Origin of the sequence: Pseudomonas sp. UM16 (assembly GCF_050312595.1) — a bacterium.
In the GTDB taxonomy this organism is placed as follows: domain Bacteria; phylum Pseudomonadota; class Gammaproteobacteria; order Pseudomonadales; family Pseudomonadaceae; genus Aquipseudomonas.
On record NZ_JBNPJT010000001.1, the window covers coordinates 170,028 to 225,557 of the forward strand.

Genomic DNA, 55,530 nt, shown 5'->3' on the forward strand with positions numbered 1-55,530 from the left:
CTCGGCGGTAAGCGCCAGCACCCGGCGCAGCAACGGGCTGTCGGGATCAAAACCGGCTTCACGCAACTGCTCCGGCGCTGGCAAGCGATCACTCCAGCGCCCGCAACAATCTGCCAGGGCATTGATCTGCGCCACCGGCAAGCCGAGCACCCGGGCAATGTCACGCACCGCGCCAGCGGCATGGTAGGTACTGGCAACCGCAGTCAGGGCTGCGCGGTGGCGACCGTAGCGGGTGAACACGTACTGCAGCACTTCTTCACGCCGCTCATGCTCGAAGTCAACGTCAATGTCCGGCGGCTCATCACGCTCGCGGGAGAGGAAACGCTCGAACAACAAGTGGCTGTGCATCGGGTCCAGCTCAGTGATGCCCAACACATAGCACACCACCGAGTTGGCCGCCGAACCGCGGCCCTGGCAGAGAATGCCCTGACCGCGGGCAAACTGGACGATGTCGTGAACGGTGAGGAAATAGCTTTCGTAGTTCAGCTCGGCAATCAGCTCGAGCTCGTGCTCCAGGGCTTGGCGTGCCTTGTCTTCGAGACCTCCCGGCCAACGCCAGCGTTGCCCCTGCTCACATAGGTGGCGCAACCAGCCGCTGGCGGTCTGCCCGCCAGGCACCAGCTCGCGAGGGTACTGGTAGCGCAGTTGGCTGAGGTCGAAACGACAACGGGCGGCGATGCGCAGGGTTTCTTCAAGCAAGGCCGGCGGGTACAGCTCGGCCAGTTGCGTCAACGGTCGCAAGTGCCGCTCGCCGTTGGCGAACAGGCGTTGGCCGGCCTCGGCCACGCTGCAGTGATGACGGATCGCGGTCATGCTGTCCTGCAAGGCACGCCGCCCGCGGGCATGCATGTGCACATCGCCCGTGGCCACGGCAGGAATGCCCAGAGAAGCGGCCAACGCCAGCAGCCGTGGCAGGCGCACACCATCGTCGGCGCCGCGGTGCAACGCCACCGCCAACCACAGGCGTTCGGCAAAACGTTCGCGCAACCAGTGACCGAGCGCCAGGTCCTGGTCGCCTTCGTCGGGCACCCACAGGGCCAGCAAACCCTCCAGCGGCACATCGAAGTCTTCACGTAGCAGTTGATAGCTGCCCTTCTGCGCCCGGCGCCGCCCTAGGGTGATGAGCCGGCACAGGTGCTGGTAACCGATCAGGTTCTCTGCCAGCAGCACCAGTTTGGGCCCTTCGTGCAGGCGCACTTCACTGCCGACAATCAATGGCAGCTCCACCGCCCTCGCCGCCTGCCAGGCCCGGACGATCCCGGCCAAGGTGCATTCGTCAGTGATTGCCAGTGCCTGGTAGCCCTGTTGGCGGGCGCGCTGGAACAGCTCCTGGGCGCTGGAGGCACCGCGCTGGAAGCTGAAGTTCGACAGGCAGTGCAGTTCGGCATAGGCCGCTGGCGTGTTCATGCAAACCACCCCTGCAGCCACAGCGGCCCGTCTTCGCCAAGGTTGCGATAGGCCCAGGCATACAGCCCGGTCGGGGTCTGTACCCGGTAATAGTCGCGCCGCACATCACCACCGTCCCACCAGCCAGACTCGATCCGTTCGGCCCCGGTAAGCAGTTGCACGCCCACGCCCGTCAAAGCCTGGGGCTCGGCCAGCAACCAGCCTGGGCGCAGCGTTGCAGGTGTGACGGGCGCCAACCTGGCAGCGTTGTCCAGGCGCCAGGCGCATTCCGGTCGATGATCGGCCTGGGCCGACACGCTATGCACTGCGCTATCACCCAGGCGTGCGCGCAGGCGTTCGCGCAGTTGCTCCCAAGGTTGGTTCTGCTGCGGCCGTGGATCGAACAGCTGGCCATGCTGCGGCACAAAGGCCGGCAGGTCTTCGGCCTGCAGGCGCAGGTTGCGCACCGGTGCCGTCAGTTGCAGCTGCTCAAGGCGCCCACGGGCCAGCTCGAAAAGCATCAGCGGGTCACGTTCGGCGGCCAGCAGCCCGACGTTAACGCAGGTGTCAGGCCCTTCAGCGTGCTCCAGGTGCAGGGTAAAACGCTGCACGCCACTGTCGCGCCCCGCCAGGAACGCCGTCAGGTCGTTGATCAGGCGGCGCAGCGGAAACAACAAGGCCTGGTGCGACTCAACATCGAAATTCAGCTCCAGGCGAACATCGAAACGATCCGGCGGCAAGTAGAAGGTCAAGGCCATGGGCCGCAGCCCCAGCAGGCGGTCCAGGTGCAGTTGCACCTCCGCGGCAAAACGCCGGGCCACAGCCTCACGCGGCAACGCCATGACCTGGCCGAGCCGCTGCAGGCCCATGCGGGCAAAGGCGCTGGCTGCCTGCGCAGGCAACCCAACCCGGTCGATGGGCAACTGCTCAAGCGCAGCGCGGGTTTGCTCGGGGCACTCGAGCGCCAGGCCATCGTGACAGTTGGCGAGCATGCGCGCCGCCACCGGGTTGCTGGCCAGGACAATCCGGTGACGAAACCCCAGGGCCGTCAGTTCGGCGCGCAAACGCGCTTCGAATGCAGGCCAGGGGCCAAACAGACCAAGGCTGGACTCGACCTCCAGCACCAGTACCCGCGGGTAATGCAGGCTGACCTGAGAACTGAATTGATAAGCCCAGGCGGCGAGTAGTTGCTGCAGCGCGTCGATAGCCGCCGGGTCATGGTCAACGCAGGTGAAATGCCCCGCCAGCGCCTGAGCGGTGGTCAACGGTTGCCCGGCGCGCAGGCCCAAGGCCGCCGCCGCCGGGTTGACGGCCTGCAACACGCGACGCTGAGGTGGGCCACTGAGCAGCACCAGCGGCGCGTCGGAGTCGGGACGCCCGCGCAGCACCGCGTCGAGTGCCAGCTGCGGCAGCAGGATACAGGCCCAAAGCATGATCCATCAGCCTCGCCCGGGGCAGGCAATGGGCAGCACCGGCGCCAGGCCGCCGCGGCACTTGAGCACCCGCCACTGGGCCGGACGAGCATCAATGGCAATGCGCAACGCCGCCGGTGAAGGGTTCAGCGCTGCCTGCAAAGGACGCAAGGCAAAGGCCAGGGTCTGGCCGCTTTCAGCGGCTACCTGCAAACGGCGCAAGGCGCGGTCATCTGCCTTGTGCGGCCAGCACAGCACCGCGCCACAGCTGCCCGAACGCAGGCATTGTTCGGCGGCCCAGAGCACCTCAGTTGGCGCTGTCTCGACCAAGGTCAGCCACTGCAGGTCGACCCCGGCCGCCTGCCAGGCCGGCGCATAGGGAATGAACGGCGGTGCGATCAACACCACCCGCTCTGCGCTGGCCGTCAGGCGCGCCAGGCTGGGCCAGAGCAATTGCAGCTCGCCGCAGCCCTCGGCGGCCAGCAACACCTCGGTAAGCGCGCCGGGCGGCCAGCCGCCACCTGGCAGCGCCGCATCCAGCAGTGCATGGCCGGTGGGCTGCAGGCTCTGAGGCTGGGCCTGCGGGCGGCCCTTCCAGACCCGTTGCTGGTCGAGCAGACCGTCGAGGCTGACTACCGCGCCCATCAGCCGCGCCTCACCAGGCCGCAGAATACGCCTTCAATGAAGAACTCGTGGCCAGGGCCGACCTCGATCGGCGCATAGGCCGGGTTGCGCGGCAGCAGACGGTACTGCTGGGCGCTGATCCGCTCGAAACGTTTGATGGTTACTTCGCCATCAAGCCGGGCGACGATGATCTGCCCATCGCGGGCCTGTGCCTGTTGCTTGATGCCGACCAGGTCGCCGTCGAGGATACCGTCGTCGATCATCGAGTCGCCGCGCACCTTGAGCAGGTAGTCAGGCGCGCGGCTGAACAACTGGGCGTCGAGCATGAGTTGTTCGTGGATGTCGACGTCGGGGCCGATGGGCCGCCCTGCGGCCACCTGGCCCAGCACCGGGATCTCCAGAACCTCGGGGCGACGCGAGACACCGGCCAGGCGAATGCCCCGCGCCTGGTTAGGCGTGACCTCGATGAAGCCGGCCTCAGTCAAGGCCTGGACATGCTTGCGCGCCACGCTGCGCGAGGCAAAGCCGAAGGCGGTAGCGATGTCGGCCAGGCTCGGCGGCTGGCCATGCTCGGCAATCCGCTCACGGATGAAAGTGAGGATGGCGCTGCGTTTGGGCGATAATCTGTTCATGGAGTACATTTGTACTCTTTTTGGCGCACACTGACCAGCCCCTATGATCGGTTATGATGAGCGGCCATTGCAGCGGATCCTTAGAATGCTTGAAGCCTTGTTGTTCGATCTCGACGGTACCCTGACCGATACCGACCAACTCCACCTGCTGGCCATGCAACAGTTATTGCTGGAGGAAGGCCGGGTGTTGACCGAGGCGCAGTTCAATGCCCATATCAGCGGTCGGGCCAATGCAGACCTGTGTCGTTACCTGTTCCCCAATCAGTCGCTGGCCGAGCATCAGGCGTTCGCTGAGCGCAAAGAGGCACGCTTTCGGGCACTGTCACCGACGTTGCAACCCATGAGCGGGTTGCTCCGGCTACTCGAGCATGGTGAGCAGGCAGGCCTGGGCATGGCTGTGGTGACGAATGCGCCACGGGCCAATGCCGTGCATATGCTCGCTGCCATGGGCCTGACTGGGCGTTTTGCCCATGTGCTGGTGGCGGAGGAATTGCCACGGGCCAAGCCCGACCCCCTGCCCTACCTCACAGGCCTTGAGTGCCTGCAGGCGCGGGCCAGTCATGCGCTAGCGTTCGAGGATTCGCTGCCGGGGGTGACCGCGGCCAGCCAGGCGGGGATCTTTACCGTCGGTGTGTCCACCAGCCAAGCGCCTGAAGCGCTGCTCGCAGCGGGCGCGCGGTTGGTGGTGGCAGACTTTGACGATCCGCAGTTGTGGGCGCTGATTGAACGGATGTCAGTTTAGAATCTGTCGGCGCTGGCGACACGCTACATGCCTGACTCAGCCAGAAATACAACGCGTCGCTGCTGTCTTCACATCACCCAGGCGCAACGGAAAATTGTTCAGGCGCTCGTAGAGTTTGATACTGCTGCCACTGCCACGCTCATTGATGTCGACCAGTGCAGCAGGGCCACCGCCGACCTTTTGCGGAACGACCAGGCGCAAACCGTCATGACGCTGTTCGACTTCCAGAGGCCCACGGCTTTCGGCCAGGTGCTCCTGCACACAGGTGGCGTACTCCTGGGGCTTTTTGCCAGAAATCACGTTCAACGTTTCCGGCGAATGCTCAAGCTCCGAGACGCTGACGCAACCACCTAATGTCACAGCCAACGCCGCTACAACCCACTTCATCAAGCTACACCTCCACCACGGAAAAAGACTCAGACCGCGCCCAGACCATTTTGCTCCCTTAATTGGCAGATTTATCTTGGGCCAGGCACGAAGGGCGACAGTGTAACCGTTGATCATGGTATCGTTTTCATTTGCCCAAAGATCCATTGCGGAGAGCAACATGAAATTCGTACACCAGCGCGAGCACCTCAACGAAGACGACATCGTCGTCATCGAGTGTTCCCAGCGCTGCAATATCCGCCTGATGAACGACGCCAACTTCCGCAGCTTCAAGAATGGCGGGCGTCATACCTACCACGGCGGCGCGTTTGTCGACTTCCCGGCGAAGATTACCGTACCCAGCACCGGCTTCTGGAACATCACCATCGACACCGTGGGCCCGCGTGCATTGTCGGCCGTGACCAAACCGACCTTCACCCACAAGATCAAGTTCATCCGCCGTTCGTCGTCGAAACTGAGATAAGCCATGAGCCAGACCACCAAGTACGTCATCAAATACAAGCTTGACGGCGAACAACGCTTCGATTTCGCCCAGATGTGCAGTGATGCACCGCAAGAAGTGCAAGCCGCCCTGGAGAAACTCCACGGCGAAGACGCGAAAAAAATCACCGACATCAAGGTGAGCAAAGCCCTGTAATAATACCGTGCACAAGGAACCCCAGGCATGAGCCATTGGCCAGACACCCGCCTTCTCGATCTGCTGGGCATCGAACTGCCAATTCTTCAAGCGCCCATGGCCGGTTCCACCGGTTCCGCCATGGCCATTGCCGTGAGCAATGCCGGTGGCCTGGGGTCATTACCTTGTGCGACGTTGAGCCTGGAGCAGATCCGCGCCGAACTGCAGGCCTTCAGCCAGGCCAGCAGCGCGCCACTGAATGTCAATTTCTTCTGTCACCAACCGCCGCAGCCCGATCCGGCCCGCGATGCCGCCTGGAAGCAGGCGCTCAAACCTTACTATGACGAACTGGGCGCCGATTACGCTGCGCCGACCCCAGTGTCCAACCGCGCGCCATTCGACGACGCCACCTGCCAGTTGATCGAAGCGTACAAACCCGCCGTGGTCAGCTTCCATTTCGGCTTGCCCGAGGCCAGCTTGCTGGCGCGGGTCAAGGCCACAGGGGCGAAAGTACTGTCCAGCGCCACCACCGTCGATGAAGCGATCTGGCTGGAGCAGCACGGTTGCGACGCGATCATCGCTATGGGCTATGAAGCGGGTGGTCATCGCGGGATGTTCTTGAGCCACGACCTCAACACCCAGGTTGGCACCCTCGCCCTGGTGCCGCAGGTGGTCGATGCGGTGAGCGTGCCAGTCATCGCCGCCGGTGGTATCGGTGACCATCGCGGTATCGTCGCCGCTCTGGCCCTCGGTGCCAGCGCCGTGCAATTGGGTACCGCTTACCTGTTGTGCCCAGAAGCCAAGGTGTCCGCAGCCCATCGCCAGGCGCTGAAAACCGCCAAAGACAGTGACACGGCGTTGACCAACCTGTTTACCGGGCGCCCTGCCCGCGGCATCAGCACCCGGATCATGCGTGAGCTGGGACCGATCAGCGCGCTGGCCCCGCATTTTCCGCTGGCCGGCGGCGCGCTGATGCCGCTGCGCGCGCTCAGTGAGCCCAGCGGCAACAGCGACTTCAGCAATCTCTGGGCAGGGCAAGCGGCGCGCCTGGCCCGGGCTTTGCCAGCAGGCGAACTGACCCGTGGCCTGGCAGAACAAGCCCTTACTCAATTGCGGCGTTAACGCAGTGCTTTCCGTTTGTCGAGAATTCGCTATATATTTGCGTACATAGCGATTCCCTTCACCCCATGGAGCTGTGTTTCATGAGTAAGTGCGCATCTCGTTTTGCCCTGGCCGCCCTGGCCACGTTCATGACCATCAATAGTGCCTGGGCCGATGAGGTCCAGGTTGCTATCGCGGCCAACTTTACCGCCCCAATCCAGGCCATCGCCAAAGACTTCGAGAAAGACACCGGTCACAAGCTGGTCGCCGCCTATGGCGCTACCGGGCAGTTCTATGCGCAGATCAAAAATGGCGCGCCATTCGAAGTGTTCCTGGCTGCCGATGACAGCACCCCAGCCAAGCTGGAAAGCGAAGGCGACAGCGTCAAGGGCTCGCGCTTTACCTATGCCACTGGCACCCTGGCGTTGTGGTCGGCTAAACCTGGCTATGTCGATGACAAAGGCGAGGTCCTGAAAAAGGGCCAATTCAAGCACCTGTCCATCGCCAACCCGAAAGCCGCGCCTTATGGCCTGGCCGCCACCCAGGTACTGGACAAACTGAAGTTGACCGATGCCACCAAGGGTAAGCTCGTTGAAGGCCAGAGCATCACCCAAGCCTTCCAGTTCGTCTCTACCGGCAATGCCGAGCTGGGTTTTGTAGCACTGTCGCAAATCTACAAGGACGGCAAAGTCAGCGAAGGCTCGGCCTGGATTGTCCCGGCCAACCTGCATGAGCCGATCAAGCAAGACGCCGTGATCCTCAACAAAGGCAAAGACAGCGCCGCAGCCAAAGCCCTGGTCGAGTACCTCAAAGGTCCGAAAGCCGCGGCAGTGATCAAATCTTACGGTTACCAAATCTGATGCCACTGGATGCCAGCGACCTGGGCGCCATCTGGCTGACCTTTAAACTGGCCAGCCTGACCACCCTCATCCTGTTGCTGGTCGGCACCCCCATCGCTTGGTGGCTGGCGCGCACACGCTCGTGGCTGCGCGGGCCTGTGGGTGCCGTGGTCGCCCTGCCCTTGGTGCTGCCACCGACGGTGATTGGTTTTTACCTGTTGCTCGCCCTGGGGCCCAATGGCTGGATCGGTCAAACCACCGAAGCTCTGGGGCTGGGCACCGTGGTATTCAGCTTCAGTGGCCTGGTGATCGGCTCGGTGATCTATTCCATGCCCTTTGTCGTGCAACCGCTGCAAAATGCCTTCAGCGCCATCGGCGAGCGACCATTGGAAGTGGCGGCCACCCTGCGGGCCAGCCCTTGGGATAGTTTTGTCCATGTCGTATTGCCGCTTGCCCGCCCGGGCTTCATTACCGCCAGTATCCTCGGGTTTGCCCATACGGTGGGTGAGTTCGGCGTGGTACTGATGATCGGTGGCAACATCCCGAACCAGACCCGCGTCGTGTCAGTACAGATCTTCGACCATGTCGAAGCCATGGAGTACCTGCAAGCACACTGGCTGGCCGGCGCCATGCTGGTATTCTCCTTCCTCGTGCTACTGGCGCTGTACTCCAGCCGCCGGGGCAAGACGGCCTGGAGCTGAGTCATGCCCAAGATGATTCATGCCCGGCTCAAAGTCGCTCGTGACACCTTCAATCTGGACGTTGACCTGCAATTGCCCGGCCGTGGTATCAGCGCCTTGTTCGGCCACTCGGGTTCGGGCAAGACGACGTGTCTACGCTGCCTGGCGGGCCTGGAACGGGCGTCCGAGGCCTACATCGAAGTCAACGGGCAGATCTGGCAAGACTCGCAACGCGGGCATTTCATCGCGGCGCACCTGCGCCCGATCGGCTACGTATTTCAGGAGCCCAGCCTGTTCCCGCACCTGACCGTGCACGGTAACCTGACCTTCGGCTGGCGCCGTGTCGCGGCCCAGGCGCGCAAGGTCAGCCTCGACCAGGCCTGCGCACTGCTGGGCATCGAACACCTGCTCGAGCGTAAGCCCGCCACCTTGTCGGGCGGCGAAGCGCAACGCGTGGGCATCGCCCGGGCCTTGCTCAGCAGCCCGCAACTACTGCTGATGGACGAACCTCTGGCAGCTCTCGACGGCCCGCGCAAACGCGAAATCCTGCCGTACCTGGAGCGCCTGCACGATGAACTGCAAATCCCGCTGATCTATGTCAGCCATGCTCAAGACGAAGTGGCCCGGCTGGCGGACCACCTGGTGCTGCTGGAGCAAGGCACAGTCCAGGCCAGTGGCCCGATTGCCGCCACCCTCGCCCGCCTTGACCTGCCCTTGGCCCAGGGCGACGACGCTGGAGTGATCATCGAGGGCCAGGTCAGCAGCTACGACAGCGACTACCAGTTACTGGGCCTGAAACTGCCTGGTAGCGCTCTGGAGTTGCGTCTGGCACATGCACCGCTGGCCCTGGGCAGCGCCTTGCGGCTCAAAATTCAGGCCCGCGATGTCAGTCTGAGCCTGGCCCATGAGAGCCATTCGAGCATCCTCAACCGCCTGCCGGTGCGGGTCAGCGGCCACCAGCCGGCAGACAACAGTGCCCATGTGCTGGTGAGCCTGGATGCCGCCGGCAGCGTGTTACTGGCACGCATCACCCGCTATTCGGCCGACCAGCTGGGCCTGCACACAGGCCAGCAGCTGGTGGCACAGATCAAGTCGGTGGCACTGTTGGGTTGATGGCGCGGTCCATAGATCAAGCCCCCGCGACTGGACCTGCGCCATGCCCGATACTGCCCTGCCCGCTGGCCTGCATTATGTCGACGACAAGCAACCCGGCCTGCGCCGTAAAAAATCGCGCGGCGGCTTTATCTATATCGATATCGATGGCCAGCGCATCAGCGACCCCGGGACTCTGGAACGCATCAAGGCCCTGACCGTTCCCCCCGCCTATAGCGACGTATGGATCTGCGCTGACCCACAAGGTCACCTGCAAGCGACCGGGCGTGACGCTCGCGGGCGCAAGCAATACCGCTACCATGCGCAGTGGCGTGATTTTCGTGACAGTCACAAATACGCACGCATGCTGGCCTTCGCCGAGGTGCTGCCCAAGCTACGCAAGCAACTGGACAGTCAACTGGCGCGTCCGGGCCTGGACCGCGAGAAAGTCATGGCCCTGGTGGTGAGCCTGCTCGACAGCACATTGATCCGCGTCGGTAACCGCCAGTATGCCCGCGACAACAACTCCTTCGGTCTGACCACCTTGCGCAACCGTCATGTCAAGGTCCAGGGCAGTGCAATCCGCTTTAGCTTTCGCGGCAAGAGTGGCATCGAGCACCAGGTGACCCTGCGCAACCGCCGTCTGGCCAACCTGATCAAGCGCTGCATGGACCTGCCAGGCCAAGACTTGTTTCAGTATCAAGACGAATCAGGACAACGCCATTGTGTCGGCTCAGCGGACGTCAATGCCTTCTTGCAACAGCTCACCGGTAGCGACTTCACCGCCAAGGACTACCGCACCTGGGCCGGTAGCACCCTGGCTCTGAGCCGCTTGCGCAAATTGCAATGGCAACCGGAACCAGAAGCACGTCGACAGATCGTCGACACGGTCAAGCACGTGGCTTCGCGCCTGGGCAACACACCAACAGTATGCCGTCGCTGCTACATTCACCCCGCATTGTTTGAGGGGTTTGCCCGCGGCGAGCTGGCCAAGCTACCGGCCGCACGTAAACGTAAGGGTCTGGAGGTTGAAGAAGTGCGCCTGAGACTGTTTCTGCAACGTCTTTGCAGCCCTTGAAAAAGGATCCAATTGACCTCAGTTCCCATAACATGCAGAGAAATTTCCCATATCCGCTCAAGCCCCCTATGCTTGCGGGTGTGAGCAGCATTCGCTGCTGCGCAAGGCTTAAACGCCCCTTCGGGCACCTGCGACTAAAGACTCACAACAGAATCTGTGTTCGGGGGAATTAATATCCACCGAAAGCGTCTTTAATGAAGGAAAAGAGGAACCCGTTCCGCGGGTTTCCGGCTTGTGCGGGCGCGGCCTGCAAAGCAACTTACGTTACCAAGGAGATATACATGCTGATACTCACCCGCAAGGTTGGCGAAAGCATCGTCATCAACGATGACATCAAAGTCACCATTCTGGGCGTCAAAGGTATGCAAGTGAGGATCGGTATCGATGCACCTAAAGATGTCCAGGTGCACCGCGAGGAGATTTTCAAGCGCATTCAAGCCGGCAGCCCGGCACCGGATAAAGGAGACACTCATCACGAGTAAAGCCTGCTGATTCAAGCCGCACGGATGCGCTTGACCCTGATTACGTCAGCCCAGGTGGCGGGCCGCAATGGCCTTACGACGACTCGGGCGCGCCGACCAATTCCTTGACCTTGGCGATCATCGTGGTGATATCGAAGGGTTTGTCGAACACCGCCACGAACAAGTCAGGATTGTCCCGCCCCTCGTGAGCTTGGGCACCGCTCATCAAAATCAACGGCAGCGATAACCGCAGTTGATCGCGTATGTTTTTTGCCAGTTCCTCCCCGTTCAACAGCGGCATCATATAGTCAGTGATCACCAGATCCACTTGCTTGTCCTTGAGGATATCCAACGCCTTTTGCCCATTGCTGGCCGTCTCCACCACGTAACCTTCATCCTCTAGGGCGTAGCCGAGGATATTGGCGATGAGGTACTCGTCGTCGACAACCAGAATTCTCCTCATGGCCGTCTGGCCTGCCGGTTCATGTGCCCGCCACCGGCGCCGGGGTGCCTGACAGCACGGCGGTGGCCTGGGTGAAGGCTTTTTGCAGATCGATGCCGTGATCACTGATGATCAGTTCCAGCAGCGCCGGGTCGTAGCGGCTGTCGCGCACTTTGAGAATTGACAGCAGACGCTTGAGCTCCGAATCCAACTCGACAAACCGCATCAACAGCAAGTTATCGACAATGCTCGACAGGCCTGGCGCTGGTGCATTGATTTCCGAACCAAAAATATCGCGCATTTCCCAGGTCGCCATGACACTGACGTCACGCGCACGCAATTCACTGGTCAAGGCCCGAAAGAACTCGTTGAGCCGTGCTGGGTTGGTGGCCAGGCGAGTGAACGCGCCCAGGCTGTCAATCAACACCCGCCGACTTCCGTGCTTCTGCACCTGGCGCAACAACCGCGCGCCGACATCATCCAGCACCCCTTCGGTGGTCGGCTGCCAGGCGATATGCAACGCGCCGCTGCGTTCCATGGCGGCAAAATCGTAGCCCAGAGCACTGGCCTTCAAACGCAAACGCTGAGGCGTTTCGTAGAAACCAAAATGCAACGCAGGCTCCCTCGCAGTGGCTGCTGCCAGAAAGCTCACCCCCAGGGAGGTCTTGCCGATCCCTGACGGTCCGATCACCAAGGTCATCGAGCCACCGGGCAAGCCGCCGCCAAGCAATTCATCGAGGACCTTGACGCCGCTACTGACCCGGCCAAGCTCACCGCCGCCCATGTCACTGGGCTGGCTGTACAGCGACTCCAGGCGCGGATACACCTGCAAGCCGTCCTCAGTGATTTCGCATTCATGCAAGCCGGACAAGGCGCCACTGCCACGGGTTTTGCGCAGCTGGATACTGCGCACCGAGCGGCTGCCAACCAATGCCTCACTCAGCTCGATGACGCCGTCGACCATGGTGTGCTCGGGGCTGCCGTCGTCCAGCCGTGAACTGGTCAAAAACAACACCGTGCAGCCAGCGAACGCCGCGTGCCCCTGCAGCTCGGCAATGAACTTTTTGATATCCAACGGCGTTTCAGCCCGTGACCTGGCGGTCAGCAAACCGTCGACGATCAACAGCGTTGCATGGTGTCGACTGATTTCGCCGCGCAACAGCTTGACCACCTGGTCCAGCCCTTCGCTCTCCAGGGTATCGAAGGCGCTCACAAACTGGATTTGCTTGCCCACCAGACTCGGGTCAAAAAAGCTCAAGGTCGACAAGTACTGGAACAAGCGTTCGTGCGATTCGCTCAATAAGGTGGCAACCAGTACCCGCCCGCCATCATCGACATGATTGAACGCCAGTTGATTGGCCAGGATGGTCTTCCCCGAACCAGGCCGCCCCTGAACGATATAAGAGGCGCCGACGATAAACCCTCCTTTGAGCAGTGCATCCAGCCCTTCGATTCCACTGGCGAGGCGTTTGAGCTGTTCCACGATACGCGCACCTATTCAGTCCAAGAGCGTGATCACCGGCGTGAATACCGGCAAGTACAAGGTCATGCACGTGCCTTCACCCGGCACACTGGCCACACACACCGCTCCGTTACTTTGCCTGGTAAAGCCATAGACCTGACTCAACCCCAATCCAGTTCCCTGACCAAAAGCCTTGGTGGTGAAAAAAGGTTCGAAGATCCGCGGCAACACGCTGGGTTCTATGCCTCGACCGTCATCGCTGACGTCCAGGCGCACAAATGCACCGTGTAAATCATCGACTTCACCGTCAAGCAGGCAGTTACTGCCCTGCAGGCGAATCACGCCCTCGTTCTCGACGGCATCGCGGGCGTTGAGAATCAAGTTGAGCAAGACCATCTGCAACTGCCCACCATCGACACCTAAATCTTGCAGCCCCTCTTCCAGCTGCACTTGCAGTTCGACGCCTTGGGGCAAGGCATGGGCCAGCAGCATGCGAATCGACTCAATCAACGTCGACAGTTGAACCCGCCCCTGCTTCAACGCCTTGTGCCGGGCAAAACTGAGCAACTGCTGGGTCATTTGCGTGCCGCGTTCGCCAGCATCGAGAATATGCTCAAGCAGGCGTTGACTACGCTGCGGGTCTTTGCTGTTCAGGGCCAACTTCGCCGAGCCGATAATGATGGTCAGCACGTTGTTGAAGTCGTGAGCCATGCCACCGGTCAACTGGCCCAGGGCTTCGAGTTTCTGCGCCTGAAATAATTGCGCACGCATGGCATCCAATTGCTGAGCAGCCTCGCGCCGATCAGTAATGTCACGGGTGATCTTGGCCAAGCCAATGATTTCACCCGCCGGTGTGCGAATCACATCCAGCGCCGCCAGGGCCCAGAAGCGCGTGCCATCTTTGCGCACACGCCAGCCTTCGTCCTGGGCAACACCGGTATTCAAGGCACGCTGGAGCAGGAACGTCGGCCGGCCTTCGGCGCGATCTTCGTCGGTGAAAAACACCGAGAAATGCTGACCAATGACCTCATCGGCGCGCCAACCCTTGATCCGCTGGGCGCCCGCATTCCAGGACACCACATAACCCTCTGGGTCGAGCATGTAGATGGCATAGTCCACCACCGCCTGCACCAGTTGTTCATAACGACTGGCCTGCATAGTGTGCAAATCCGAGCGATCAGAAGAACTCATAGCTGCTCCACGCAAAACGCAGACGTATTCAAGCATAGACAGCCAACTCCGCGGGCAATTCCAACGCATGGCATTTCTGTTTGAAGTACTGCGACTTCGCCTCAGAGAGGCCCGGTCCAGACCCTCGCCGACGGTTGACTCAAATATAACGATGAGTTATAAAGCTCGCTTGATTGCGGAGGAAATGCTTTTTCCTCCAGGGCTTCGATCCAATAGCACGCCCCGGTCGCCAGACCCTTTCAAACCTGTGCGAGTGTGGTGGAATTGGTATACACAGCAGACTTAAAATCTGCCGGCGTGAGCCTTGCGGGTTCGAGTCCCGCCACTCGCACCATCTTCTGAAAAGGCGCCTTTCGAGGCGCCTTTTTGTTGCCCACGATTTACCCTCTCCAGGGCAAAGACGAGAATCAACTGCTAAGGTGAAATGGCCCTATCACAAAGGAAGGCGGCCATGCGCTATACCCTGTTCGACAACCAGCGAGACGTGATCATCCTGCTGGCGCGTATTGTCTTGATGATTCTGTTCGTCATGTCTGGCTGGAGCAAAATGACTGGATTCGACGGCACTGTCGGCTACCTGGAATCCCTGGGTGCGCCCATGCCCATGGTTGCAGCCGGGGTCGCGGTGATCATGGAGTTCTTCGTCGCCATTCTGCTGATCCTGGGTTTCTACACCCGCCCGCTAGCGTTCCTGTTCGCCTTGTTCGTGATCGGCACTGCCGTGATCGGGCACCCCTTCTGGAATATGGTTGATCCGGCACGCGCGGCCAACAGTGTGCAGTTTTTCAAGAATTTGAGCATTTGCGGCGGGTTGCTGTTGCTGTCAGTGACAGGCGCCGGCAAGTTCTCGGTGGATGGACGATAAACCAGGCGACACCTGCTTACAGGTCATCCAACGGGTCGACGCCTTCGTCCCAGTCCATCTCATCCAGGGCGTCGGCGTCTTCGTCATCCTGGGGGTCGAACAAGGGGTCTGCTTCATCTTGAAGTGCCGGATCGATTTCATCGAACTCATGATCAAGCAGGTGATCGTGTTCAGGTTCGTGAATATCCAGGTCATCGCTCATCGTCAGTTCCTGCAGTAGCACTTTGGGAAAATTGGGACGCTTGTATAAGCCAGGGGCCTCGAACCGTCAACGCCAGGGAGCGACCATGAAATACTTGCTGATCTTCCTCGCCAGCTATGTCGTGACGTTTTATACCGTGGGGGCGATTATCGGCGCACGCCTGCAAGGCCTGAGCGAGGACCTGCGCCAATACCCCTATGCGCCCATTCAAGCCCAGTACCTGGAGGATGTACGCCTGCACGCGCGGCACTCCAGAATCGAATACTGCGCGATACTGGGCACTCTGCTGGCCATGCTAGCGTCCCTGCTGGTATGGGCGCTGTCCTGAACACAGCGCCTTGCGCTGATGACAAACGCCCTTAGTACTGCTGGCGAAGCAAAGCAGCATTCGCTTGGCGCACCATGTCCAGCCATTCACTGGCACTGACCGATCCAGACCGCTCCAAGCGCTCAGCGGCCATCAATGCCTGATCGTAATCAGCTTCCTGTAGCACCTCATCGCCGAGAAAACGGGTACGCCATTGCACAATCGCAACAGCCCCTTTCTTGTCATCCATCTCCATTCCCAACTCACTCTGATTACAGGCAGCAATTACGGGTTGCCGCCCAAGCGGCGGCGAGATTACACGAGAGCGAGGAATTTGAGAATTGTTTGCATTATCATTGCGACGACCGGGCGTGGCTTCCCGACTCACTCAGATCAGGTTTGCGCATGCCTGACCACACAAAACATCTGTGCTGGAGCAGTAATCATCTACCTCTGGTCGCCTGCTTCAACGCTTTGTTGCAGGCCGTTGATTGGATGACTAATAGTTAGTTGTCTGCCTGGGGAGGCACAAAAAATGCAACCAAGATTCGTTATCGTTCCGGCGGTGCCAATAGAGCAGGAATCCTTCCGCACTGGCACCCGCTACTACGCCACAACCGTGTCAGGTGGCTTCGACATCTATGACAACCAGGAAAAAGGAAGACTCAAACCTAGCTACCTGGAAAAAGAAGAAGCCATCAAACACTGTGCCCGAATGAATGCAGAGCACGACGAAAGTCCGGTGCAAGGCCCGGCCTATCTGATGCAGACCTAACCATTGCGCCCATTGCCACCCAGCAACGGATGCTTGATTGGTGGCAACGGGTTCAGCTTGCGCCGCCTGATCGGCTGACCACCAGGAGTTCTACGCTGTAGGAATATTCGCGAGACGATCAGCAAATGCTGTGTATAATCTCGCAGCAAAATGCAATTGATTCTCAGTTACCGTTAAACCCAATAACCCCGACGCGACGTCCTTTTTTCGCAGTGCAGGCGCAGCCTGCCTTGCACGAAGCGGTGTGCCGCAAAGAACAACAATGTTCTTTTGTCTTTGTAGGAAAATTGCTGTGATCTTGTCATATAATTCCCGGCCGCTGCCCAGACAGAAGCGGACAAAGACCGTCGAAAAGACCGACTTTGAATACAACCTCCATCCTCGGCGAACCTCATACATTGGGTACGGTTCAATCAAGGAAGACGCAATGAACATGCTCAAACTCGTATTGGCAGGCATCTTGATTCCATCCAGCGCATTGGCTGCCGATGTAAGCCAAGTCAACACCAGCTGGCCGCAAGAGCCAACATCCTTCATGGGTGTTGATCTGCACGGCGACTTTCTTAACGATGTCGACGAATGCCCGGCTGACGTGAGCCGACCGGAAACGCTCTGCCGCGTGGCCACCGAGACCCCTGATCACTACCTGATTCTGGGCGCTGAATCCCGTCGTGTCCTGCTCGGTTACCAACTGGTTGCGCAGCTCTCCAATGGCCGAATCGATAAGCTGGTGTTCACTGGGCCTGCGAACAGCAGCGCATTGGTTGCCGAAATGCTACGCACTGATTTCGGGCCACCCTCACACAGCAAAACCAATCTGGTGAAAACCAGATCAGGCGCCACCTTCGATAACGAAGTGCTTGGATGGACCGGCGAAAAATTGTCCATCGAATCTCAGCGTAACAATGAGGACCTGGGCGTCTACAGTGTGATGCTGACCAATACGCCGATGTCGATCAGCAATGTGCAGGATGCCGAGCAAGTACCTGCTTCGGACGTATCGAAAATCTGAATCCGGCCCGTTCAACGCGCAAGCGTGAACGGGAATTCGACTAAAAGTGCAGGTCGGTATCTCCTGCTAGCGCGGCTATCACTAATCGAGAGCACCGTTGAGCACTTCGTAGATGATACCTGTGGCGATAGCGACCAGGATCAGATCTGTTCCTGCCTGCTGCCATTCATAGCCATCGTAATGCGGAAGCCGGCCGAGTAATCTTCCATCCAGCTTTTTGGCAATGCCTGGTGGTAGCGGCTTCCCACGCGCCAGGTTTTTCTGAATGCCTGGCGGCAATGCAGAACCGGGGCTCCAATAGTCGTGGTAGCTGTTCAACACGCTCAGGACACCACCTCGGTCAATCGAAGGGCCATGATCCCAGTCGCTGCGATCATCACTCTTCCCTTTACCTGAGCCACCTGGATTGCTGTGGTTTTGGTTTTTTTGTCCATCGCCCTTGCCGTGCCCTTGGCTATTACCATTACCCGGATCGGCCAAGGCCATAGCGGAACTCGCCGTGAACACCACGCTTGTGAGTATCGCTAATAACAATCTGGTTCTGAACATCTTCGCCCTCTCAGCTATTGGCGCGACCTGCCGCACTCGACTTTAATTTAAGTGACATCCCTATGAGAGTCTCAATGACGCTCACTTGCGGGAGCACTGCCATGAACAAACCTATTTTAGCGCTGATCGCCATGCTATCAGCAGCCAGTGGCTGTACTACTGATTCAGACATCTATCGCGACCTGCCATTGGTGGCAAAGGTTGAAACCGGCATGAGCAAGGAGCAGGTCCAGCGTATCGGCGGCATGCCCCTATCCGTCACAGCGCGTACCGTAGTACCCGGTACTTGCTTTGACTATATCCTCACCAAGCCCGGCCATCAGCAAGCTTACAACGTCAGCTTCGATAGCAACGGGACAGTGGATCACAAGAGCTTTATGAGTTGCGCACAGTGGAGTCGTGCCCAGGAGCAGGCCAGGGAGCCACCGAGCAATATGGGTGGGATCGGCGGTGCGGGGTATTAGGCTCTGTACGAAAAGCCTTGACGGGAGGCGCAGGATACCAAGCGGCTTTGCAAATGCTGGAACTGTCGCACCACACCATCACGCTATAGATAAGTGTGGCGCGCAAGCTCAGGCATACTGACTATTTGATTTGCAATCGGAGTTGATTCAAGTATTCAAGGGAGGCCATCTTTTCCGCTGTGCCTGTGGGCCCATCGCTACCCATGATTGAGGAATACGCATCCTCGTACACTTTGGCCACAACCTGGGCATTTTCCGAGCGTTTCAGGAAAGCCATAAGAAGGTGTTCTACCGCATCGACTTGCGCTTGATTCAAGCTCACAACGACCTCCTTGACCCGACCCAATGCCGGTTCCTTGTAATACCCCATTGGCGCAGAAAATGCCATCCGCTGGATCAGGGCAGATCATCGTCCCTGATTATTGCGTGAAATCTGCCGGGCATTTTTCAGCCTGCCCGGAGGTCGGCGAAATATTGTCTGCGTATCTCACGCCGACCAACAAAAGCGACTGCTGCCCTTCTTTGTCGATCAACACAGCGTCACAGTCGAGGCTACAGGACTCCTTGGACGTGAAGCATATGTCCTGATCGACGAAGCGGTAGAGGTTCTCTGGCCACCCAGAACAATCGTACATCCCAAGTCCCGGGCAGGCGTATTCCTCAATCTTGCCGGCAGCGAGAATTTTCGCCCCTTTCGCCTCCTCGACTGACCCTTGCGCTGAGGCTGAATCGATCGCAAATGCACAAGTAAGGAGAAGGACTGAAGCTTTAGGCATGCGTAGGACTCGGACGGGCTTAGATTAAATTGAGTTGTTAACTTACCGGTTCCAAAAACCAATTTAAATAATTGCCCTTAGCCACCATTGCAAATTTGGAAGCACATATAACGTTAACGAACAATCAAAATAATGCTCACCGAATATTTATTTTCTATATATAAGTAGCCAATCACATTCGCCGCTCACCTGCGATTACTGAACAGCCGTCCAATCAGGCTTCACTGGCAATACGCTGCTTGGCTTGCGGAGCACCTGAGATGGCGAGCCTACGAGCCAGCCCTACCCCCCAGGCCAACGCCCGGGTCATCGACTCGCCGGGTCGGGAAATGTGGGCTTCTTCATGCAAGGCCATACCGGATGGCGCGTAAATACCGATAAACATTTGCGTGCTGCCAGTACGTGACAGCCGCACCTGAACGTCGATGAGCTTGCCGTCGTCGAGTGTTTCATCATGGGACCTATGCTGCAGAGCCGGGTCAGCCCAACTCCAAAAAACTTCACCGCGAATTCTCATGCCGCCCTCCTACGACTTTAGTCTTATATGTGTAAAAGCCACCATAGCTAAAGTCAGGCGACACGCAACTGCCTATCGCCGGTTTTGGGGCGGAATCGGACAACCGGCCCCTCCCTCCACAGCAGCTCCCTGCTAAAACTTCAGGCGCCGGACTCAGGATCGCTCGCAGGGACACCGCGGGGCTCCTTGGCATCCTCACCCTGATCGTTGAGTTGTGGGTCTACGTCCGGATCACTCGCACGACTGGTACTGCCAGTCGGTGGAAGTTCACTTGATACCGAGTTATTGGCATCGACATCGGACAACTCTTCTTCTACCGGTGCTTCATCATCCGCAGGTAACGGAACTTCAGGAACATCGGGCGTTGAGCCATGGCCTGTCTGGTTATCCGTTTTTCCTCCAACACCGTCCCGGAAGATCTTAGCCGGGGCATTTTCGTCAATGTTCATGCTGGCTCTCCGTTCTGTCCCACGGAATATCCGTGCTTAACGTGAGAGGCACTGTGGTAACAAGAGTGCCATGCAATGGACGAATGGCAGGCAATTAAAAACCCGGCGCAACGGCCGGGCTTTTGGCATTAACGCCTGTCATCAGAGAGCGGCGTCGGCTCATCCGGCCCATGCTCAGGCTCTCTGCGAAAACCACTTCACACATCAGCACATAATCGCCCTGGAAAGCGATCAAAATTCGATGTCATCGAGCTCCAATTCGATCGCCCTTTCAGCGGCCAACGCCTTTTGAGTTGCAAATCCGTAGTTGATGTAGAGGTCAAGGATGGTGAGCCCTGGCGCGCCTTCGTGAAATTCAATACATCGCTTTAACGCTTGCTTGATGGCACCTTGAGCGAGGATGTTGTTCGCAGCCTCGATACCTTCCGATTGAGATATTCTCTCCTCTATCGCCTCAACGACTGAAAGCTTTGCTTTCGCCGCTGCCAGGGCGGAACTGCCGGTTTCAGAGATCTTTGCCCAACCGTGGTCAACTATCGGATTATTCATTGCAGCACCTCATTTCGGCACGATGGTGGTTATTGGGTAATAGTTCATCCCAAACCAAATTGCCACTATCTCGCAACCAGCCAATCAGTGGATGGTGCTGCGGTGATATCGCCGTGCTTGCACGAGCAACCTGTTCAGGTCGGAAAAGTGGCGAGCGGCATTAATGATGCTTGCGTAGCGCTTCGATCAATTGCGCCTTGGTCATGGTTGAGCGATGTGCTCGGCTTTGCGTTTTTGCTTGTCGGTGTACTTGTCTTTGCTACCTCTGGGCATGAGGTTTCTCGGTGTTTTCACCTTTGAAGCATGACTATTGCGGGAGTGCCCTCAATTGGATGGACGGCATCTGTCAGTTGAGGAACGCCTTTGGGGTGGCCAGCCCTCATCGATCGATTGGAGCTGCTCGCCCGACTCGTAGGCCCTGCAATCCATGCGTGGGTAAAGAACCCGTGAGCAGGACGAGCGAATACAAACTAACTGAGAATTCGCCCAGTATCTTTAGGACAAATCTGAAAGTTACAAGAAATACGTGCCTAGCCCGGCCAGTCAGCATGAAGATTGCCTGAGACTGATCGGGGATCTGCACAGCGCCGATTCATGAGCAAGCGGATCAGCGCGAAGATGCCGCCAGATCCTCTTCGACGAAGCGCAGCATCGCCTCCGCCAACGCCTCGCGCGGATAGGCATTCTGTGTCACCCATAGTGAAGCGATGGTCGAATGCGTTCGGGCGATCGGCACTGCCAATGCCCAATGATCGGCGTTGATAAAGCCCATCAGGCTACTGCCAGGCACAATCTGATCGTAGAAGATCACTTGGCTGTCGTTACGGGCATCGATGCTCGCCAGCTTGTTGTAACTCGATTTCAGCACGTCCGAGATGTGATCCGGCTGCGGGAAGGTAACCAGCGAATAGTAGTTCAGCTCCGACGGCAGCCGATTCTGCGCCAGCCAGCGCTTGCGCGTTGCCGGGCGCAGGCTGTTGATCGCGCCACCGTCGCCCGAATCGCAGGTCGCACCGGGAAAGTTCCGCAACAGGTCCGCCTGGTATTGCTCGGCATCGTTGGCCAGCGCCGAGCCGCCGACCGAGCCGGCTGCGCTGACTACTGCAGCCACGCGACTGCGGATTTGCGGGTAAGCGACCATCGCTTCGAGAATGTCGGGGGCGCCTTTCGAATAGCCGATCAGGACCAGGCGCGGCGGCCCGGCTTCGGCTGGCATCGCCATGATCGCGTCACGTATTTGCCGAGCGTTGTTTGCGGAGCTCGATAAGGCGTCGACCTTGATCTGCACCAGGTCATAACCGTACTGGCGCAGATGAATCGCTACGCTACCGGGCGCTTGAAGCCATTGCTCGAAGCATTCGTAGCCGACACCGGCCACCACAGCGCCGATCAGACGGCGTTTAGATTGACCGAGATCCACGGACTTGCCGGTGCCACCCGGTTCGCTACCGACGCGCGTCAGTGCCTCCTCGCAAGGGCGGTAATCGGGCAGGTCGCTTTTTCGCGCGTCGAGGATCGAGCAAAAAATCTCGCGAAAGCGCGCCCGCTGGTCCTGCACGCCGGCCTGCGACGCAGGCACCAACACAAGCGGCGGTGTGTCCGTCGAGTAGGCAATCAGCGGCGCGGGTGTGCAGGCGGTGAGCGCAAAGCAGGCAGCGATCATCAGCCATGCCATGCCAGCGCTGCACAACAATGGGTGGGCACCGCACAAACGGTCAGCCGAATCATCCGGCCTGCCGAACAGGTCACTTGTGAGCATCGTCGACCTCCTTGCGTGCAGGCGATTCGCGCCCGCCCAGGTACGGTTCCCAATCGATTATCTGCACCTGCGACAAGCTGAGCGGTCGCGTCGCAAAGAACATGACCGCACGCAGACCGTCGCTGAAGTAATGGCCGCCGCTGAACGTCGTTCGCGATTGTGCCTCAGGCGCGGGACCGACGCCGGTGACGAACCCGAGCTTGTCCAGGCCAGCCGAATACATCATGTCCTGGATCAGGAGATTTCTCGCCTCATCGACGTCCTCATGCAACACCAGGTTGTCCGACTCGCGCGGAGCAAAGCGTCCGCCGATCGGTCTGGCGACCTGCGCAAGATAGACGGAGTGGCCGTCGAAGCGCATCGGCGTAATCCACACACGCACCCAAGTCGCCGGCGCTCCGGCTTGCGCTTGCTTGCGAACCACGGCATCGGGCATGCGGCCGAACACGCGTTCGGCCGCATCCGCGGGGTGCTCGGCACGCCGGTAGCCGCGACGCACGAATGCGGTGGCGATATCGGCGAACTCGCCGACCAGAATCGCATTGAACGGATCGCCGTTCGCCCTGCCGTTCGCGTCAGTGGCGCAACAGGGAAGGCGCTCCAACGCGGAACGCAATGCGGCCAAGTCGTCATAGTCCTTGATCTCGGAACCGTGATGCTGGAACAAGCCTTCGGCAAACCATTTTTCCCCAGCATCGTCCGGCACCCGCAAGAAGAGGGAGAACGGGATCAATGTCTTTCTCTGCAGCAAATCGATATTCAGCAGCCGCGTAACGCGCTCCGGGTTGATGAACAGCAGGCCCTCTTTCGTTTCGCCTGGCATGACGGGATTCTTGAACCCCAGTTGGTCCAAGTGTGCATTGATACGCGCATTCGCTGCCGGAGCGAATGTCCCGTGCATGGACCAGGCAACTTCGAGTGGCGAGAAATAATCGGGATCGGTTCCCGGCCGCAGCAACAGAAGCGGTTCGGCACTCTGGTTCTGGACTTCGACCCACACCGGCTGCACGCGCGTTCTGTCCAGTTCTACCCCCAGCATGCGCCGCCTGTCTTCGGCACTGAGCACGGCGGCACTGACCCGTATCTCGTGCCGGGTGGCCGTCTGCGCACGCTCACGCAATCCGAAGGTATTGAACTCGGCAGGCGCCTGCCAGGTCGTACAAGCAACGGCGAGCGCAAGCATCGCTGCACAACTGATGGTGCACAAGCAGCGCATTGCACATCGCAGCGTACCCCTGGCGCGTGGTGCTGACGGCAAGCGGCTCATGGATCGACCCTCCGCGGTGACTGTTCGGCATTCTCGTAGATGCCCTTCGAAAGAAAGAATTCGATCTCCGCCAGGGAGGTGTGCGTGTGATCGAACACCAGGACACAACGCAGCCCATCCGTATAGTAAGGATCGGTCGTCAGGTTCTCGCGCGGCGCACTCTTGGGCGCGCCCCCCACGCCCTTCACAAATCCGAACTTGGCCAGCGTCACCGAATACGCCATATCCTGTGTCAGCGCACTGCGCGCTTCGTCGACGTCAGGATCGATCTTGTGCGTCGTCAGCGTCGCAGAATGCAGGGTTAGCCGGCTGCCGATATCACGGCTGATCTGTCCGACCCACACCTTCTTGCTGTGATATTGCATCGGGCTCAGCCACAGCCTCAGGTGATTGCGTTGGTGAACGTTGTCACGCGCTTTTTGCAAGGCAAGGTCCTGAGCTCGCCCGAACAGATAGAGATCGCTCACCGGCGCATAGGGATAGCGCTCACCAGCAAGCGCCGAATTAACCATTTTCATGATCGACCCCGACCACTTTTCCTCAGTTCCACGCCAGCCGCGACGTGCGAATGCGGGGAAGGCGTCATCGAGGCCGCCGACGATCACCAGGTTCAGCGGATCACCGTTCCTGGAACCCTCCTCGTTGGTGACGCAGCACGGCAGCGCCTCCAGCGCTGCCTGGAAACTGGCGTCGTCCGTGTAATTCACAATGTCTTCGGGCGGATAGATGCCCTGCCTGAACACTTCGCTGATGTGGTAATCGGTGCGAAGGCCCGGCACGATCGCCAGGACAGAGAAATGCCTCGACCGCCCGTCTGCCACCAGATCGAGGTTAACGAACTTGAATCCCTCATCGAGATTGGTCAACACAAAGCCCGAGGTTGTCGCGCCAGGTGCGACAGGGTTGCGCAAGGCCAGCCGACGAAAGTGCCGGTCAAGCGCCGTTCGCTTGTCCTGCGGGAGGTCCGAGAAAAATGCTTCGGCCGCCTCGGATGCGGGGAAGAAATTTGGATCGAGGCCCGGCGAAAGCAGATAATAGGCGCGGTCTTCATGGTTTTTGACTTCGACCCAGACTGGCTGTATCGATCTATTCGCCAGAGGCACGCCGTAGACCGCCTCGCTTTCTACGGCCGACAGTACGGCGGTCGACACGCGCAAGCCGCCATCGCTGCGGGTCACGGCGCGGCTCTTATAGTCTAGGCTCGTCGTTGGCGAAGGCTCGGAGGCGCAGCCGGCGAGCGCGGCTGCGATAGCCGTTGCTGCGATAACGTGTCTCACCATGCGATGCATCACGTAACCTCATCAACTGAGCTTTACCAATCTTCGCTGGCCTGCCTACGTAATCTGTGAGTACTACGAACATTAGTTTCTACGTCGCAGCTTTTCAGTATGAACCGCCCAGGGAATCGCGGAGGCTTTTCAGGGTGAGTCACGCCGCCATGGCAGAATAGTCGAAACTATTGATAGCAGGCCGCCTCCCCTTCAAATGGCCGCTGACAGTCCCTCAGGCAACTCCTTCAGTTCGTCGGCCCACGACTCCCTTGTCATGAAATGAAAATTCGCTGTCGTGCGATGAGAGGTGGCCGCAACCGCTGCTGCCCTAGAGTCGGTGCCAAACAATACAACCGGACGCAACGCCCGGAAACACGAGAGCCGCCATGAGCAAATCCACCCGAACGAGCGAGACTGCAACGCCCAGCAAACACCCCCAGGCGACCGGCCGAAAGCGTCGCGCCCGCAAGGATGGCGATCTCTCGGGCAATCTCCAGCAACAAGAGCTGATCGGCACGGCTGCCAACCAGACCCTTGCCGGCAATCCGCTAGTCAGCGTGCGCCCGGCAGACCTGGCCAGCTCGGCTGGCTACCTGCTCAAGGCGGTGGGTAAGTCGCCGCTCAAAGCTGGCGCTCATCTGGGTAGCTACCTGAAGGCGCTGCGCGGCATCGTCGGTGGCAACTCCTGCATCGCGCCGGAGCCTAAGGACAAGCGCTTCGCCGATCCGGCCTGGCAATCCAACGCCTTCCTGCGCGCACTGCTGCAAAGCTACCTGGCCGGCCAAAGTGAGCTAAGCCGCTTCATCGAATCCACCGACCTTGCCCCGCTGGAAAAGAGCCGAGCCCGGTTCGTCGCAGCGCTCTTGGCCGATGCAATGGCACCGAGCAACTCACCGCTGACCAACCCGGCGGCGCTGCGCAAGCTGGTGGACACCGGTGGCATGAGCCTGGCCAGGGGCGTGCGCCAATTCGGCGAGGATATGCTGAACAACCGCGGGCTACCGAGACAGGTCGACAGCACGCCGTTCATAGTTGGGGAAAACATCGCCACGGCTAAGGGCAAAGTGGTGTTTCGCAACGAGATGTTCGAGCTGCTGCAGTTCGCGCCCAGCACCGAGAAGGTCTATAGCCGACCCTTGGTCATGTCGCCGCCGCAAATCAACAAATACTACGCCATCGACCTGTCGCCAGAGAAAAGCCTGATCAAGTGGATCCAGGACAGTGGCGTGAACCTCTTTGTCATCAGTTGGCGCAATCCCACCCGCGAGCATCGCGACTGGGGCTTGTCCCATTATGCGCTGTGCCTCGACCAGGCTGTGGACGTGGCGCGCAGGATCACCGCAAGCCCGGATGTGAACATGTGGGGCTCCTGCTCTGGCGGCATTACCCTGGCGGCCTACCTGGGTTGGCTGGCGGCCCGTGGCGAAGGCCATAAGGTGGCCAACACCTGCTGGGCCGTGTGCGTGCTCGACATGCCTTCGGCGCTGGACGACACTACTTTAGGGTTGTTTACCACCCCGTCTGCCTTGCGCGCAGCCAAGGCCAGCTCCCGGCGCAAGGGCGTGCTGAGCGGCCAAGGCATGGCCAGCATGTTCGCCTGGATGCGGCCCAACGACCTGATCTGGAACTACTGGGTCAACAACTACCTGCTGGGCAATAAGCCGCCGGCCTTCGACATCCTGGCCTGGAACAACGACACCACGCGGCTACCCGCCCAACTGCACGCGGACTACCTCGACCTGATTCAGCAGAACCCCTACAGCAACCCGGGCACCCTGGAGATTGCTGGCGAGTCGATTGACATGACCCAAGTGAAGGTGGGCGCCTATGTGGTTGGCGGCACTACCGACCACATCACCCCCTGGCAAGGCTGCTACGGCACCGCCCGACTGTTTGGCGAGGACACCACCTACGTGCTGTCCAACGCCGGCCATCTGCAGAGCCTGGTGAACCCGCCGGGCAACCCCAAGTCGTTCTACTACGCGGCGCCTGCCACCGCCGAGGCGCCGGAAACCTGGCTTCAGAACGCCGGGGAGCGCCAGCAAGGCAGTTGGTGGCCGCATTGGCGCGAATGGATCGGGCAGCGCTCAGGCGACAGCCTGCCGGCACCGAAAAAGCTCGGCTCGCGCAAGTATCCACCCCTCTGCCCCGCACCTGGCACTTATGTCATGGAGCGTTGAGACTGTCATTTCTTCGTCGAGCTGATCCCACGCTACCCGTGGGTCGAAAGCGGGTCGACGAACAAGCCTATGACTGTGTGAGGTCCTCAAAATAACGGGAGTATTGGGACTCCCCGCTTTTGCGACCCGCAAAGAAAAACCCCCGCAGACGTTAATCTGCGGGGCTTTCAACAATGGAGGCCGAGGTCGGAATCGAACCGGCATAGTCGGACTGAACACAATCACCCTCTCCCTACAGCTCGTCACCTTGCGCTAGCCAGAGCTGACCGACGCACTTGCTGTATATAAAAACAGTATTGGTGGGTGACACCGTGATCATCGAAGACGACAGCGCAGCATGACCTATCCCGGGCACGGAAGAGCATCGAGAAGCTGGTGGTGATCAACCTGGGACAGGCTGAGCAGATCATCAAGTAGAACTATTAGCACAGCGCATCTCTTATAAAATAGAAGCTCATAAAAAATATAGCCGCCCTTAAATTTATCGCGAAATACAGGAGATTTCGCTCGGCGCACTACCCCCATTAAAATGCAACGTAAAACTTCTCCGCCTCATAGAATAAGAAATAAATTGTAACAAAGGCATCTTGAAATACTCTAAACATCAAGAAACCAACATTGACTGACCAAGAATGAGAAACCTTGCCTTTTATAGCTGGATGGAAACCCAGTTCATTAAAGCCCCACCCAATGGTAACGTATGCTTTCGCATTGCTCAGCACAAGAAACAACATGAGCAAACTTGTTGGTTGAATAAAGGATTAACGAATGACTATCGAGCGAGAGATTTTCTCGGCCCTTATCGCGCAGAACGCATTTCAAGGTGAAAAGCCGAGCGTACAAAGCTACGCCCAGCTAGCCGTTGACAAGGGATTTAGAGCGCTTTCGTCAAAGCAACAGGCAGTGGTAAGCCCCTTCCTGCAAAAAAAATGCGAGGGTGTTAAAAAACCAAATGAAAAACATAACAACTGCCAAAATATTATAGGCGGTCGTGAATTGGTTACAGCTCTTGAGAAATCCGAGCCTTATAAAGGATGGCGCTGCGAGAGCTGCCGAAGTGCATCTGAAAAATAATAAAGCGATCTAAAGAGAGCAATAACCTAAAACCTAAAAAAAACCAGAAAAATTACTATTGCTCTCACCACTCCTGAACGTTATTGCAGCAGGCCACCACAGGCCTGCTCGCAGGCCTTTATTTTTTTTAGGCCCTGATCAATAGCCACCCTCAAATCGCCGCTCACTCCTCACGCACTTGAGCGCTTCGGGAAAACTTTGCACGACGCAGCCAAATCCTTCTGCGTGTCTAATTTTTTTAAGGAGAAAATAGTGCCCATATATCAAATAGCACTGCTGGTTATTTTCGGTATCGCCACACTCTGGTGGGGCTACCGATTGGATAAGAAGAACCGTCAAAAAGAGTTGGCCGAAAAAAGACAAAGCGAAAACCGAGTCTCCTAGGGTCGCTGGCAGACATCCCTGATATACGTCTGCGCCGCCCTCAGGGCTGCTTGGTCGGCGATGAGGTCTCTGCGTAAACCAAGAACAGCTTGTCCAGTTTCTCGACTGAGTTCGACGGTTCCTGCATCACCCAGGCTGGTGACGCCACAGGAGCGGAACGAGAGATCCGCCAAGAAGAAAAAGGCTGCTGGAGAAAAGGAGCTTCGACACAAGGTTCGGCCAGGTATCCAAGAGGCCCTGAATCGGGTCAACGAGCGGGCTCAAATGTCGGTCACCAGCGAATTGCTTCAGGTCGCCATCATGAAGATGGACCTGATGACCGACGAAGAGCTTTGATCTTTCACGAAGTACCAGCGCCACTAGATCCTACTTAGCGAAAAGGTGGCGCGCAGATTCAACGACGAGGGCGTCAAGTCGATCCTTGGCAATCCTGACCAGGACGAAGGCGACCAGATCGAATCGCCGAAACACCTCCCGCACGGAGGGCAGCGAGTGCTCACCATTTGCCTGCGAGGTAGAACATGCCTCCAGCAAAGCTTGTGAGGATAAGGCCGTCGAGCACATCGCCAGAAGTACCGCACCCCGATAGATAGGATTCGATCTGCATAGCCAAGAAGAAAATGGCTATGAAAACAACGACGCCCATGATGCGCCGTTGAAGCTTGAACCTGGCCTTTTCAGTTCCGAACCACAGCATTCCAGCCTCCTTTAGCAATCAATCCATAACCCCACGATACCTTGCGTAGGCACTCCGCTGGCCCGCCAGCGAGTGATCGAAGCGCTTCTGCGAGCCGCTCGGATCACTGGTCGCTATCGAGCCGTATCGAGTAAAGGCAATTGTTGGCGCCATCAGGAATCACCAACTCCTCTGCGACTCGATAGATTGGCCCGACGAGCTCGCCGCTCATCGAGTACAGACCGTTATCGATAATTTGAAAGCGCTGTACTGTCAGGTCATCAAGCACAGTGCCGTCCGACTGTATCGGGCCAACTGCAGATGCAGCGGGCCAAAGGCCTGCATAGAGCGTGTAGCTGTGCGTCTTGAATCCCTCAAACATCACCAATGATCTCATGACCAAAACATCAACTGTAACTGATACTGAGTAGGTGTCCCCATGCCCACAGAAAACCGATCTCGCCACACCGCACATAGGCATTGAGCGCAGCCTGGGAAGCACCGACATACCAGTAGGTTGCTCGGGCACTCGAAAGAGAAGATCACCCACGACGTTTATCGGTGCGTCGACGAGGTGGTAGCCCGACCAAATAGGTCACAGTTACGGAAATGGGTCCAAAAGATGCGGAAATGATCGGCTTTTCGAGCGCCCAAAGAAAAACCCCGCAGACGTTAATCTGCGGGGCTTTCAATAATGGAGGCCGAGGTCGGAATCGAACCGGCGTAGACGGATTTGCAATCCGGAGCATAACCACTTTGCTACTCGGCCTCAAATGCCCAAGACCCTTAAAATAGCGATCTCAAACACATACAACTCTTTAAGGAAACAACTCACTAAAACCGCTATCCCCTTGAAAACGCAGGCTTTTCAGCCGCCCCGTTTTCGATGGAGGCAATTATGGACTCATTCGCTTGAGCTGGCAACCCCTTGAATTCAAAAAGTTTATTTTTTTCTGTCGGCGGGTTTGAGGTGCCGTGATACCGGGGTGCGCGAGCAAGGTTCAGGGTGACGCAGGCCCGTCAAAGCGCCTTATGATACAGAAATATCCCCTGCCTGCTGCATGAACTGGCGCCGATGATGCAAACCGAGCTGGACTTATTCAATCCCCACGATCCACTGCAACCACAGTGGGTTGGCACGCAGGCGGTGGTGTTGCCAGGGTTTGCCCTGCAGCAAGTACAGGCGTTGCTGCCAGTACTGCGTCAAATCATCGCCCAGGCCCCCTTACGCCATATGTTCACGCCTGGCGGCTTGAAGATGGCGGTTGGGCTAACCAACTGCGGCGCACTGGGTTGGGTCAGTGACCGTCACGGCTATCGCTACAGTGCGGTCGATCCGCTGAGTAACCAGCCCTGGCCGGCATTGCCTGAAGTATTGCTGGGCCTGGCCAACCGCGCGGCGAGCCTCGCCGGGTTCAGCGACTTCCACGCAGATGCCTGCCTGGTCAACTGTTATCGCCCCGGCAATCGGCTGAGCCTGCATCAGGACCGCGACGAACGGGATTTCGATCAACCGATTGTGTCGATATCGCTTGGTTTGCCTGCGGTGTTTCTGTTGGGTGGGCATGCCCGCAACGCGCCCACCCAGCGCATCGGTCTGCGCCATGGCGATGTGCTGGTCTGGGGCGGTGAAGACCGTCTTCGCTTTCACGGGGTTCTGCCGCTCAAGCCGGGCTCACATCCGTTGTTGGGCGAGCTGCGGATCAACTTGACGCTGCGCAAGGCAGGATGATTCCGATCCCTCTGACCTGGATAGCGCATTAAATCGACATAACTGTATATGCATACAGATAAAACTTGCCAGCCCTGACGATCCTGCGCATGCTATGGCTCACTTCAGCCACAGAACGACACTCAGCCGGCATGCGCCTGTTTCTCTGCGAAAAGCCTTCCCAGGCCAAGGATATCGCCAAGGTCCTCGGCGCCAACCGCCGCGGCGATGGCTGCTGGGTGGGCACTGACGTCACCGTTACCTGGTGCATCGGCCACCTGCTCGAAACCGCACCGCCCGACAGCTATGACGCCCGCTACAAACGCTGGGCGCTGGCCGACCTGCCGATCATCCCCATCCAGTGGAAGATGCTGGTCAAGCCAAAAACCGCCAGTCAGTTCAAGGCAGTCAAGCGCCTGCTCGGCGAGGCCCGGGAACTGGTGATCGCCACCGACGCCGACCGCGAGGGTGAGATGATCGCCCGTGAACTGGTCGAGCACTGTCGTTACCGCGGGCCGATCCGCCGTCTGTGGCTGTCAGCCCTGGACGACGCTTCGATTCGCAAAGCCTTGGCCGCGCTCAAACCGGGCAGTGAAACCTTCAGCTTGTACCATTCGGCCTTGGGCCGCTCGCGCGCCGACTGGCTGATAGGCATGAACATGAGCCGGTTGTTCACCCTGCTCGGGCGCCAATCCGGTTATCAAGGTGTGCTGCCGGTGGGCCGCGTGCAAACCCCAACCCTGCGTTTAGTGGTGGACCGCGACCGTAGTATTGCCGACTTCGTGCCCGTGGCATTTTGGGCCATCGATGTCGTGCTCGACAGTGCCGGAACGCGCTTCAGCGCCCAATGGCGTGCCGCCGAAGACACCTGCGATGATCAGGGTCGCTGCCTCAATCAGGCCCTGGCCCAACAAGCCGCCACCGCCATCGGCAATGCCACCAGCGCGCGCGTGATGAAGGTGGCCACCGAGCGCGTACGCGAGGCCGCCCCCCTGCCCTTCGACCTCGGCACCTTGCAGGAGCTGTGCTCGAAAAAGCTCGGCCTCGGCGCGCAGGAAACCCTCGACATCGCCCAGGCGCTGTATGAAACCCATAAGCTGATCACCTACCCGCGCAGCGACTGCGGCTACTTGCCCCTGAGCCAGCACGCCGAGGCAGCGTCAATTCTTGCCGCGCTGCAACGCGCCGACGTCAGCCTTGCCCCACTGCACAACTACCTGCAGGCGCAACGCCGGTCACGCGCCTGGAACGACGCTAAGGTCAGTGCCCACCACGGCATCATTCCCACTGCAGCGGCCAGCGACCCTGCGCGCCTGCCGCCCAAATACAAGGCGGTCTACACCCTAATACGCGCCCGTTACCTGGCGCAGTTTCTGCCCAACCACGAGTACGATCGCACCCAGGCCGACTTCGACTGCGCAGGCCAGGCCTTGCGTGCGGTCGGCAAACAAATCGTCGAACCGGGCTGGCGTCGCGCCCTGCCTGAAGCCCTCACTCCGGCCAAAGGCCGTGAGGCTCCCGCCGCCCAAGTCCTGCCACCCTTGCAGCAAGATCAGGACTGCGCTGTGGCCGAGGTCAAGCTCAAGGACCTGTGGACGCAACCACCCAAACCCTTTACCGAAGGCGATTTGATCAAGGCCATGAAAAACGTCGCCAAGCTGGTCGACGACCCACGCCTCAAACAGAAGCTCAAAGACACCACCGGTATCGGCACCGAGGCCACCCGTGCCGGGATCATTCAAGGCCTTCTGGACCGTGGTTACCTGGTTAAGCAAGGCAAGGCACTGAGTGCCACGCCGGCGGCTTTCAGTTTGATTGATGCAGTACCCCGCGCGATTGCCGATCCGGGCACCACGGCAATCTGGGAACAGGCCTTGGACATGGTTCAGAGTGGCGAGATGAGCCTGGAGGAATTTGTCGCTAAACAGTCGGCATGGATGAGCAAGCAAGTGCAGCGCTGTGCCGGGATGAGCTTGACCATCAGTGGTCCGGCAACCCCGGCCGGACATGGCGGCAGGCCATGGAAGAAGAAACGCAAGCGCAGTGCACCTGCGGGAAAATCACCCCGTAAGCCGCGGGCTTTGTAGGAGCCAGCCTTGCTGGCGATGGCCTCGACACGGTGTCAGCTGATTCGCGGTGCCTGCATCGCTAGCCAGGCAGTCCCCTGATCACCCCCGCTTCACCGCCTGCAACGTATAACTCAACGGCAAGCGCCAGCGCTCCTTGTTCAATGCCCACTCACCCTGTGCATTCTTGCTCATCTGCCCCGGCAAGGCCTCCCAGGGAATGCTGTCATGCTCGACCAGCGCAGTGATCTGCAAACCATGCCCTAACAACGCAGTGATGACCTCACCCAGGCCGTGGTTCCATTCATGTGTCACCGTGTGGAAAAGCGGTGTAGCTGTTTCGACATAGGTCTGGTCACTGTCCCACACCAACGGTGCCTGACGCTCAAAGTAGGGATACTCGATGACCAATCGATCCTGATAATCCTCGTTCACTGCCAGCAGCATCGGGTGGCCTTCACGCAGGAACAAGCGACCACCCGGCTTAAGCAACGCTGCGACTGTACGCGCCCAAGGCTCGATGTTCGGTAGCCAGCACAAGGCGCCAATGCCGGTGTAGACCATGTCGAAACTGCCCGGCGTCAGCACCTGGTCGGCAGCGTACACATCCGACTCGACGAAATCGATTTTCGCCCCGCAGCGCTCCGCCAGCCGTCGCGCCTGTGCCAGAGACTGCGAGGAGTAATCCAGCCCGCACACCTCGGCGCCCAGCCGCGCCAGTGACAAGGTGTCGGTGCCGATATGACATTGCAGGTGCACGGTGCGCAGCCCACGAATATCCCCCAGGCGCGGCACATCGAAACGCACCACCGCAGACAGGTGCTGCGGGTGAGCAATGAACTGCTGCACCTCATAGTCAACGGAGGCCGCGTGCAGTGGCGCGCGCTCATCCCAACTGCGCCGATTCAGTTCCATTGAGTCTGTCATCACTCACCTGCCTGTGTGGAATTGTCCATAACCCCACTACCTTAGAAGCGCTTTACCGATGCTTCAAGGCTACAACGTCAGGCTCAGGCTGACACTGACGTTGCGTGGCTCACCCGGCATGTTCCACACCGCGTTGTAACCACGCTCGTAGTACTTGCGGTCGAACAGGTTGTTCAGGTTCAAGCCAACCGTGGCCTGTTCGCTGACTTTGTAGTGGGCCAACAAATCAACGGTGCTGTAGCTCGGCAGGCGGAAACTGCTCCCGGCCTGCCCGGAGCGGTCGCCGACGTAGGTCGCCGCTACGCCGACATCCGAGCCCTGCAGAACACCTTCTTGAAACTCATACACCGCCATTAAGCTGCCGCTGTGCTGAGGGATGCCCAGCAAGTCACTGCCCTCAGGCAGGCTGGCATCGCCTTGGGTCACCTCGGCATCAATATAGGCATAGGCACCGATCACCCGCACAGCGTCGCTCAACTGGCCACTGAACTGCAGATCGACGCCCTGGCTACGCGCTTTGCCAGCCGCCACGCTGTCGCCAAAGGCATCGGTGGTGATGACGTTTTCCTTGTCGATCCGGAACAGTGCCAAGGTCGCGCCTACACGGCTGTCGAACAGGTCGAGCTTGAGCCCGGTTTCATAGCCCAGGCCCTTTTCCGGTTTGTACACCTGCCCCTGAGTGCCGATGCTGTTGGGCTTGAACGAAGTCGAGGCGTTGGCAAATACGCCGACCTGCGGGGTGAGTTGATACAACAGGCCCACACGCGGGGTGGCCACGTCTTTCTCCTGGGTGTTGCTGACCTGGCTGGTGCGGTTCTGTGCGGTCTGTTCGATATGTTCCAGACGCACGCCAATCAAGCCCCGCAGGCGCTCGGTGAAGGTGATCTGGTCTTGCAGGTTGAGCGCGTAACTCTGCGTGCGCTCGAAAAAATCATTGGCCTTGGTCAGGGCAGGCTTAGGCTTGCCATACACCGGGTGGTAGATGTCCAGGCCATAGTCCGGGGTCGTCGCACTCTGCGGATACTTCTGGCTGTTGCGGTAATTCTCGTACTCAAGGCCAATCAAGCTCTGGTGTTGCCAACCGGCAAAGTCGAACTGGCCGTGCAGTTCGGCCTGGGTGATATTGTCGTTCCACTCAAAGTCGCGCTCGCGATAAAAACGGCTGAGGGTGGTGCCGACCAATCGCTGGGGTTCGGAACTGTTGCCCCTGAGCCGCCCCTGGGTGTAGTGGTTGGCCAGGCGCACCGTCCAGCTTTCGTTGAGGGCATGCTCAAGCGTCAGGTCCAGGGTCTGGTTATCGTTGCGGATGCGTCCATCATTGGGTTCACCAAAAAAGCTCGAGCGGCTGACCGGGCCCAGCTCGTTGTTCACCGCCGGAACACCCCGGTCAAACACCGACTCAGTGCGCGAGAACTCGCTGTCGATCAACAACAAGGTCTCCGGGCTCAACTGCCAGCTCAGCGATGGGCTGACAATACGCCGCTCACTGCCAACGTAATCGCGAAAGCTGCCGTTGTCCTCCACCGCCATATTGAGCCGCGACAACACGCGGCCGTCTTCACTGAGCGGCGTGTTCACATCGAGGCTGCTGCGGTAGCGATCCCAGCTACCGGCACTGGCCTTGAACTGCGTGAACGCCTCAGCTTGCGGACGCTTGCTGACGATGTTCACCAGACCACCAGGGTCACCGCGCCCATACAGGCTGGCCGCCGGGCCCTTGAGTACTTCGATGCGTTCGATGTTCGAGGTGTCTGGCGCGCTGTAGCTGCCACGGTTGACGGCGAAGCCGTTCTTGTACAGCTCGCCGGTGGTGAAACCGCGCACGCTGTAATTAAGGAAGGTCAAGCCACCAAAGTTGTTCTGGCGGCTCACCCCACCGGCAAAATCCAGGGCCCGGTCGATGCGCGTGCTGTTGAGGTCTTCAAGCACCTGGCTCGGCACCACGGCGATGCTTTGAGGGGTGTCACGAATGTCGGTATCGGTCTTGGTCGCCGTGCTTGAACGGTTGGCGCGATAACCCTGAACCGGGCCGGTAGCAGACTCTGCATAGCGGCGCTCGCTAACCGTCAGGGTATCGAGCAACACCGGCTCTGCAGTCGCCGCTGGCAATGAGAACAATGATGCCGACAGACCGAGCGATAACCTTCCTAGGGGGTAGTTCATGGGGGCTCCTTAATAATTATGTAATAACATAACAATTAGCAGCGCTATTTGAAAACAATAGGTGACGACTTTTCTATGGGCGTGCGCAACGCCCCCTCATCATTCAGTCACTAGTGGCCACTGCGCCAACGGCCAATAACGCCCTTTGCGTGACTCGAACAGAGTGAACTGCCGCGCCCGCAGGAAAAACTCCGCCGCCACCATCGCTTCGGGCACCGGGCCTTGATAGTGCCGGGCCAGGGTCAGATGCGCACGGTAGTCCCTGGGCGTTTCGTTAAAGCCCAACGGCAACATCGCCTGCTGCAAGGCATAGACCAGTTGCCGCAAGACTGCGGGCGTCTGCGTGGGGGTCAGCATCAACGCTTTGGCTGAACGCCAAACCTCCAGCCGGTCCAGCACCACCGTCACCGTTTTCCCGGGCATCGGCACTGCTGCGGCCGCGGCACAAACTGCGGCCACCTGCGCACTGGGCACCGCGCCAAGAAACATCAGGGTCAGATGAAAGTTGGCGGAAGGCACCGGGCGTCCAATCCTGGTTCCCAGCGCGTTGCGCCAGCGGGCAATAGCGCGACGTTGTGGCGCTTCACATTCCAAAGCAAAGAACAGCCGCTTGAACGGCTCGCCCTGCTCCAAGGCTTCGGTCATTGGGCTTTATCTCCTGCTCCCAAATACTACTTGCCCCTCCCACCCTACCCCCGACTTGGCGGGCATGCGAGGGCGAAATCCCTTAGGCAAACCTTTGCGTCTGGGACTAATGTCTGGCAGCAAAGCCGCAACATTTTGTACAAACCGACGACATGATTGTTTATGCTGGCCTGCTCAAGCCATGGCGCATCGCCACACCGATAAGTACCCGCCCATGAAAATCTTTCTCGTTCTACTGTTTGCATTCTCAATTACCTACGTCCACTTGCGTGGGCGTGTACGGCACAAAATCACCCGGCAACTGGGTGATCACTCGAGCTTTCTGGCCCCGGTGAACGTCTTTCTCTACCTGTTCTCCAAACTGCCTGCCAAGCCCTATCTGCCGGTAGAAAGCTTCCCCGAACTCAAGCCGTTGCAAGACAACTGGCAAGAAATTCGCGCCGAAGCCCAGCAACTGCTGCATGTGGGTGAAATCAAAAGCTCACAGAAGTACGACGACGTCGGCTTCAACTCCTTCTTCAAGAGCGGCTGGAAGCGCTTTTACCTGAAATGGTACGGCGAGAGTCACCCTTCGGCGATGAAACTGTGCCCGCGCACCACCGAACTGCTGCAAAGCATTGGTAGCGTCAAAGCCGCCATGTTCGCCACCCTGCCACCGGGCTCGAAACTGGTCCGCCACCGCGACCCGTATGCCGGCTCCTACCGCTACCACCTGGGCTTGGATACCCCGAACGACGATGGCTGCTACATCTGCGTAGACGGCGAAAACTATTCCTGGCGCGATGGCGAAGGCGTGGTGTTCGATGAAACCTACATCCACTACGCCGCCAACCAGACCGAACACAACCGCATCATCCTGTTCTGCGACGTCGAGCGCCCGCTCAAATACCGCTGGGCGACTGCATTCAATCGTTGGTTCAGCCGCAGCGTCATGGCCGCCGCGGCTGCACCGAATGATGCCGGTGATAAAACCGGAGGCATCAACCGCCTGTTTACCCGCATCTACAAGGTTCGCGCACGGGGTAAGGCGTTGAAGAAACGCAACCGTACCCGCTATTACCTGGAGAAGTGGGCGCTGGTGGCAGCGTTGGTGTTGGTGTTTATTTACATCTGAGGATATGCGGCGCGTGACTGGGGCTAAGGTAGCCAGTGTGACCGGGACTGTCAGATTTTTTGTGTGCGGGCCAATAACGGCCTGCCGTCAGGCAGGCCGTGCTTTTACCAGGTCGGCCTGATAAATCGATCTCCGTACAGAAGCGCAAATTGATTCATTGCACTTTTCCAGTCATGGGCTGCAGAGCCCCAGTTCGCAGTGATATTACGCAGCCCAAGCCAGATCAGTTTGGTCGCCGCATCGTCGGTCGGGAAGTGACCACGGGTCTTGATGATCTTGCGTAGCTGAGCGTTGATGCTCTCGATGGCGTTGGTTGTGTAAATGACTTTTCGGATGGCTGGCGGAAACACGAAGAATGGAATGACTCGATCCCAGACCCGTCTCCAGGCAGCCGCAACCGTTGGATACTGCTTGCCCCAAGGCCCGTTTCCAAATGACTCCAGCGCCTGTTCAGCCGCTTCAGCGTTGATTGCCTGATAGATTGGTTTGAGCGCTTTGGCCAGTTCACGGCGCTTGTCCCAGGCCGCGTAATCGAGACTGTTGCGGATCAGATGAACGATGCAGGTCTGAAGTGTTGTGTCCAGAAATACAGCGCTGAGGGCTTCTGGCATGCCTTTAAGACCATCAGTCACGGCGATCAGCACATCTTCGACGCCACGCGTTTTAAGGTCGTTGAAAACCTTCATCCAGAACTTTGCGCCTTCGGTACTCTCGATCCAAATGCCCAGGATATCGCGCGTCCCGTCTGGCAAAACACCTAGCGCCAAGTAGATTGCCTTGTTGCGAACGAGGCCCTCTTCACGGATTTTGACACGCAGGGCATCAAAGAAAATGACCGGGTACATAGGCTCCAGAGGCCGCTGTTGCCACGCGACGATTTCCTCCATGACCTCGTCAGTTACAGAGCTGATGAAGTCCGGCGAAACGTCTGTTCCGTATTGCTCGGAAAGAAATGCGCGGATTTCTCGGACGGTCATTCCACGGGCATACATGGCGATGATCTTGTCATCGAAACCGGTGTAACGGCGCTCACGCGTGGGAATCAGAATGGGTGAAAAACTGCCATTCCTATCGCGGGGGATATCCAGCCGCAGCGGGCCGTCGCCGGTTAGAACCGTCTTGCCGCTTTTGCCGTTGCGCTGGTTGGTTTCATCCTCTGGGCGCTGCACGCCCGGCGGATAGCCCAGGTGGTGGCCGAGTTCGGCACTCAGGGCTCGCTCAATCAGGGCCTTCTTGAACGCCGCAGAGGCATCCTCGATGACTTCAGCGGTCATTGGCCCGTCGGCGAAATACTCAAGCAGCTCTTTCGGGATTTTCGGCAGTTCTCGGAGCGCTGAGCGTGTGGGTTTATTTTTGGTTGGCATACATGCACCTTTTTCTCATGTTATGCCCGAACACAAAATTTCTGACACCCCCTGTCCTGACGACTCAACGGCAAGATGCACACGAAGCGCAGCAACCTTTAAAGCACTCCGCACAACCCAAAACCTATTTTAGAAGCCAACTTTATCCTAGTCTTAGGCCAACAAGTCATCCCGCAACCGCGTATCCTCTAAAAATATAGAAATCCAAGTATCCATGATATCAAAAACGTTAACGTTCAATTCGGGCTCAGCAGGCTCCTCATGCCACCAAATTAATCCTTCAGCCGCACTTTTGCTAGTCAAATCAACCGCCAAATAATCCCCCCCGCCATTAGAAAACACTGTCAACCATTGTTCAGCAAAACCAACATCTTCTTCATCTATAAAGTCTGCAACACAGGTAGTGTTTTCAATTTTTTGAGGTCCCATTGATTGAGCCGGAAAAAAAGTAAATCCGTTATGCACATTCAAATAAAAACTCAACAACCGCTCAGGAAAGCCCTTAAGCTTCACTTCCGCCAAAGCCACACCACCTAACGGCTTCCCACCAATGTAATAATAAAAACCATTAGTGTCATGAAAAATATAAAGCAACTCAATCTCTCTGCCACCCAAAACGGCAGTTCCAATCAAGCAGCCTTTTAACAAAGACAAAACCCAGGGCAACTCACTTGAAAAATCTAACCAAGCATCAGGAAACACCGGGTCGCCTTGCAAATTTATTCCAAACCCCACCCACCCCTCAGGCACAGCAACCTCTTTCGGGATTTCATTTTTAGAAAAAAAAACATCCCGCCCGACAAAAGAGCTTCGAACATCATTGACAACTTCATTCAATGTAACCATGGCTAACACCTAAGGCAGAAGACTATAGATTTTTTCCTGCAACTCAATTTCAAGCTTAGCTGATCGCTCCATCATACTACTTCTAAAATTCGGATCAACATCAATGCCACCTTTTTTGTAACGCGTCCATTGTTCATAGGTTTTAGCCCCTCGAGAAGTGTTAGCCGTTTCACTGAGAGGTGAGAAATTTGGCTTATAGTTTAGAATTTCGAGCTGATTATCGAATGTAAGCTTATTAAACCCATTCATTTCAGTAATCTGCTTCATGGGTACTACATGGTCGGCATGTAGTGGTTTGGTGATCTCCAGCCCGGGAAGTACTGGATCTTTCATTGGGAGAGCTACATCTTTGTTAACCATAGCTTGGATTTCTTTACTCGGCGTTCTAGCTCGAAGTTTCTGATAAACCTCAGGAGACACACCCTTAGTTTTTGGAGTTAGCGGTAACGCCGCTCTCTTGGTGATCTTGACATTACCCAGATTAGACCCCAACCCTCCATTAGGTTGTAGCTTATAGCGCGCACTAAGACCACCGCCAAGGAAAGCACCTCCAAAAACTAAGAGTTTCTGTTGATTAGAATCCTCCCCGTATAGGTCTCCCCCAAGCTTGTACCCTGCAGTGCCCCCCCCCAGCACCCCGCCCAATAAACCCCAAGCAGCCATAGCAGGCCCCACAAGTACCACTGCGCTCGCGAGCCCAATGCCCATCACGCTCAGTTCAAGCCAAACCGGCACCTCGGGGTCAATTTCATCGGTTGTTTCGGTTCCACCGCCAATATATACATTCGGCGACCCTGCACTAATCTTGGCATCACAAACCGTCCGGTCCCCTACCCGCGCTGCAGGTTGGCCGTTGATATATACCGTGTCACTGCCTTGGGCCAGGATTTTCGGGACCGGCCCATGCTCTGAGCACAACGCGGTATCTACGTGTGCCCTGGCAGCCGGCTTGCCGTTGATATGGACATTTCCTGATCCTTTATCTATCTGACCCGCTTCATGGCAAGCAAATGACAAGCTTCCAATCAGTTGCCCTATACCGGCACCCGTAGCAGCACCCGCACCGATCATTGCGGCGATCGCCAGCGCACCCAAGCCGCCGGTGCCGACTACGGCAAGGCCAATAAGCACGGCGCCCGCGCCAATTGCAAGGCCGGCCAGCAGGCCACCTAATGCACTGGAGTGCTCAATCGGATCATCCAGCCGCGCTGCGGCCGCACTCATGCCGGCAGAGCCCCTTCAACTTCAGGATCTTTTCCAGGCGGAAAGCGTAACTCAAGCGTTTCAACCATAGCGTTGAAATTGTGACGCTCTTCAGCCGTCATGCCTTTAGGGTTGTTACTGGTACCGGTGATTTGCATCAGCAGCGGCTGCAGATGTTCGTCGTGGTGCATAAAGATCAGTTGCAACTGATGAACCGGTTGCCCTTGCTGCCGCCAGCGAAACTCGACACGGCGTGCTCCCAGACCTGCTACCTCAACTGGTGTGACAGGCTCAATCCACTCAACATGTGACAAGGATTTTTTCAATTCTCCCAGCAATTGTTGGGCCAACGTTTCAAGATCAGCATCCGGCGCAACGGGAGAACGGCCCACCACAAACGAGAAAGGACTCGGTCCGATATCCGTCATGGTAAACACATGAAAAGTCTTGTCTTTTAGATTCTGGGGTCTTACGAAGCTCAATTCATTGGTATGAAAACGCTCCGGCGGCGGTGGCGGAGCATTGAGCGCTTCCTGCTCAAGCCGTTCGCTTTCGAGACGCTGTTCTTCCCGAATCCGTTTCTCGGAAATACGGTCATAGATGCTTTTGCGTTGCATGAGACGTTCCCTTGTCTTTTAGCTCGACTTGTTCAAGTTGATGATGGTTGAGCCTTCCACATCGACGACAATGCCAGAAAGGGTGATCGTCCCGTCTTGGTTCATTACCAACTTGCTTTTGCCCACTTCCAGCGTGATGGCGGTGGCGGCTTTGATCTTAACCTCACCTTGATCAACGGTTACAAAGTACGAACCCTCTTCAACAGCAATACTGGTTTCCAGTTTGATGGTTTCGGAGTGCTTCCCTTCCACTTTGATCGTGCGATGGCCGCCCACCTTGTGGCTCTCATCAGCCTCTACCTCGGTATCCAGGTTGCGCTCGGCATGCATAATGATCTGCTCAGCGCCTGCTTTGTCCTCAAAGCGGAAGAAGTTGGCGTTTGCACCTTTACCCTTCATCGAGCGAGTAAGAAAACCACTTTGAGTCTTGTTGGCCGGCAAGGACCAGGGCGGCATATTGCGGCTGTTGTAAAGACTGCCGATGATTAGTGGACGGTCAGGGTTGCCGTCGAGAAACTCAACCACAACTTCATCGCCGACACGGGGAAGCAAAATGCTGCCGAACCCACCACTGGCGCCCGATTGAGCAACACGTACCCAGCAGGAACTCTGGTCATTGAATTCACCATTACGGTCCCAATGGAACTGAAGCTTCACTCGACCCAGTTCGTCGGTATAGATTTCTTCGCCGGGTGGCCCGACCACAAAGGCGGTTTGTGGCCCGACGATCACACCGCGCGGCGTGTGTAGAGTAGGCCGGAAGGGGATCTTGCGCCGGATACACGTAAAGCGGTTCTGATAGCCTGCTTCACCGCCATTGGTGTAGTTGTTTTGCCCCCAATGCTTGATCGTCAGGATCAGAAACTGTCGATCGTCCTGGGCATCATTGTCGTGGTCATAGTGCTGTGCCAGTTCGAAATAGTAGCCAGGCTCCATCGAACGGCAGTTACTGTTACCGCTGAACGTCTTGCCCATCACTTCCATTGCTTCCAGACGGTGGCGGGCCTTCTGCATGCCGTCATCCACGGTGGCATAGCCATACAAGCCTTCGTATTCGAAAACCTCAAACTGACCGACATCGCCTTGTTTGTTGATTGAGTTCAACTGAACAAGCTGGGGATGGCCGGGTTGTTTGTAGTCATAGGATTTAAGTGAAAGCCGGGTTGGCTGGAACTTGCGGCTGGACGACCAGGCGGTGATGGAATCTTCGGTCTCGGTGACGGACGCTCGGTGGTAGCGAATCACCGGCTGCCCTGGGAGTGGCGGTAGCGCAATGCTGTCATCGGTAATGATCATCCGATGACCCTCTTTACTGTGCTGGAAGGTAAAGAACAGCCCTTCCTGTTCAAGCAAACGCAGGACAAAATTCAGGTCCGATTCCTGATATTGCGTACAGTAACTAATAGGCTTGAGCGGCTTGCTCAAACGAAACTCATGGTCCGCCAACTCAAGGTAATAGGCAAAAACCTCCTTGACGATCTGCTCGGTGGTTTTGTCCTGAAAAATGCGCGAATCACGTCGACGACTGAGGATCCACAGCCATGGCACCAACTCAGCACTATAATTGGCCACACCACCATCAGCGCCACTGTGAACAAAATCGGAAACGTGGGCACTGATGTATTTAAAACTACCATCAGCCAACGTAATGGCCAGGGTAACTTTTTTGCCAATCAGCTTCTTGAGTTCGATCCTGGCATCCTGAGACACCAACTCAACATCGAACTTGAAGAGTTCGGAGATGCCCTCCTCGCCGGTAAATCTCAGCAGTTGCAGCTCCTGATCATCCGGCAAGGGCTAATCGAAAGTGATCAACCGTTGATGCTGGGTAAAAATCTGCGCCAGAGCCTCCGTAATCATCCATTGCGTCCTGCAGAAGGCTGGAAATCTTCCCATGAAAACGCCGTGGTAGATCGGTGTCAAGTTGCATAATGATTAGTGGTTATGCGCCACTAAGATTGCACATTGCCATCACTCGAGTTCCGAACGCTTTAAAAACAGGCATTTAAGACGCACTCCGTGAGACCAGATCACAAACCGTTGGCGCGTCACCCGACCTTGTAACTAATTACGTAACTAGTTCATGGAAATCAAGCGCAGTTTTTCGCGCAACCTCTGAATAACAAATTCGGCTGGATGAGACATGCGTTGATGTGTCCCTTGCATTTGATCTTGAAGTTTTGCCGGTGTAGGCTGCCCCCAAAGGATGCTGCCCCGCTCAGTAAATATTGATGCAGACAAGGAGAGACTCGTCATGAGCCTGAGCAATTCCCAGCTCAGTCAGCTGGACCGTGAGTTAGATCACAATCAGCGAGAAATGGTGGTCATGCCCATGGATGACCTTAGGGCGCAGGCCGTCGCTTTCGACGCTTCCAGCAGTACTACCCAAGCCCCTCAAGTATGCAGCCGAACTCAGACGAACATGCTCAGTGGCGTATGGAGCGGAACCCAATCCCTCTACAACGCCACCGTACATCCTTTCGTCAATACCAATTGGGGCGTTCCAAGCGCTCTGGGCGCATATGATGCCTATAACGTTGCCAAACTGCTTCGCGACATCGGCGGATTTGGCACAAAAGTAAGAATATCCAGCCATAACGGACGTGAGTACCTGATACTTACTGGCTACCCTGGCCTGCGTAACAAACTGCGCGGCACGCGTTACGGCATACGTAATGCCCAGCTCGTAGACCTCGGTGTCGGCAAGTACGGAATACGGGGATCTTCAATCATTGGCTTCAAGTTATCTTGCTATGTTGCAGTCGGCGTTGAGATCCTTGAGTGGATATTCAATGACGAGGCTGTAATATCAGATCTATTTGCGGGTGTTGGAGTGGAGCTTATCAAAGCGGGTATAGCATCGGCTGTTGGTTATGCTGCCGCTTTGGCAGCTGGAGCGTTTTTCACTGCTGCCGCTGCTCCAGCAATAGCAGGAGCTATAATAGTTCTCGCTATAGGCATCGGCCTGAATGTTATAGACAATCATTACGGCATAAAAAACTCGGTTAAAGCTAGCATGCGCTACGCCATAGATCACATACAACATATCCAGGAAAAAATCACCAGAATTTCCGCCAACGACCTGAGAAATTATGCCGAAGAAACGATCAGCAATATTGCCTCAGAAATCGCAGACGAACTTTACAACGAAGCAAAATCTTGGATTATTCGAAAAGTTCAACCTCAAGACTTCAACCTCCCCAACTGGCCTGATGCGCCAAAGCTGCCGGGCTTCACCCTACCTAAATTCTGATAGCCATGACCTCTAAATCCCCCCCCAAAAGAACTGAAATGTCCGCAACAAAGCTCAGACTCCTTGCTGTGGTGTTCATACCGGGCATGCTACTTACCGGTGCTTTTTCTCTTTACTGGCTCTGGACCAACGTTCTCCCTATTTACGGAAGGATTTATAGGAATGCGCCTGTCATAGAAGTGCCATACTTAGCGTTCGGACTGCTTATGGCACCACCCGGAGTTCTGATTTTGGTCATCGGGGCGTCTATCGCTGCATGGAACGGCAAAAAATTTGATCCACCACGATCCTCGAAACTCTATCGCTTCCAAAATCTAATGTTTAGCTCATCCATAAAAATAATGATTTATGTTGTACCAGCACTCATGATATTAACCACAGTAGCACTACTGGCCCGCAACTACTCACCCTGTCCGAAGTTGTTAATTTCGGGCTCCGCTTGGCAACTATTCTGGGTCAATGACGAACTTGCATGCTTCAAACCATCTCGCTACATCAACGGAAACTGGCCTTGCAAGATTATTGGTGATAGGGAGATATGCATCCAGGTGGACGACCGGTAAGCCAAGCCTGGCAAGCCCCGAACAGAACTCCGTAGTGCCTGTCAAAGTGCGCCAACTTCCCGGGCAGGCGGCGCTCTCCTTGACAGCTGACTTCCTGGCAGGCTCTAACGACGGGCTCTGACAGCAAAAAACCGGCCGAGCAGAGACGCTGCACACTTCTCTCGGATTTCTTCGATGTTCATGAACGTGTAATGGCAGCGATCGCGTGCTGCTTGCTGCTTTAACGCCCGCAAGGCTGAGATATTGGCCCTGTTAGAAAGCACCCTGTACAGCGAAACTGCGATCAAGACGATGAGCAACAGTGAATAGGCCATGTTATAAGTCTGAAACACCGGAAAGAGCAAACCGCCAATAGCAGCCGATACACCACCCAGTACCCTGTGGTTTACCCATTCGACTTCCAGCACTTCAACCCGTTGCCCACGTACGACGAAAAGGCTGCGCTTATTTTTCAAAGCCCTCATCCAGACATAGGCAACTGCAGTGACAATCAGCGGCACACAACTGATGCTCGCTGCTACCAAAGAAGTCGACTTTGACTGCTTGTGCATCAACGCGAGCAACAAGACAAACGCCACCATCGGCGAAACCGAAAGACTGTAAAACAGCCGCACTGTTGCATACGTACTGAAACGCTCAGAACCAAATGCACACGCCACGGTGCAATAGGTCAACGTCAGCACGCCGACCACCGCCGGAACGATCAACAGCGTGAAATTCAGCACGACTGAAGAGAGTGCAAACATCGTAAACAAGCACCAGCCGGCGAATAGCTCCACGAAAAATCGTTCTGGTTCGACGCTGAACATCAACTTATTCCTTCCCCGCCAGGTAGTCATCCAATGACGCTATAGGGTAACAACAAACACAACGCCCGCTCCTACAGTGCCATCATTCAGACTCCCCTTCTCTCCAATCTTCCTGTTCATTTTCGAAAAAACCTTCCGCAAAAACGGACCTGGTTCACTTTTTCGAAAAAATCCGCACTGCGGATTGGATCCAACAAACATCACCTAACCCTATGATTTTATTGGGCAAAACTTCATTCGAATACCAAAATGCCACTATTTAGTAGCACTAAGACATCATTGCGGCACATCACAGAATCACGAAAAAATTGCCCGACTCTCAGGAACTTCTCCCCAAGAAGACTGCCCTACAGAACATTGCTGGCAACTCGATATTCAAGTGCCATTACCACTCCCAGAATCGCACCAAAGTGCGTGGGAGATGTGATTCAGCTTCCATGCGTACCGGTGTTACGGGACGAACAAGAAGGCTCAAGGACGATGCACCGATGACACAGACGTTTGATGTCGAAGCACTGATCAGGCTGCGTAGCCAGACCCGGGTGATTTCCGATGCGCTGAAGGCGCAGGCGTCGGACTATCTCTCGACCCTGGCCCTGCTGATCCGTCCGCAAACGCTGTTCGGTGAATACCTGCAGGGCGCGCAACGCAGCAGCGGCCGCGAAACCCAGCACCACTTCAAGGAGCTCATCGAGCTCTACGAGCGTATCGGCTCGGCCTCCCCTTTCCAGCTGGTCAGCGAGCTGGAAGTCCCGCTCAACCTGATCAGCACCACTCCCGAACTGTTCCCGCTGGAATACGACAAGGTGCTCGCGCAAAGCGGTCAGAGCATCCGTATCACCAGCCCGGTGCGCTGGGTCGTGGGCTTCAGCTCGTTCGACCTCGCACAGTTTCGTAGCGTGATCAAAGACCCCAATCGCAGCAGCGCCGAGTTGTACCGTTTCGTGGTGCATTACCTGGTGTTGTTCTACTGCCTGAGCAAGTCGCCCGGCTTGAGCCGCCTGTTCGAAGGCCTGCGCTTTGCCCTGAGTTTCGAGCGCCTCAAAGGCTTTGGCGATCTGCCGTTTTGCATTATCAGCTCGCCGGTACGCTCCGAGCTGCCCGATGAAGCGGTGATCCGCAGCAGCACGCAGATCGCTGGCAACACCAGTTTCGAAGAGCTGGTGAGCCGCGAAAACATCATGGAAATGAACGATGAAATCCGTCAGCGCCTGTTGCTGACGATCGAAGGACTGTAACGCGCCCGGTCAATCGTAAAGACCGCTACGCAAACGATTTGCAGCGAATTGCTCGCACAGGAGATCACCATGGCGAAGAAGGAAAGTACCCAGCACAAACTCGACCGCGTCCGCGCGCCTCGGGTCCACATCACCTATGACGTAGACATCGGCGATGCTCAGGAAAAGAAAGAGCTGCCGTTTGTCGTCGGTGTGCTGGGCGATTTCTCCGGCAACCCACTGGAACCTCTGCCCAAGCTCAAAGACCGTAAGTTTGTGTTCATCGACCGCGACAACTTCAACGGCGTGCTCAAGGGCATCAAGCCGCGCCTGACCTATCGCGTCGACAACACCCTGGCCAAGAACGGCACTCAGTTGGGTGTCGAGCTGAACTTCAACAGCCTGGAAGACTTCGAGCCACAGAACGTGGTCAAGCAGGTCGAGCCGCTGCGCAAGCTGCTCGAGGTGCGCAACAAGCTGGCCGACCTGCGCAACAAGATGGGCGGCAACGACAAGCTTGAAGAGCTGCTGATGGACGTGTTGCAGAACACCGAGAAGCTTAAAACTCTGGGCAAGGAATTCGGCCGTGACGCCGAAGTTCCTGCCAACGATCGCAACGCGTAAGCAGGAGCCTGACGATGACCGACAAGCAAACCGTGGCGCAACAGGCCAGCGATCTGGTGGAAGTGGAAGCCTTCGCCCCGCAATCCTCGCTGCTCGACAGCATTATTTCGCAAAGCCGCGTGGCCCGCTCCGAAACCGAGCGCACCCGCACCCGTGACCTGATCGGCGAACTGGTCGGCCAGGTGCTGGAAGGCGAAATGACCCCGAGCAAAGACCTGATCGCGGTGCTCGATGCGCGTATCGCCGAAATCGACGCGATGCTCTCCGAGCAGATGAACGAGATCATGCATGCCCGTGAATTCCAGCAGTTGGAAGCTTCGTGGCGCGGCCTGAAGTACCAGGTCGACCAGACCGAGACCAGCACCACGCTGAAGATTCACCTGCTCAACGCTTCGAAGAAGGACCTGGTGCGCGACCTCAAGGCCGCCTCCGAATTCGACCAGAGCGCGCTGTTCAAGAAGATCTACGAAGAAGAGTACGGCACCTTCGGTGGTGCACCGTTCGGCATGTTGCTGGGTGACTACGAGTTCAACCGCAACCCGGAAGACATGTACCTGCTCGAAGAGATTTCCCACGTTGCCGCAGCGGCCCACGCCCCGTTCATTTCGGCGGCCTCGCCGGAGCTGTTCGGCTGGGACTCGTTCACCGACATGGCCGGCCCGCGTGATCTGGCGAAGATTTTCGACACCGTTGAATACGCCAAGTGGAAGTCGTTCCGCGCCTCCGAAGATTCGCGCTATGTCGGCCTGACCCTGCCCCACGTGCTCGGTCGTCTGCCTTACGGCCCGGATACCACCCCGGTGGAAGAGTTCAACTTCGTTGAAAGCGTCGATGGCCGCGACCACAACAAATACCTGTGGATGAACGCCGCCTATGCGCTGGGGACCCGGGTGACCGACGCCTTCTCGCGCTACGGCTGGTGTGTGGCGATCCGCGGTGTTGAAGGGGGTGGCCTGGTCGAAGGTTTGCCGACCCACACGTTCAAGACCGATGACGGCGAAATCGCCCTCAAGTGCCCGACCGAAATCGCCATCACCGACCGCCGCGAAAAAGAACTTTCGGACCTCGGCTTCATCCCCCTGGTGCATTGCAAGGGCACTGACTACGCCGCGTTCTTCGGCACTCAGTCGACGCAGAAGCAGAAGCAGTACAACACCGACATTGCCAACGCCAACGCGCGACTGTCGGCGCAGTTGCAGTACATCTTCGCGACCTCGCGCATCGCTCACTACATGAAGGCGATCATGCGCGACAAGATCGGCAGCTTCGCCTCGCGTAAAGACGTCGAGCTGTTCCTCAACAAGTGGCTGGCCAGCTACGTGTTGCTCGATGACACCGCCAGCCAGGAAGCCAAGGCCAAGTTCCCACTGCGCGAGGCACGTGCCGAAGTCTTCGAAGTGCCGGGCAAGCCCGGTGTGTACAAGGCGGTCACCTACCTGCGGCCGCACTACCAACTGGATGAGCTGACCGCTTCATTGCGGCTGGTTGCCGAACTGCCGCAATCGACGCGCGGCTGACCTGCGCCTGTTCTCAAGGATGGAACATGAGTAACCAACACCGGCTGTTGCCTTCGCTGCTGGACCGATTGCTGGACGACCGTCCGTTTCAATCGGCGGAAGCGTCTGCGCAGCGCTCATGTTCGCTGGCCGACTACAAGGCCAGCATCGTTCGCGACCTGGAGATACTGGTCAATACGCGCCAGTCCCTGGTCGCCAACGAGCTGGAAGATTTCCCCCAGCTCAACGGCACCATCCTTGATTACGGCATGCCCGATTTCATCAGCAAAAGCGTGCTCGACCCGCAAGACCGGGCGTTGATTCAACGTCAGCTGGAAAAGGCCATTACCACTGGCGACCGGCGCTTTCGCAGCGTTCGTGTGCAACTTCTGGCGCAACAAACCGGCCATCGCATGTTGACCTTCCGGGTAGACGCGGTACTGCGTCTGCAGGACATCAGCCGCCACGTCTCGTTTGACGCAGTGCTGCAGGTCAACACCCAGGAATACAAAGTGCAGAACCTCAACTGATGCTCGACGATCTGTTGCCCTATTACGAAAAGGAACTGTCACACCTGCGCTTTCTCGGCCAGGAGTTCGCGGCGCAGTATCCAAAAATCGCCTCGCGCTTGCTGATCGAGGGGGACAACTGTGAAGACCCGCATACCGAGCGTTTGATCGAAGCGTTTTCGTTCCTGGCCGCGCGGGTACACAAGAAACTCGATGACGAGTTTCCCGAGATCGTTGAATCATTTCTGGAAGTGCTCTACCCGCATTACCTGCGCCCTACCCCGTCGATGTCGATCGTTGAGTTCAGCCTCGGCAAGCAGGAAAAGGTCACCGAAGCCTATCGCGTGGCCCGCCACACCGAGCTGCAGGCCAACCCGATCGAGGGTGTGGTGTGTAAGTTCCGCACCTGTTACCCGGTGGAGGTCTGGCCGCTGGCGGTGCAGCAGGCGTCTTTTGTGGAGATGGAACGCTCGGCCTTCAACGGCCACAGCGCCGACCTGGTGGCACGCCTGCGCATTCGTCTGGAAGCCACTTCCGATGTGTTGTTCGGCAAGATGGAGCTGGACCGCCTGCGCTTTTTCCTAGACGGCGAAAGCACGCTGATGCTGCAACTGTACGAGTTGCTGTTCAATAACCTGGCCAAGGCCACCCTCAGCTTCCAGGACCAGGGCCGCAGCCGCGAAGTGGCCCTGCCGGCCGACGCGCTGAAAGCCGTGGGCTACAGCCGAGATGAAGGCCTGGTGGACTATTCCGAGCGTTCGTTCCTCGGTTATCGCCTGCTGCACGAATACTTCACCTTCCCCGACAAGTTCATGTTCTTCGACCTGTCGGGTTTCGCCCGCATTCTCAATGGCAAAGACGTCGCGCAGGTAGAAATCAACTTCTACTTCTCCGACTATGACTTGAGCGAGCGCTTGGCGCGGCTGACGCAGAACATCGGGCGCAACAACTTCAAGCTCAACTGCACGCCAATCATCAACCTGTTCCGCCAGCAGGCAGAGCCGATCAAGTTGTCGCACACCCAGTATGAATACGCGGTAACCCCGGACATCCGCTTGCACAACGCGGCCGAGGTGGTGTCGATTGATCGCGTGCGCCGGGTGCGCAAACTAGGCGGTATCGACCAGGTCGGCACCTGTCACCCGTTCTTCGAGCCACGGGAAGATCAAGGCCACGACAACAGCTTCTGGATCGCCCGCCGCCACGCCCAGCGCGACGGCTCGAACATGCTGATTCGGGTGGTCGACCGTGATCTGGAACTGATCGACGGCAACAGTGACACCTTGAGCATCAGCCTGACCTGCAGCAATCGCGACGTACCGCTGATGCTGCCGTTCGGGGGCGAGCGTGGCGATTTCAACATGCCGTCCAACTCGGTGATCAAGGACATCCGCTGCCTGCGCAAACCCACCGCCTCGGTGCGGGTGCCGCTGGGCAATGGCCTGATCTGGCGCCTGATCTCGCACCTGTCGCTTAACCATATGTCACTGGTGTCCCAGGGCCGCGAAGTGCTGCTTGAGCTGCTGTCGCTGTACAACTACCGCAACGTTTCGGCGATCCGCAAACAAATCAACGGCATCAAGGCAGTGAGCAGCGAACCGGTGGTGGCGCGTATCGGCCACCCGCGGCCGAACTTCGTACGCGGCGTGGGCATCACCCTGACCTTTGATGAAAGCCAGTACACCGGCAGCGGTGTGTTCCTGTTTGGCATGGTCCTGGACCATTTCTTTGGCCAGTACTGCTCGATGAACAGCTTTACCCAATTAACCCTTCGCACCTTGCAACGTGAAAAGAGAGTCGTCCAATGGCCCGCGCGAACCGGCGATCAGCCCCTGGTCTGATTGACCAGGCAAGGGCTGAGCCGCACCGATTCGAATTTTTTCAGTTGGTGCGATTGCTCCGCCTGCACTACAGCAGAACCGGGCGCATGGACCTGGCCACCCGACCGCACGAGGACCCGTTGCGGTTCCGCTCGCAGCTGTCGCTGAATTTTCCCGCCAGCGAGGTCAGCGACCTGCATTTCGAGCGTGAAGGCAAAGTCTCGCCTACCGGCCTGCCGCTGTCGGAAGTCCAGGTTACCTTCATGGGCCTGGTCGGGCCGTCAGGCGTGTTGCCACGCCCGTACACCGAGCTGTTGCTGGAGCGCCACATTCAGTACCGCGACGATGCCGCCCATGCGTTTCTCGACATCTTTTCCCATCGCATGACCACGCTGTTTTACGAGGCCTGGCAAAAGTACAAGTTCTACATCGAGCACGAACGCAACGGCACCTCGGGCTTCGACCGCTACCTGCTCAACCTGGTGGGCCTGGGGCCTGGGGCGCAGCGGCAGAAGTTCGAACGCCGCCAGTCGCCGCTACGCCGCGAGCTGTTCAGTTACTTCTCCGGCCTGTTCAGCCAGAAGCCACGCAACGCGCTGAACCTGGAAGTGATGCTCGGCTTTTACTTTTCCCTGCCGTTCAAGGTCAAACCGTTTGCCGGGCGCTGGCTCAAGCTCGACGCCTCGCAGTGCACCCAGCTGGGGCGCAAGAACGCCTGCCTGGGGCAAAGCGCCGTGGCCGGTAACCGGGTCTGGGATTACCAGTCGTGTGTGCGCATCGAGCTGGGGCCGCTGGCGCTGGCGGATTATCAACGTTTCCAGCCAGGCAGCGCGGACTACTGCCGACTGGTCGAGCTGGTGCGTTTTTATGTCGGTGCCGAGCTGGATTTCCAGATCGCGCCACGGCTTAAAGCCGACGCCGTTCCGCTCGCCCGTCTGGGCCGTGGCGGCAATGTTTCGTTGGGCTGGCAAGGCTGGCTCAAACGCCCCGGTGCCGACGTCGAACCTTCGCGTTGCGCCGTATTCCAAATTCCTTTTGATGGGGTCGCCCTGTGAACCTGAAGTCTCTGTTCGCCAAGCTGAATGAAACCAGCCGCACGGCCACTGAAAGCGCGGCGGCCCTGTGTCTGTCGGAGCAGCATTACGACGTCGAAGTCGAACACCTGCTGTTGCAGTTGCTCGACAGCAGCGACAACGACCTGCCGGCGATCCTGCGCCATTACGATGTGGTCGCCGAGCGCCTGCAGGCGCAATTGGTCACCGCCCTGGGAACCTTCAAGAAAGGCAACACCCGCACCCCGGCGCTGTCGCCGCATATCACCCGGATGATTGAACAGGCCTGGGTGCTGGCCTCGATCGAGTTCGGCCAGGGGCAGATCCGCACCGCTCACCTGTTGCAGGCGTTGCTCGATGACGCCGAGCTGCGCCGGGTGGTCATCGCCTCGGCACCAGAGCTGGAGAAAATCAACGCGGATGACCTACGCCTGAACCTCGCGGCACTGGTCGAAGGCAGTGCCGAGTCGAAGCTGGCCAGCCCGCTGGCAAGCCCAGCAGCAGCGGTCGCTACGCCCAGCAAAGGCAACGGCAAAACCCCGGCGCTGGACCAGTACACCATCAACCTGACCCAGAGCGCCCGCGAGGGTCGTATCGATCCAGTGCTGGGCCGCGAGTTCGAGGTGCGGCAGATGGTCGATATCCTCACCCGCCGCCGCCAGAACAACCCAATCCTCACTGGTGAAGCCGGCGTCGGCAAAACCGCCGTGGTCGAAGGGTTGGCCCTGCGCATCGCCCAAGGCGACGTGCCGTCGGTGCTCAAAAACGTTGCCCTGCACACCCTCGACCTGGGTCTGTTGCAGGCCGGTGCCGGGGTCAAAGGTGAGTTCGAGAACCGCCTCAAGTCGGTGATCGAAGAAGTCAAGCGCAGCCTGCACCCGATCATTCTGTTTATCGACGAAGCCCACACCCTGATCGGCTCTGGCGGCCAGGCCGGGCAGAACGACGCCGCCAACCTGCTCAAGCCAGCCCTGGCCCGCGGTGAGCTGCGCACTATCGCGGCGACCACCTGGGCCGAGTACAAAAAGTACTTCGAGAAGGACGCCGCCCTGGCCCGCCGCTTCCAGGTCGTCAAGGTCGAAGAGCCGGACGAAGACAACGCTATCTATATGCTCCGTGGCCTGCTCGGCAAAATGCAGGAGCACCACAAGGTCGCGGTGATGGACGAAGCCCTGGTGCAGGCGGTGCGCCTGTCCAATCGCTACATCACCGGCCGCCAGTTGCCGGACAAGGCCGTCAGCGTGCTCGACACCGCTTGCGCGCGCATCGCCCTGGCGCAATCCTCGCAGCCCGGCGCGCTGGAAGACTGCCAACGCCAGATCGATAACCTGCAGGCGGAAATCGCCGTGTTGGAGCAGGAAACCGGCAAAGGCCATGACCACGCCCGCCGCCTGGCCGCGCTGCAAGAAACGCTGCAGGTCGAGCAGCAACAGTGCGCGCGCCTGGAGCAGCAATGGCAGCAGGAGCTGGCGCTGGTCGAGCGCCTCAAGGCCCTCGATGCCTCAGCAGGCGAGTCGCACGATGGCAACGAAATCGCCGCGCTGCGTGAAGAACTGAGCCGCGTGCAAGGCGACCAACCGCTGGTACATGCGCTGGTCGATGGCAGCGCCATTGCTCAGGTGATCAGCGGCTGGACCGGCATCCCGCTGGGCAAGATGCTGCGTGACGAAATCGACACCGTGCAACGCCTGCCGGCCTTGCTCGGCGAGCGGGTACTGGGCCAGGACCACGCCCTGCACGAGATTGGCAAGCGCATCAAGATTTCCCGCGCACGCATGGAAGACCCGAACAAACCGATTGGCGTATTCCTGTTGCTTGGCCCAAGCGGCGTCGGCAAGACCGAAACCGCCCTGGCCCTGGCCGACACCCTGTATGGCGGTGAGCGCAACCTGATCACCATCAATATGTCCGAGTACCAGGAAGCCCACACCGTTTCGAGCCTCAAAGGCTCGCCACCGGGCTATGTCGGTTACGGTGAAGGCGGCGTGCTGACCGAAGCGGTACGTCGCAAGCCTTACAGTGTGGTGTTGCTCGACGAGGTGGAAAAAGCCCACCCGGATGTGCTCGAACTGTTCTTCCAGGTTTTCGACAAAGGCGTGCTGGACGACGGCGAAGGCCGCGAGATCAACTTCCGCAACACGGTGATCATCCTCACCTCCAACACCGGTACCGAGCGAATCATGCAGGGCTGCCTGAATGTCGAGCACGCGCCAAGCCCCGAAACCATCGTCGAGGGCCTGCGCGATGAGCTGAACCAAGTGTTCAAACCGGCATTTCTTGGTCGCCTGAGCATTGTGCCGTTCTACCCGG

General features: G+C 57.9%; 56 protein-coding genes, 2 tRNA genes and 2 pseudogenes (2 of these 60 running past the window's edge). 28 read left to right on the forward strand and 32 right to left on the reverse strand.

Annotated elements, in window-relative coordinates:
* The 4 genes in view from ACQRAX_RS00745 to lexA are tightly spaced (at most 6 nt apart) and all read right to left on the reverse strand, a layout consistent with a single transcriptional unit that may run on beyond the window.
* Positions 1–1,428 carry the beginning of an error-prone DNA polymerase gene (locus ACQRAX_RS00745; protein WP_412037653.1) on the reverse strand. 1,680 nt of this gene lie to the left of the window's left edge, so only the first 1,428 of its 3,108 coding nucleotides appear in the window; its start codon is at positions 1,426–1,428; its stop codon lies off the left edge, out of view.
* Complete coding sequence (locus ACQRAX_RS00750) at positions 1,404–2,819, reverse strand: Y-family DNA polymerase (RefSeq protein ID WP_412037652.1); 1,416 nt, start codon at positions 2,817–2,819, stop codon at positions 1,404–1,406. The genes ACQRAX_RS00745 and ACQRAX_RS00750 overlap by 25 nt, the downstream gene beginning before the upstream one ends.
* A 6-nt stretch (positions 2,820–2,825) precedes the next feature.
* Positions 2,826–3,443, reverse strand: a complete 618-nt coding sequence (gene imuA / locus ACQRAX_RS00755; protein WP_412037651.1) for a translesion DNA synthesis-associated protein ImuA — start codon at positions 3,441–3,443, stop codon at positions 2,826–2,828.
* Positions 3,443–4,063 (reverse strand): transcriptional repressor LexA, encoded by a 621-nt coding sequence (lexA, locus tag ACQRAX_RS00760; RefSeq protein WP_412037650.1) that lies wholly within the window; start codon positions 4,061–4,063, stop codon positions 3,443–3,445. Before lexA ends, imuA begins: the two co-directional genes overlap by 1 nt.
* Positions 4,064–4,139: 76 nt before the next feature.
* On the opposite strand from lexA, the gene ACQRAX_RS00765 reads away from it, so the two are divergent.
* Complete coding sequence (locus tag ACQRAX_RS00765) at positions 4,140–4,796, forward strand: HAD family hydrolase (protein ID WP_412037649.1); 657 nt, start codon at positions 4,140–4,142, stop codon at positions 4,794–4,796.
* Positions 4,797–4,832: 36 nt separating this feature from the next.
* On the opposite strand, the gene ACQRAX_RS00770 is transcribed toward ACQRAX_RS00765, so the two are convergent.
* The gene (locus ACQRAX_RS00770) at positions 4,833–5,183 is read right to left on the reverse strand and encodes a hypothetical protein (RefSeq protein WP_412037648.1); all 351 of its coding nucleotides are present in this window, start codon (positions 5,181–5,183) and stop codon (positions 4,833–4,835) included.
* A gap of 160 nt (positions 5,184–5,343) precedes the next feature.
* On the opposite strand from ACQRAX_RS00770, the gene ACQRAX_RS00775 reads away from it, so the two are divergent.
* The 8 genes from ACQRAX_RS00775 to csrA all read left to right on the forward strand — a co-directional run bounded on the left by ACQRAX_RS00775 (position 5,344) and on the right by csrA (position 11,071).
* Entirely contained in the window at positions 5,344–5,646 is a 303-nt protein-coding gene (locus tag ACQRAX_RS00775) for a DUF1883 domain-containing protein (RefSeq protein WP_038612501.1), read from the forward strand.
* A gap of 3 nt (positions 5,647–5,649) precedes the next feature.
* Entirely contained in the window at positions 5,650–5,820 is a 171-nt protein-coding gene (locus tag ACQRAX_RS00780; protein WP_412037647.1) for a hypothetical protein, read from the forward strand.
* A gap of 27 nt (positions 5,821–5,847) precedes the next feature.
* The gene (locus ACQRAX_RS00785) at positions 5,848–6,921 is read left to right on the forward strand and encodes an NAD(P)H-dependent flavin oxidoreductase (protein WP_412037646.1); all 1,074 of its coding nucleotides are present in this window, start codon (positions 5,848–5,850) and stop codon (positions 6,919–6,921) included.
* Positions 6,922–7,001: 80 nt separating this feature from the next.
* Entirely contained in the window at positions 7,002–7,760 is a 759-nt protein-coding gene (modA, locus tag ACQRAX_RS00790) for a molybdate ABC transporter substrate-binding protein (protein WP_412037645.1), read from the forward strand.
* Entirely contained in the window at positions 7,760–8,440 is a 681-nt protein-coding gene (gene modB / locus ACQRAX_RS00795; RefSeq protein WP_412037644.1) for a molybdate ABC transporter permease subunit, read from the forward strand. Before modA ends, modB begins: the two co-directional genes overlap by 1 nt.
* A gap of 3 nt (positions 8,441–8,443) precedes the next feature.
* Positions 8,444–9,532, forward strand: a complete 1,089-nt coding sequence (gene modC / locus ACQRAX_RS00800; protein ID WP_412037643.1) for a molybdenum ABC transporter ATP-binding protein — start codon at positions 8,444–8,446, stop codon at positions 9,530–9,532.
* A 43-nt stretch (positions 9,533–9,575) separates the two neighbouring features.
* Positions 9,576–10,589 carry a DNA topoisomerase IB gene (locus ACQRAX_RS00805; RefSeq protein ID WP_412037642.1) on the forward strand — a complete coding sequence of 338 codons (1,014 nt, stop codon included), beginning with the start codon at positions 9,576–9,578 and terminating at the stop codon, positions 10,587–10,589.
* Between the two features lie 281 nt (positions 10,590–10,870).
* Positions 10,871–11,071, forward strand: coding sequence for a carbon storage regulator CsrA (csrA, locus tag ACQRAX_RS00810; RefSeq protein ID WP_045183867.1), 201 nt, complete (start codon positions 10,871–10,873; stop codon positions 11,069–11,071).
* Positions 11,072–11,144: 73 nt separating this feature from the next.
* Here csrA and ACQRAX_RS00815 read toward each other — a convergent pair whose 3' ends face one another.
* Genes ACQRAX_RS00815 through ACQRAX_RS00825 form a run of 3 tightly spaced genes read right to left on the reverse strand, consistent with a single transcriptional unit; the run spans position 11,145 to position 14,145 of the window.
* Positions 11,145–11,513: a response regulator gene (locus ACQRAX_RS00815; protein ID WP_412037641.1), complete on the reverse strand. Its 369-nt coding sequence runs from the start codon at positions 11,511–11,513 to the stop codon at positions 11,145–11,147.
* Positions 11,514–11,532: 19 nt separating this feature from the next.
* Positions 11,533–12,978, reverse strand: a complete 1,446-nt coding sequence (locus ACQRAX_RS00820) for an ATPase domain-containing protein (protein WP_412037825.1) — start codon at positions 12,976–12,978, stop codon at positions 11,533–11,535.
* Between the two features lie 12 nt (positions 12,979–12,990).
* Positions 12,991–14,145, reverse strand: a complete 1,155-nt coding sequence (locus ACQRAX_RS00825; RefSeq protein WP_412037640.1) for a two-component system sensor histidine kinase NtrB — start codon at positions 14,143–14,145, stop codon at positions 12,991–12,993.
* A gap of 249 nt (positions 14,146–14,394) precedes the next feature.
* On the opposite strand from ACQRAX_RS00825, the gene ACQRAX_RS00830 reads away from it, so the two are divergent.
* Positions 14,395–14,479, forward strand: a tRNA-Leu gene (locus tag ACQRAX_RS00830).
* Positions 14,480–14,596: 117 nt separating this feature from the next.
* Positions 14,597–15,010 carry a DoxX family protein gene (locus tag ACQRAX_RS00835; RefSeq protein WP_412037639.1) on the forward strand — a complete coding sequence of 138 codons (414 nt, stop codon included), beginning with the start codon at positions 14,597–14,599 and terminating at the stop codon, positions 15,008–15,010.
* A 16-nt stretch (positions 15,011–15,026) separates the two neighbouring features.
* Here ACQRAX_RS00835 and ACQRAX_RS00840 read toward each other — a convergent pair whose 3' ends face one another.
* On the reverse strand, positions 15,027–15,212 hold the full coding sequence (locus ACQRAX_RS00840; RefSeq protein WP_412037638.1) for a hypothetical protein: 186 nt from the start codon (positions 15,210–15,212) through the stop codon (positions 15,027–15,029).
* An 85-nt stretch (positions 15,213–15,297) separates the two neighbouring features.
* Here ACQRAX_RS00840 and ACQRAX_RS00845 point away from each other — a divergent pair, with 85 nt between their 5' ends.
* Positions 15,298–15,540 carry a hypothetical protein gene (locus ACQRAX_RS00845; RefSeq protein WP_412037637.1) on the forward strand — a complete coding sequence of 81 codons (243 nt, stop codon included), beginning with the start codon at positions 15,298–15,300 and terminating at the stop codon, positions 15,538–15,540.
* A gap of 31 nt (positions 15,541–15,571) precedes the next feature.
* On the opposite strand, the gene ACQRAX_RS00850 is transcribed toward ACQRAX_RS00845, so the two are convergent.
* The gene (locus ACQRAX_RS00850) at positions 15,572–15,769 is read right to left on the reverse strand and encodes a hypothetical protein (RefSeq protein WP_412037636.1); all 198 of its coding nucleotides are present in this window, start codon (positions 15,767–15,769) and stop codon (positions 15,572–15,574) included.
* Positions 15,770–16,054: 285 nt separating this feature from the next.
* On the opposite strand from ACQRAX_RS00850, the gene ACQRAX_RS00855 reads away from it, so the two are divergent.
* Together ACQRAX_RS00855 and ACQRAX_RS00860 are read left to right on the forward strand one after the other, a co-directional pair.
* The gene (locus tag ACQRAX_RS00855) at positions 16,055–16,294 is read left to right on the forward strand and encodes a hypothetical protein (protein ID WP_412037635.1); all 240 of its coding nucleotides are present in this window, start codon (positions 16,055–16,057) and stop codon (positions 16,292–16,294) included.
* A gap of 427 nt (positions 16,295–16,721) precedes the next feature.
* Positions 16,722–17,306, forward strand: a complete 585-nt coding sequence (locus tag ACQRAX_RS00860) for a hypothetical protein (RefSeq protein WP_412037634.1) — start codon at positions 16,722–16,724, stop codon at positions 17,304–17,306.
* An 81-nt stretch (positions 17,307–17,387) separates the two neighbouring features.
* Here ACQRAX_RS00860 and ACQRAX_RS00865 read toward each other — a convergent pair whose 3' ends face one another.
* Positions 17,388–17,855 carry an anti-virulence regulator CigR family protein gene (locus ACQRAX_RS00865; RefSeq protein ID WP_412037633.1) on the reverse strand — a complete coding sequence of 156 codons (468 nt, stop codon included), beginning with the start codon at positions 17,853–17,855 and terminating at the stop codon, positions 17,388–17,390.
* 101 nt (positions 17,856–17,956) lie between these two features.
* On the opposite strand from ACQRAX_RS00865, the gene osmE reads away from it, so the two are divergent.
* A complete protein-coding gene (gene osmE, locus ACQRAX_RS00870; protein ID WP_412037632.1) occupies positions 17,957–18,319 on the forward strand; it encodes an osmotically-inducible lipoprotein OsmE in 363 nt (120 codons plus the stop codon).
* A gap of 121 nt (positions 18,320–18,440) precedes the next feature.
* Here osmE and ACQRAX_RS00875 read toward each other — a convergent pair whose 3' ends face one another.
* From ACQRAX_RS00875 to ACQRAX_RS00915, 9 genes and pseudogenes are all read right to left on the reverse strand, one after another.
* On the reverse strand, positions 18,441–18,641 hold the full coding sequence (locus ACQRAX_RS00875) for a hypothetical protein (RefSeq protein ID WP_412037631.1): 201 nt from the start codon (positions 18,639–18,641) through the stop codon (positions 18,441–18,443).
* A 97-nt stretch (positions 18,642–18,738) separates the two neighbouring features.
* Positions 18,739–19,095 carry a hypothetical protein gene (locus tag ACQRAX_RS00880; protein ID WP_412037630.1) on the reverse strand — a complete coding sequence of 119 codons (357 nt, stop codon included), beginning with the start codon at positions 19,093–19,095 and terminating at the stop codon, positions 18,739–18,741.
* A gap of 214 nt (positions 19,096–19,309) precedes the next feature.
* Positions 19,310–19,612 carry a hypothetical protein gene (locus tag ACQRAX_RS00885; RefSeq protein WP_412037629.1) on the reverse strand — a complete coding sequence of 101 codons (303 nt, stop codon included), beginning with the start codon at positions 19,610–19,612 and terminating at the stop codon, positions 19,310–19,312.
* A gap of 140 nt (positions 19,613–19,752) precedes the next feature.
* Positions 19,753–20,061 carry a hypothetical protein gene (locus ACQRAX_RS00890; protein WP_412037628.1) on the reverse strand — a complete coding sequence of 103 codons (309 nt, stop codon included), beginning with the start codon at positions 20,059–20,061 and terminating at the stop codon, positions 19,753–19,755.
* 231 nt (positions 20,062–20,292) lie between these two features.
* Complete coding sequence (locus tag ACQRAX_RS00895; protein WP_412037627.1) at positions 20,293–20,610, reverse strand: hypothetical protein; 318 nt, start codon at positions 20,608–20,610, stop codon at positions 20,293–20,295.
* A 207-nt stretch (positions 20,611–20,817) separates the two neighbouring features.
* A pseudogene (locus tag ACQRAX_RS00900) lies at positions 20,818–20,883 on the reverse strand (termination factor Rho); the annotation flags it as partial.
* A 334-nt stretch (positions 20,884–21,217) separates the two neighbouring features.
* Positions 21,218–22,369: a hypothetical protein gene (locus ACQRAX_RS00905; protein ID WP_412037626.1), complete on the reverse strand. Its 1,152-nt coding sequence runs from the start codon at positions 22,367–22,369 to the stop codon at positions 21,218–21,220.
* Positions 22,356–23,552, reverse strand: coding sequence for an LssY C-terminal domain-containing protein (locus tag ACQRAX_RS00910; protein WP_412037625.1), 1,197 nt, complete (start codon positions 23,550–23,552; stop codon positions 22,356–22,358). The genes ACQRAX_RS00905 and ACQRAX_RS00910 overlap by 14 nt, the downstream gene beginning before the upstream one ends.
* A gap of 80 nt (positions 23,553–23,632) precedes the next feature.
* Positions 23,633–24,814: an LssY C-terminal domain-containing protein gene (locus tag ACQRAX_RS00915; protein ID WP_412037624.1), complete on the reverse strand. Its 1,182-nt coding sequence runs from the start codon at positions 24,812–24,814 to the stop codon at positions 23,633–23,635.
* Positions 24,815–25,293: 479 nt separating this feature from the next.
* On the opposite strand from ACQRAX_RS00915, the gene ACQRAX_RS00920 reads away from it, so the two are divergent.
* Entirely contained in the window at positions 25,294–27,087 is a 1,794-nt protein-coding gene (locus ACQRAX_RS00920; protein WP_412037623.1) for an alpha/beta fold hydrolase, read from the forward strand.
* Positions 27,088–27,855: 768 nt separating this feature from the next.
* Positions 27,856–28,161, forward strand: a complete 306-nt coding sequence (locus ACQRAX_RS00925; protein WP_412037622.1) for a hypothetical protein — start codon at positions 27,856–27,858, stop codon at positions 28,159–28,161.
* 880 nt (positions 28,162–29,041) lie between these two features.
* On the opposite strand, the gene ACQRAX_RS00930 is transcribed toward ACQRAX_RS00925, so the two are convergent.
* The 3 genes from ACQRAX_RS00930 to ACQRAX_RS00940 all read right to left on the reverse strand — a co-directional run bounded on the left by ACQRAX_RS00930 (position 29,042) and on the right by ACQRAX_RS00940 (position 29,990).
* Positions 29,042–29,242: a hypothetical protein gene (locus ACQRAX_RS00930; RefSeq protein ID WP_412037621.1), complete on the reverse strand. Its 201-nt coding sequence runs from the start codon at positions 29,240–29,242 to the stop codon at positions 29,042–29,044.
* Between the two features lie 103 nt (positions 29,243–29,345).
* Positions 29,346–29,603, reverse strand: coding sequence for a hypothetical protein (locus ACQRAX_RS00935; RefSeq protein ID WP_412037620.1), 258 nt, complete (start codon positions 29,601–29,603; stop codon positions 29,346–29,348).
* Between the two features lie 313 nt (positions 29,604–29,916).
* Positions 29,917–29,990 (reverse strand) — tRNA-Cys (locus ACQRAX_RS00940).
* 306 nt (positions 29,991–30,296) lie between these two features.
* On the opposite strand from ACQRAX_RS00940, the gene alkB reads away from it, so the two are divergent.
* On the forward strand, positions 30,297–30,953 hold the full coding sequence (alkB, locus tag ACQRAX_RS00945; RefSeq protein ID WP_412037619.1) for a DNA oxidative demethylase AlkB: 657 nt from the start codon (positions 30,297–30,299) through the stop codon (positions 30,951–30,953).
* 131 nt (positions 30,954–31,084) lie between these two features.
* Positions 31,085–33,019 (forward strand): DNA topoisomerase III, encoded by a 1,935-nt coding sequence (locus ACQRAX_RS00950; protein ID WP_412037618.1) that lies wholly within the window; start codon positions 31,085–31,087, stop codon positions 33,017–33,019.
* Positions 33,020–33,100: 81 nt separating this feature from the next.
* Here the strand turns inward: ACQRAX_RS00950 and ACQRAX_RS00955 are convergent, their stop codons facing one another.
* From ACQRAX_RS00955 to thpR, 3 genes are all read right to left on the reverse strand, one after another.
* Positions 33,101–33,925, reverse strand: a complete 825-nt coding sequence (locus ACQRAX_RS00955) for a class I SAM-dependent methyltransferase (protein WP_412037617.1) — start codon at positions 33,923–33,925, stop codon at positions 33,101–33,103.
* Between the two features lie 69 nt (positions 33,926–33,994).
* A complete protein-coding gene (locus ACQRAX_RS00960; RefSeq protein ID WP_412037616.1) occupies positions 33,995–36,088 on the reverse strand; it encodes a TonB-dependent siderophore receptor in 2,094 nt (697 codons plus the stop codon).
* A 99-nt stretch (positions 36,089–36,187) separates the two neighbouring features.
* Positions 36,188–36,733: an RNA 2',3'-cyclic phosphodiesterase gene (gene thpR, locus ACQRAX_RS00965; protein ID WP_412037615.1), complete on the reverse strand. Its 546-nt coding sequence runs from the start codon at positions 36,731–36,733 to the stop codon at positions 36,188–36,190.
* A gap of 214 nt (positions 36,734–36,947) precedes the next feature.
* Between thpR and lpxO the strand changes: the two genes are divergently transcribed.
* On the forward strand, positions 36,948–37,847 hold the full coding sequence (lpxO, locus tag ACQRAX_RS00970; protein WP_412037614.1) for a lipid A hydroxylase LpxO: 900 nt from the start codon (positions 36,948–36,950) through the stop codon (positions 37,845–37,847).
* Between the two features lie 104 nt (positions 37,848–37,951).
* Here lpxO and ACQRAX_RS00975 read toward each other — a convergent pair whose 3' ends face one another.
* The 5 genes and pseudogenes from ACQRAX_RS00975 to ACQRAX_RS00995 form a co-directional block, all read right to left on the reverse strand.
* Positions 37,952–39,211: an IS256 family transposase gene (locus tag ACQRAX_RS00975; RefSeq protein WP_412037613.1), complete on the reverse strand. Its 1,260-nt coding sequence runs from the start codon at positions 39,209–39,211 to the stop codon at positions 37,952–37,954.
* Between the two features lie 153 nt (positions 39,212–39,364).
* Positions 39,365–40,057: an SMI1/KNR4 family protein gene (locus ACQRAX_RS00980; protein WP_412037612.1), complete on the reverse strand. Its 693-nt coding sequence runs from the start codon at positions 40,055–40,057 to the stop codon at positions 39,365–39,367.
* A gap of 9 nt (positions 40,058–40,066) precedes the next feature.
* Positions 40,067–41,281 carry a PAAR domain-containing protein gene (locus ACQRAX_RS00985; RefSeq protein WP_412037611.1) on the reverse strand — a complete coding sequence of 405 codons (1,215 nt, stop codon included), beginning with the start codon at positions 41,279–41,281 and terminating at the stop codon, positions 40,067–40,069.
* On the reverse strand, positions 41,278–41,877 hold the full coding sequence (locus ACQRAX_RS00990) for a DcrB-related protein (RefSeq protein ID WP_412037610.1): 600 nt from the start codon (positions 41,875–41,877) through the stop codon (positions 41,278–41,280). The genes ACQRAX_RS00985 and ACQRAX_RS00990 overlap by 4 nt, the downstream gene beginning before the upstream one ends.
* 18 nt (positions 41,878–41,895) lie before the next feature.
* A pseudogene (locus tag ACQRAX_RS00995) lies at positions 41,896–43,737 on the reverse strand (type VI secretion system tip protein VgrG).
* Between the two features lie 394 nt (positions 43,738–44,131).
* Here ACQRAX_RS00995 and ACQRAX_RS01000 point away from each other — a divergent pair.
* On the forward strand, positions 44,132–45,130 hold the full coding sequence (locus ACQRAX_RS01000) for a hypothetical protein (RefSeq protein WP_412037609.1): 999 nt from the start codon (positions 44,132–44,134) through the stop codon (positions 45,128–45,130).
* Between the two features lie 667 nt (positions 45,131–45,797).
* Here ACQRAX_RS01000 and ACQRAX_RS01005 read toward each other — a convergent pair.
* On the reverse strand, positions 45,798–46,502 hold the full coding sequence (locus ACQRAX_RS01005; protein ID WP_412037608.1) for a hypothetical protein: 705 nt from the start codon (positions 46,500–46,502) through the stop codon (positions 45,798–45,800).
* A gap of 488 nt (positions 46,503–46,990) precedes the next feature.
* Here ACQRAX_RS01005 and ACQRAX_RS01010 point away from each other — a divergent pair, with 488 nt between their 5' ends.
* From ACQRAX_RS01010 to tssH, 7 genes are all read left to right on the forward strand, one after another.
* Positions 46,991–47,740 carry a hypothetical protein gene (locus ACQRAX_RS01010; protein ID WP_412037607.1) on the forward strand — a complete coding sequence of 250 codons (750 nt, stop codon included), beginning with the start codon at positions 46,991–46,993 and terminating at the stop codon, positions 47,738–47,740.
* Between the two features lie 69 nt (positions 47,741–47,809).
* Complete coding sequence (gene tssB / locus ACQRAX_RS01015) at positions 47,810–48,343, forward strand: type VI secretion system contractile sheath small subunit (RefSeq protein ID WP_045183942.1); 534 nt, start codon at positions 47,810–47,812, stop codon at positions 48,341–48,343.
* 14 nt (positions 48,344–48,357) lie between these two features.
* Positions 48,358–49,860 (forward strand): type VI secretion system contractile sheath large subunit, encoded by a 1,503-nt coding sequence (tssC, locus tag ACQRAX_RS01020; protein WP_045183943.1) that lies wholly within the window; start codon positions 48,358–48,360, stop codon positions 49,858–49,860.
* A gap of 26 nt (positions 49,861–49,886) precedes the next feature.
* On the forward strand, positions 49,887–50,369 hold the full coding sequence (gene tssE, locus ACQRAX_RS01025) for a type VI secretion system baseplate subunit TssE (protein WP_412037606.1): 483 nt from the start codon (positions 49,887–49,889) through the stop codon (positions 50,367–50,369).
* Positions 50,369–52,189: a type VI secretion system baseplate subunit TssF gene (gene tssF / locus ACQRAX_RS01030; RefSeq protein ID WP_412037605.1), complete on the forward strand. Its 1,821-nt coding sequence runs from the start codon at positions 50,369–50,371 to the stop codon at positions 52,187–52,189. Before tssE ends, tssF begins: the two co-directional genes overlap by 1 nt.
* Positions 52,153–53,223, forward strand: coding sequence for a type VI secretion system baseplate subunit TssG (gene tssG / locus ACQRAX_RS01035; RefSeq protein WP_412037604.1), 1,071 nt, complete (start codon positions 52,153–52,155; stop codon positions 53,221–53,223). The genes tssF and tssG overlap by 37 nt, the downstream gene beginning before the upstream one ends.
* Positions 53,220–55,530: the 5' portion of a type VI secretion system ATPase TssH gene (gene tssH / locus ACQRAX_RS01040; protein ID WP_412037603.1), read on the forward strand. It continues 293 nt past the right edge of the window; 2,311 of the gene's 2,604 nt are visible here — the first part of the coding sequence; it begins with the start codon at positions 53,220–53,222; its stop codon lies off the right edge, out of view. The genes tssG and tssH overlap by 4 nt, the downstream gene beginning before the upstream one ends.

Excerpts from the sequence above, each read along its gene's own strand:
- ACQRAX_RS00750 (WP_412037652.1), bottom strand. The coding sequence starts at position 2,819 with ATGCTTTGGGCCTGTATCCTGCTGCCGCAGCTGGCACTCGACGCGGTG.
- imuA (WP_412037651.1), bottom strand. The coding sequence starts at position 3,443 with ATGGGCGCGGTAGTCAGCCTCGACGGTCTGCTCGACCAGCAACGGGTC.
- lexA (WP_412037650.1), bottom strand. The coding sequence starts at position 4,063 with ATGTACTCCATGAACAGATTATCGCCCAAACGCAGCGCCATCCTCACT.
- ACQRAX_RS00765 (WP_412037649.1), top strand. The coding sequence starts at position 4,140 with ATGCTTGAAGCCTTGTTGTTCGATCTCGACGGTACCCTGACCGATACC.
- ACQRAX_RS00770 (WP_412037648.1), bottom strand. The coding sequence starts at position 5,183 with ATGAAGTGGGTTGTAGCGGCGTTGGCTGTGACATTAGGTGGTTGCGTC.
- ACQRAX_RS00775 (WP_038612501.1), top strand. The coding sequence starts at position 5,344 with ATGAAATTCGTACACCAGCGCGAGCACCTCAACGAAGACGACATCGTC.
- ACQRAX_RS00780 (WP_412037647.1), top strand. The coding sequence starts at position 5,650 with ATGAGCCAGACCACCAAGTACGTCATCAAATACAAGCTTGACGGCGAA.
- ACQRAX_RS00785 (WP_412037646.1), top strand. The coding sequence starts at position 5,848 with ATGAGCCATTGGCCAGACACCCGCCTTCTCGATCTGCTGGGCATCGAA.
- modA (WP_412037645.1), top strand. The coding sequence starts at position 7,002 with ATGAGTAAGTGCGCATCTCGTTTTGCCCTGGCCGCCCTGGCCACGTTC.
- modB (WP_412037644.1), top strand. The coding sequence starts at position 7,760 with ATGCCACTGGATGCCAGCGACCTGGGCGCCATCTGGCTGACCTTTAAA.
- modC (WP_412037643.1), top strand. The coding sequence starts at position 8,444 with ATGCCCAAGATGATTCATGCCCGGCTCAAAGTCGCTCGTGACACCTTC.
- ACQRAX_RS00805 (WP_412037642.1), top strand. The coding sequence starts at position 9,576 with ATGCCCGATACTGCCCTGCCCGCTGGCCTGCATTATGTCGACGACAAG.
- csrA (WP_045183867.1), top strand. The coding sequence starts at position 10,871 with ATGCTGATACTCACCCGCAAGGTTGGCGAAAGCATCGTCATCAACGAT.
- ACQRAX_RS00815 (WP_412037641.1), bottom strand. The coding sequence starts at position 11,513 with ATGAGGAGAATTCTGGTTGTCGACGACGAGTACCTCATCGCCAATATC.
- ACQRAX_RS00825 (WP_412037640.1), bottom strand. The coding sequence starts at position 14,145 with ATGAGTTCTTCTGATCGCTCGGATTTGCACACTATGCAGGCCAGTCGT.
- ACQRAX_RS00835 (WP_412037639.1), top strand. The coding sequence starts at position 14,597 with ATGCGCTATACCCTGTTCGACAACCAGCGAGACGTGATCATCCTGCTG.
- ACQRAX_RS00840 (WP_412037638.1), bottom strand. The coding sequence starts at position 15,212 with ATGAGCGATGACCTGGATATTCACGAACCTGAACACGATCACCTGCTT.
- ACQRAX_RS00845 (WP_412037637.1), top strand. The coding sequence starts at position 15,298 with ATGAAATACTTGCTGATCTTCCTCGCCAGCTATGTCGTGACGTTTTAT.
- ACQRAX_RS00850 (WP_412037636.1), bottom strand. The coding sequence starts at position 15,769 with ATGGATGACAAGAAAGGGGCTGTTGCGATTGTGCAATGGCGTACCCGT.
- ACQRAX_RS00855 (WP_412037635.1), top strand. The coding sequence starts at position 16,055 with ATGCAACCAAGATTCGTTATCGTTCCGGCGGTGCCAATAGAGCAGGAA.
- ACQRAX_RS00860 (WP_412037634.1), top strand. The coding sequence starts at position 16,722 with ATGAACATGCTCAAACTCGTATTGGCAGGCATCTTGATTCCATCCAGC.
- ACQRAX_RS00865 (WP_412037633.1), bottom strand. The coding sequence starts at position 17,855 with ATGTTCAGAACCAGATTGTTATTAGCGATACTCACAAGCGTGGTGTTC.
- osmE (WP_412037632.1), top strand. The coding sequence starts at position 17,957 with ATGAACAAACCTATTTTAGCGCTGATCGCCATGCTATCAGCAGCCAGT.
- ACQRAX_RS00880 (WP_412037630.1), bottom strand. The coding sequence starts at position 19,095 with ATGCCTAAAGCTTCAGTCCTTCTCCTTACTTGTGCATTTGCGATCGAT.
- ACQRAX_RS00885 (WP_412037629.1), bottom strand. The coding sequence starts at position 19,612 with ATGAGAATTCGCGGTGAAGTTTTTTGGAGTTGGGCTGACCCGGCTCTG.
- ACQRAX_RS00890 (WP_412037628.1), bottom strand. The coding sequence starts at position 20,061 with ATGAACATTGACGAAAATGCCCCGGCTAAGATCTTCCGGGACGGTGTT.
- ACQRAX_RS00895 (WP_412037627.1), bottom strand. The coding sequence starts at position 20,610 with ATGAATAATCCGATAGTTGACCACGGTTGGGCAAAGATCTCTGAAACC.
- ACQRAX_RS00905 (WP_412037626.1), bottom strand. The coding sequence starts at position 22,369 with ATGCTCACAAGTGACCTGTTCGGCAGGCCGGATGATTCGGCTGACCGT.
- ACQRAX_RS00910 (WP_412037625.1), bottom strand. The coding sequence starts at position 23,552 with ATGCTTGCGCTCGCCGTTGCTTGTACGACCTGGCAGGCGCCTGCCGAG.
- ACQRAX_RS00920 (WP_412037623.1), top strand. The coding sequence starts at position 25,294 with ATGAGCAAATCCACCCGAACGAGCGAGACTGCAACGCCCAGCAAACAC.
- ACQRAX_RS00925 (WP_412037622.1), top strand. The coding sequence starts at position 27,856 with ATGACTATCGAGCGAGAGATTTTCTCGGCCCTTATCGCGCAGAACGCA.
- ACQRAX_RS00930 (WP_412037621.1), bottom strand. The coding sequence starts at position 29,242 with ATGCTGTGGTTCGGAACTGAAAAGGCCAGGTTCAAGCTTCAACGGCGC.
- ACQRAX_RS00935 (WP_412037620.1), bottom strand. The coding sequence starts at position 29,603 with ATGTTTGAGGGATTCAAGACGCACAGCTACACGCTCTATGCAGGCCTT.
- alkB (WP_412037619.1), top strand. The coding sequence starts at position 30,297 with ATGATGCAAACCGAGCTGGACTTATTCAATCCCCACGATCCACTGCAA.
- ACQRAX_RS00950 (WP_412037618.1), top strand. The coding sequence starts at position 31,085 with ATGCGCCTGTTTCTCTGCGAAAAGCCTTCCCAGGCCAAGGATATCGCC.
- ACQRAX_RS00955 (WP_412037617.1), bottom strand. The coding sequence starts at position 33,925 with ATGACAGACTCAATGGAACTGAATCGGCGCAGTTGGGATGAGCGCGCG.
- ACQRAX_RS00960 (WP_412037616.1), bottom strand. The coding sequence starts at position 36,088 with ATGAACTACCCCCTAGGAAGGTTATCGCTCGGTCTGTCGGCATCATTG.
- thpR (WP_412037615.1), bottom strand. The coding sequence starts at position 36,733 with ATGACCGAAGCCTTGGAGCAGGGCGAGCCGTTCAAGCGGCTGTTCTTT.
- lpxO (WP_412037614.1), top strand. The coding sequence starts at position 36,948 with ATGAAAATCTTTCTCGTTCTACTGTTTGCATTCTCAATTACCTACGTC.
- ACQRAX_RS00975 (WP_412037613.1), bottom strand. The coding sequence starts at position 39,211 with ATGCCAACCAAAAATAAACCCACACGCTCAGCGCTCCGAGAACTGCCG.
- ACQRAX_RS00980 (WP_412037612.1), bottom strand. The coding sequence starts at position 40,057 with ATGGTTACATTGAATGAAGTTGTCAATGATGTTCGAAGCTCTTTTGTC.
- ACQRAX_RS00985 (WP_412037611.1), bottom strand. The coding sequence starts at position 41,281 with ATGAGTGCGGCCGCAGCGCGGCTGGATGATCCGATTGAGCACTCCAGT.
- ACQRAX_RS00990 (WP_412037610.1), bottom strand. The coding sequence starts at position 41,877 with ATGCAACGCAAAAGCATCTATGACCGTATTTCCGAGAAACGGATTCGG.
- ACQRAX_RS01000 (WP_412037609.1), top strand. The coding sequence starts at position 44,132 with ATGAGCCTGAGCAATTCCCAGCTCAGTCAGCTGGACCGTGAGTTAGAT.
- ACQRAX_RS01005 (WP_412037608.1), bottom strand. The coding sequence starts at position 46,502 with ATGTTCAGCGTCGAACCAGAACGATTTTTCGTGGAGCTATTCGCCGGC.
- ACQRAX_RS01010 (WP_412037607.1), top strand. The coding sequence starts at position 46,991 with ATGACACAGACGTTTGATGTCGAAGCACTGATCAGGCTGCGTAGCCAG.
- tssB (WP_045183942.1), top strand. The coding sequence starts at position 47,810 with ATGGCGAAGAAGGAAAGTACCCAGCACAAACTCGACCGCGTCCGCGCG.
- tssC (WP_045183943.1), top strand. The coding sequence starts at position 48,358 with ATGACCGACAAGCAAACCGTGGCGCAACAGGCCAGCGATCTGGTGGAA.
- tssE (WP_412037606.1), top strand. The coding sequence starts at position 49,887 with ATGAGTAACCAACACCGGCTGTTGCCTTCGCTGCTGGACCGATTGCTG.
- tssF (WP_412037605.1), top strand. The coding sequence starts at position 50,369 with ATGCTCGACGATCTGTTGCCCTATTACGAAAAGGAACTGTCACACCTG.
- tssG (WP_412037604.1), top strand. The coding sequence starts at position 52,153 with ATGGCCCGCGCGAACCGGCGATCAGCCCCTGGTCTGATTGACCAGGCA.